Source organism: Gallibacterium anatis DSM 16844 = F 149 (genome assembly GCF_000379785.1).
Classification (GTDB): Bacteria; Pseudomonadota; Gammaproteobacteria; order Enterobacterales; family Pasteurellaceae; genus Gallibacterium; species Gallibacterium anatis.
In genome coordinates this window covers 1-50,684 of the sequence record NZ_KB903675.1, presented here as the reverse complement: position 1 = coordinate 50,684, position 50,684 = coordinate 1, and the positions used below count along the sequence as shown (strand labels likewise).

General features: G+C 40.9%; 45 protein-coding genes and 1 tRNA gene. 30 read left to right on the top strand and 16 right to left on the bottom strand.

Features of this window, described 5'->3' with window-relative positions:
- The 8 genes from A3EO_RS13035 to A3EO_RS0101965 all read left to right on the top strand — a co-directional run.
- A partial coding sequence (locus A3EO_RS13035) for an integrase core domain-containing protein (RefSeq protein ID WP_018345776.1) occupies positions 1–133 on the top strand: 133 nt, incomplete at its 5' end.
- A gap of 197 nt (positions 134–330) precedes the next feature.
- A tRNA-Met gene (locus tag A3EO_RS0101995) sits at positions 331–407 on the top strand.
- A 175-nt stretch (positions 408–582) separates the two neighbouring features.
- Entirely contained in the window at positions 583–1,044 is a 462-nt protein-coding gene (rimP, locus tag A3EO_RS0101990; RefSeq protein WP_018345775.1) for a ribosome maturation factor RimP, read from the top strand.
- 32 nt (positions 1,045–1,076) lie between these two features.
- Positions 1,077–2,564 carry a transcription termination factor NusA gene (gene nusA / locus A3EO_RS0101985; protein ID WP_018345774.1) on the top strand — a complete coding sequence of 496 codons (1,488 nt, stop codon included), beginning with the start codon at positions 1,077–1,079 and terminating at the stop codon, positions 2,562–2,564.
- A gap of 15 nt (positions 2,565–2,579) precedes the next feature.
- The gene (gene infB / locus A3EO_RS0101980) at positions 2,580–5,174 is read left to right on the top strand and encodes a translation initiation factor IF-2 (RefSeq protein WP_018345773.1); all 2,595 of its coding nucleotides are present in this window, start codon (positions 2,580–2,582) and stop codon (positions 5,172–5,174) included.
- A 147-nt stretch (positions 5,175–5,321) separates the two neighbouring features.
- Positions 5,322–5,708 carry a 30S ribosome-binding factor RbfA gene (rbfA, locus tag A3EO_RS0101975; protein ID WP_013746933.1) on the top strand — a complete coding sequence of 129 codons (387 nt, stop codon included), beginning with the start codon at positions 5,322–5,324 and terminating at the stop codon, positions 5,706–5,708.
- A 2-nt stretch (positions 5,709–5,710) separates the two neighbouring features.
- Positions 5,711–6,634: a tRNA pseudouridine(55) synthase TruB gene (gene truB / locus A3EO_RS0101970; protein ID WP_018345772.1), complete on the top strand. Its 924-nt coding sequence runs from the start codon at positions 5,711–5,713 to the stop codon at positions 6,632–6,634.
- 255 nt (positions 6,635–6,889) lie between these two features.
- Positions 6,890–7,957 (top strand): porin, encoded by a 1,068-nt coding sequence (locus A3EO_RS0101965; RefSeq protein ID WP_018345771.1) that lies wholly within the window; start codon positions 6,890–6,892, stop codon positions 7,955–7,957.
- A 305-nt stretch (positions 7,958–8,262) separates the two neighbouring features.
- Here the strand turns inward: A3EO_RS0101965 and A3EO_RS0101960 are convergent, their stop codons facing one another.
- A complete protein-coding gene (locus tag A3EO_RS0101960) occupies positions 8,263–9,318 on the bottom strand; it encodes a porin (protein WP_018345770.1) in 1,056 nt (351 codons plus the stop codon).
- A gap of 764 nt (positions 9,319–10,082) precedes the next feature.
- On the opposite strand from A3EO_RS0101960, the gene A3EO_RS0101955 reads away from it, so the two are divergent.
- From A3EO_RS0101955 to A3EO_RS13775, 6 genes are all read left to right on the top strand, one after another.
- Positions 10,083–11,144 carry a porin gene (locus A3EO_RS0101955; RefSeq protein WP_018345769.1) on the top strand — a complete coding sequence of 354 codons (1,062 nt, stop codon included), beginning with the start codon at positions 10,083–10,085 and terminating at the stop codon, positions 11,142–11,144.
- A 152-nt stretch (positions 11,145–11,296) separates the two neighbouring features.
- The gene (locus tag A3EO_RS0101950; protein WP_018345768.1) at positions 11,297–11,557 is read left to right on the top strand and encodes a type II toxin-antitoxin system TacA family antitoxin; all 261 of its coding nucleotides are present in this window, start codon (positions 11,297–11,299) and stop codon (positions 11,555–11,557) included.
- Between the two features lie 2 nt (positions 11,558–11,559).
- Entirely contained in the window at positions 11,560–12,027 is a 468-nt protein-coding gene (locus A3EO_RS0101945) for a GNAT family N-acetyltransferase (protein ID WP_018345767.1), read from the top strand.
- Positions 12,028–12,136: 109 nt separating this feature from the next.
- Positions 12,137–12,391, top strand: a complete 255-nt coding sequence (locus tag A3EO_RS0101940; RefSeq protein WP_018345766.1) for a type II toxin-antitoxin system HicA family toxin — start codon at positions 12,137–12,139, stop codon at positions 12,389–12,391.
- Positions 12,392–12,430: 39 nt separating this feature from the next.
- Positions 12,431–12,847: a type II toxin-antitoxin system HicB family antitoxin gene (locus A3EO_RS0101935; protein ID WP_018345765.1), complete on the top strand. Its 417-nt coding sequence runs from the start codon at positions 12,431–12,433 to the stop codon at positions 12,845–12,847.
- A gap of 118 nt (positions 12,848–12,965) precedes the next feature.
- Entirely contained in the window at positions 12,966–13,088 is a 123-nt protein-coding gene (locus tag A3EO_RS13775) for a hypothetical protein (RefSeq protein WP_256940400.1), read from the top strand.
- A 93-nt stretch (positions 13,089–13,181) separates the two neighbouring features.
- Here A3EO_RS13775 and A3EO_RS0101925 read toward each other — a convergent pair whose 3' ends face one another.
- From A3EO_RS0101925 to serB, 6 genes are all read right to left on the bottom strand, one after another.
- Positions 13,182–13,535 carry a type II toxin-antitoxin system PemK/MazF family toxin gene (locus tag A3EO_RS0101925; protein ID WP_018345763.1) on the bottom strand — a complete coding sequence of 118 codons (354 nt, stop codon included), beginning with the start codon at positions 13,533–13,535 and terminating at the stop codon, positions 13,182–13,184.
- A complete protein-coding gene (locus tag A3EO_RS0101920; RefSeq protein ID WP_018345762.1) occupies positions 13,535–13,801 on the bottom strand; it encodes an AbrB/MazE/SpoVT family DNA-binding domain-containing protein in 267 nt (88 codons plus the stop codon). The genes A3EO_RS0101925 and A3EO_RS0101920 overlap by 1 nt, the downstream gene beginning before the upstream one ends.
- 203 nt (positions 13,802–14,004) lie before the next feature.
- Positions 14,005–16,020, bottom strand: a complete 2,016-nt coding sequence (gene ligA / locus A3EO_RS0101915; protein ID WP_018345761.1) for an NAD-dependent DNA ligase LigA — start codon at positions 16,018–16,020, stop codon at positions 14,005–14,007.
- Between the two features lie 84 nt (positions 16,021–16,104).
- Positions 16,105–16,272: a DUF5363 family protein gene (locus A3EO_RS13455; RefSeq protein WP_018345760.1), complete on the bottom strand. Its 168-nt coding sequence runs from the start codon at positions 16,270–16,272 to the stop codon at positions 16,105–16,107.
- A gap of 21 nt (positions 16,273–16,293) precedes the next feature.
- On the bottom strand, positions 16,294–16,785 hold the full coding sequence (locus tag A3EO_RS0101905) for a YajQ family cyclic di-GMP-binding protein (protein ID WP_018345759.1): 492 nt from the start codon (positions 16,783–16,785) through the stop codon (positions 16,294–16,296).
- Positions 16,786–16,797: 12 nt separating this feature from the next.
- Complete coding sequence (gene serB / locus A3EO_RS0101900; protein WP_018345758.1) at positions 16,798–17,724, bottom strand: phosphoserine phosphatase; 927 nt, start codon at positions 17,722–17,724, stop codon at positions 16,798–16,800.
- An 86-nt stretch (positions 17,725–17,810) separates the two neighbouring features.
- On the opposite strand from serB, the gene A3EO_RS0101895 reads away from it, so the two are divergent.
- Positions 17,811–18,479 (top strand): YtjB family periplasmic protein, encoded by a 669-nt coding sequence (locus A3EO_RS0101895; RefSeq protein WP_018345757.1) that lies wholly within the window; start codon positions 17,811–17,813, stop codon positions 18,477–18,479.
- Between the two features lie 81 nt (positions 18,480–18,560).
- Here the strand turns inward: A3EO_RS0101895 and lptG are convergent, their stop codons facing one another.
- Positions 18,561–19,631, bottom strand: coding sequence for an LPS export ABC transporter permease LptG (lptG, locus tag A3EO_RS0101890; RefSeq protein WP_018345756.1), 1,071 nt, complete (start codon positions 19,629–19,631; stop codon positions 18,561–18,563).
- Between the two features lie 3 nt (positions 19,632–19,634).
- Entirely contained in the window at positions 19,635–20,726 is a 1,092-nt protein-coding gene (lptF, locus tag A3EO_RS0101885) for an LPS export ABC transporter permease LptF (protein ID WP_018345755.1), read from the bottom strand.
- A 182-nt stretch (positions 20,727–20,908) separates the two neighbouring features.
- Between lptF and pepA the strand changes: the two genes are divergently transcribed.
- A complete protein-coding gene (gene pepA, locus A3EO_RS0101880; RefSeq protein WP_018345754.1) occupies positions 20,909–22,417 on the top strand; it encodes a leucyl aminopeptidase in 1,509 nt (502 codons plus the stop codon).
- Positions 22,418–22,492: 75 nt separating this feature from the next.
- Here the strand turns inward: pepA and msrB are convergent, their stop codons facing one another.
- Together msrB and rimO are read right to left on the bottom strand one after the other, a co-directional pair.
- The gene (gene msrB / locus A3EO_RS0101875) at positions 22,493–23,455 is read right to left on the bottom strand and encodes a peptide-methionine (R)-S-oxide reductase MsrB (RefSeq protein ID WP_018345753.1); all 963 of its coding nucleotides are present in this window, start codon (positions 23,453–23,455) and stop codon (positions 22,493–22,495) included.
- Positions 23,456–23,575: 120 nt separating this feature from the next.
- Positions 23,576–24,913 (bottom strand): 30S ribosomal protein S12 methylthiotransferase RimO, encoded by a 1,338-nt coding sequence (gene rimO, locus A3EO_RS0101870; RefSeq protein ID WP_018345752.1) that lies wholly within the window; start codon positions 24,911–24,913, stop codon positions 23,576–23,578.
- Positions 24,914–25,284: 371 nt separating this feature from the next.
- Between rimO and aceE the strand changes: the two genes are divergently transcribed.
- The 9 genes from aceE (at position 25,285) to ribD (ending at position 42,955) form a co-directional block, all read left to right on the top strand.
- Positions 25,285–27,948, top strand: a complete 2,664-nt coding sequence (gene aceE, locus A3EO_RS0101860) for a pyruvate dehydrogenase (acetyl-transferring), homodimeric type (RefSeq protein ID WP_018345750.1) — start codon at positions 25,285–25,287, stop codon at positions 27,946–27,948.
- Positions 27,949–27,979: 31 nt separating this feature from the next.
- Positions 27,980–29,875 (top strand): pyruvate dehydrogenase complex dihydrolipoyllysine-residue acetyltransferase, encoded by a 1,896-nt coding sequence (gene aceF, locus A3EO_RS0101855; protein ID WP_018345749.1) that lies wholly within the window; start codon positions 27,980–27,982, stop codon positions 29,873–29,875.
- A 95-nt stretch (positions 29,876–29,970) separates the two neighbouring features.
- Complete coding sequence (lpdA, locus tag A3EO_RS0101850) at positions 29,971–31,395, top strand: dihydrolipoyl dehydrogenase (RefSeq protein ID WP_018345748.1); 1,425 nt, start codon at positions 29,971–29,973, stop codon at positions 31,393–31,395.
- Between the two features lie 170 nt (positions 31,396–31,565).
- Positions 31,566–33,965 carry an endopeptidase La gene (gene lon, locus A3EO_RS0101845; RefSeq protein ID WP_018345747.1) on the top strand — a complete coding sequence of 800 codons (2,400 nt, stop codon included), beginning with the start codon at positions 31,566–31,568 and terminating at the stop codon, positions 33,963–33,965.
- Positions 33,966–34,077: 112 nt separating this feature from the next.
- The gene (ppiD, locus tag A3EO_RS0101840; protein WP_018345746.1) at positions 34,078–35,943 is read left to right on the top strand and encodes a peptidylprolyl isomerase; all 1,866 of its coding nucleotides are present in this window, start codon (positions 34,078–34,080) and stop codon (positions 35,941–35,943) included.
- Between the two features lie 81 nt (positions 35,944–36,024).
- Positions 36,025–37,320, top strand: a complete 1,296-nt coding sequence (gene bioA / locus A3EO_RS0101835; protein ID WP_018345745.1) for an adenosylmethionine--8-amino-7-oxononanoate transaminase — start codon at positions 36,025–36,027, stop codon at positions 37,318–37,320.
- A 9-nt stretch (positions 37,321–37,329) separates the two neighbouring features.
- A complete protein-coding gene (hrpA, locus tag A3EO_RS0101830; protein ID WP_018345744.1) occupies positions 37,330–41,274 on the top strand; it encodes an ATP-dependent RNA helicase HrpA in 3,945 nt (1,314 codons plus the stop codon).
- Positions 41,275–41,384: 110 nt separating this feature from the next.
- On the top strand, positions 41,385–41,837 hold the full coding sequence (gene nrdR / locus A3EO_RS0101825; RefSeq protein WP_013746959.1) for a transcriptional regulator NrdR: 453 nt from the start codon (positions 41,385–41,387) through the stop codon (positions 41,835–41,837).
- On the top strand, positions 41,837–42,955 hold the full coding sequence (ribD, locus tag A3EO_RS0101820; protein WP_018345743.1) for a bifunctional diaminohydroxyphosphoribosylaminopyrimidine deaminase/5-amino-6-(5-phosphoribosylamino)uracil reductase RibD: 1,119 nt from the start codon (positions 41,837–41,839) through the stop codon (positions 42,953–42,955). Before nrdR ends, ribD begins: the two co-directional genes overlap by 1 nt.
- A 25-nt stretch (positions 42,956–42,980) precedes the next feature.
- Here the strand turns inward: ribD and rimI are convergent, their stop codons facing one another.
- A complete protein-coding gene (gene rimI / locus A3EO_RS0101815; protein WP_018345742.1) occupies positions 42,981–43,427 on the bottom strand; it encodes a ribosomal protein S18-alanine N-acetyltransferase in 447 nt (148 codons plus the stop codon).
- Positions 43,399–43,833, bottom strand: a complete 435-nt coding sequence (locus A3EO_RS0101810; protein WP_013746962.1) for a DNA polymerase III subunit psi — start codon at positions 43,831–43,833, stop codon at positions 43,399–43,401. The genes rimI and A3EO_RS0101810 overlap by 29 nt, the downstream gene beginning before the upstream one ends.
- Positions 43,834–44,016: 183 nt before the next feature.
- Here A3EO_RS0101810 and folE point away from each other — a divergent pair, with 183 nt between their 5' ends.
- Entirely contained in the window at positions 44,017–44,673 is a 657-nt protein-coding gene (gene folE, locus A3EO_RS0101805) for a GTP cyclohydrolase I FolE (protein WP_018345741.1), read from the top strand.
- A 196-nt stretch (positions 44,674–44,869) separates the two neighbouring features.
- Entirely contained in the window at positions 44,870–46,801 is a 1,932-nt protein-coding gene (gene thrS, locus A3EO_RS0101800; protein ID WP_018345740.1) for a threonine--tRNA ligase, read from the top strand.
- Positions 46,802–46,918: 117 nt separating this feature from the next.
- Here thrS and A3EO_RS0101795 read toward each other — a convergent pair whose 3' ends face one another.
- From A3EO_RS0101795 to A3EO_RS0101785, 3 genes are read right to left on the bottom strand one after another with little or no spacing between them, the layout of a single operon-like run.
- Complete coding sequence (locus tag A3EO_RS0101795) at positions 46,919–47,293, bottom strand: SufE family protein (RefSeq protein ID WP_018345739.1); 375 nt, start codon at positions 47,291–47,293, stop codon at positions 46,919–46,921.
- Positions 47,293–48,516: an aminotransferase class V-fold PLP-dependent enzyme gene (locus A3EO_RS0101790; RefSeq protein ID WP_018345738.1), complete on the bottom strand. Its 1,224-nt coding sequence runs from the start codon at positions 48,514–48,516 to the stop codon at positions 47,293–47,295. Before A3EO_RS0101790 ends, A3EO_RS0101795 begins: the two co-directional genes overlap by 1 nt.
- On the bottom strand, positions 48,507–49,205 hold the full coding sequence (locus A3EO_RS0101785) for a thermonuclease family protein (protein ID WP_231128962.1): 699 nt from the start codon (positions 49,203–49,205) through the stop codon (positions 48,507–48,509). Before A3EO_RS0101785 ends, A3EO_RS0101790 begins: the two co-directional genes overlap by 10 nt.
- A gap of 79 nt (positions 49,206–49,284) precedes the next feature.
- On the opposite strand from A3EO_RS0101785, the gene A3EO_RS0101780 reads away from it, so the two are divergent.
- From A3EO_RS0101780 to A3EO_RS0101770, 3 genes are all read left to right on the top strand, one after another.
- Entirely contained in the window at positions 49,285–49,698 is a 414-nt protein-coding gene (locus A3EO_RS0101780; RefSeq protein WP_018345736.1) for a CidA/LrgA family protein, read from the top strand.
- Positions 49,695–50,390: a CidB/LrgB family autolysis modulator gene (locus A3EO_RS0101775; RefSeq protein WP_013746970.1), complete on the top strand. Its 696-nt coding sequence runs from the start codon at positions 49,695–49,697 to the stop codon at positions 50,388–50,390. The genes A3EO_RS0101780 and A3EO_RS0101775 overlap by 4 nt, the downstream gene beginning before the upstream one ends.
- Positions 50,391–50,480: 90 nt before the next feature.
- Positions 50,481–50,684, top strand: a 204-nt coding sequence (locus A3EO_RS0101770; RefSeq protein WP_018345735.1) for a helix-turn-helix domain-containing protein, incomplete at its 3' end; no start/stop codon positions are given.

Below are 50,684 nucleotides of genomic sequence, written 5' to 3'. Positions count from 1 at the left end.
CGGTTATTCTTCATTAGATGAAGCCAAGGAAGATATTAAACAGTATGTGTTTTACTATAACAGGGTGAGACCGCATAGCTATAATCAAGGATTACCGCCAATTTTAGCGAAAAAACCTATTAGGGACTGCTGATTTAGTGGATCACTACAAACCCTACGGGTTGAACGTTGCTTTAGCAACGGCACGAAGTGCAAGGCGCAGCCGCAGTAAAATGGGGTCGCCCTTTGGGCGAAACCAAAGTATCAATGCAAGGCGTAGCCACAGCAAAAACTTCAACAAAACTCTTGCCCAAGCAAAAAATATATGTATAATACGCCACGTATTTCGGACGCGGGGTGGAGCAGCTTGGTAGCTCGTCGGGCTCATAACCCGAAGGTCGTTGGTTCAAATCCGGCCCCCGCAACCAATTTTAACAGTTTAAAATTGGTTTAGTTTTAAGAGTGATAAGCCCCGTTAGGGGTTTTTTTGTGGAATAAATTTAAGTAGATAAATTTATTTGTTCAGTTTGGTTAACACGAAGAAACGGGGCTGTAAGCCCTTTTTTTGTACCTTAATTTTGACAATTAACAAGGAGATTATCTTTGGCAACGCTAGAGCAAAAATTACAAGATTTATTACAACCTACTGTTGAGGATATGGGGTTTGAACTGCTCGGGATCGAATGTACCCGTGCCGGCCGTTATTCAACAGTCCGTTTATATATAGATAAAGAAAATGGCGTAACTATTGATGATTGTAGTGATGTGAGTCGTGAAGTCGGCGCAATTTTGGATGTTGAAGATCCGATTAGCGATAAATATAACCTTGAAGTGTCATCACCAGGCTTGGATCGCCCTTTATTTACTTTAGCGCATTATCAACGTTTTGTTGGTGAAGAGGTTGTAATTCATTTACGTATCGCAATGTCAGGTCGCCGAAAATGGCAAGGTGATTTAGTTAAAGTTGATGGCGATATGATTACTTTAAACGTAGAGGGACAGGAACAGGTATTTGCTTTTAGTAACATTCAAAAAGCTAATATTGTGCCGAAAATTTCCTTCTAAATTAGAATTTAAGAGATGATAGAGAGACAAAGATGAGTAAAGAAATTTTATTAGCGGCTGAAGCCGTATCAAACGAAAAGTTATTACCTCGAGAGAAAATTTTTGAAGCGTTGGAAAGTGCCCTCGCTATTTCAACCAAGAAAAAATATGAACAAGATATTGATGTACGTGTTTCAATTGATCAAAAAAACGGTGATTTTGTTACTTTTCGTCGTTGGTTAGTGGTAGAACATGTGACCCACCCAACCAAAGAAATTACGTTAGAAGCGGCACAAATAGAAGAACCGGAAATTCAATTAGGTGAATATATTGAAGATGAAATTGAATCTATTCCTTTTGATCGTATTACAATGCAAACTGTGCGTCAGGTTATCAGTGCTAAAATTCGCGATGCTGAACGTAATAAAGTGGTTGAACAATTCAAAGAACGTGAAGGTGAAATCATCACTGGTATTGTAAAAAAAGTAAATCGTGAAAATGTTATCCTTGATCTAGGAAACCAAGCTGAAGCAATTATTCTGCGTGAAGATTTGTTACCACGTGAAAATTTCCGTGCAGGAGATCGTGTGCGTGGTGTGTTATATAAAGTCAATGCTGATACGAAAGGGCCTCAACTTTTCGTAACCCGTTCTAAACCGGAAATGTTGATTGAGTTATTCAAAATTGAAGTACCAGAAATTGGTGAGGGCGTGATTGAAATTAAAGCGGCAACGCGTGATGCTGGTGTGCGAGCCAAAATTGCAGTGAAGAGCCACGATAAGCGAATTGATCCAGTTGGTGCTTGTGTTGGTATGCGTGGTGCGCGCGTTCAAGCTATTACCAATGAACTGGATGGCGAACGTGTGGATATCGTGCTTTGGGATGACAATCCGGCACAATTTGTGATTAATGCGATGGCTCCGGCAGATGTAGTTTCCATTGTGGTGGATGAAGACAAAAAATCAATGGATATTGCAGTTGAAGCCGCTAATTTGGCACAAGCTATTGGGCGTAATGGGCAGAATGTGAATTTAGCTTCTCGTCTTACTGGTTGGAAATTAAATGTAATGAGCAGTGATGATTTAGAAAACCAACATCAGGCTGAGAATCAAAAAACAATGAACTTATTTATGGAAGCGCTTGATATTGATGAAGATTTTGCCAATCTTCTGACTGAAGAAGGTTTCAGAAATTTGGAAGAGATTGCGTATGTACCGATTGATGAGTTGCTAGAAATTGACGGTTTTGATGAAGATCTTGCCGAAGAGTTACGCAATAGAGCGAAAGAAGCATTGACAAAAATTGCATTGGCAGAAGAAGAAGCATTGGCAAATATTGATGTGGAAGAGGCTTTACTGAAATTGGATGGAATGAACCGTCATTTGGCTGTGAAGTTGGCTGAAAAGAAAATTACCACATTGGAAGAACTTGCCGAACAGGGAGTTGATGATTTAGCGGATATCGAAGGATTATCGGCAGAACAGGCGGCTCAATTGATTATGGCAGCACGTAATATTTGCTGGTTCGGAAATGAAGAATAATAAGGTGGCGTACAGATGAGTGATAAAAAAACTGATACCCAATTAACAGAGAAAAAGCCAACCAAGTTGAAATTAAAACGTTCAACACACAGCACCTTAACAGTGCAACAAAATGGTAGTGGCAAAAGCAAAGAAGTAAAAATTGAGACACGTAAAACACGTGTGATCGATACTCACGCTAAAGAAGAAGCGGAAGCTAAAGCGAAAAAAGAAGCGGAAGCCAAAGCACAAAAAGAGGCGGAAGCTAAAGCACAAAAAGAGGCAGAAGCCAAAGCGAAAAAAGAGGCGGAAGCCAAAGCGCAAAAAGAGGCAGAAGCCAAAGTGAAAAAAGAAGCGGAAGCCAAAGCGCAAAAAGAGGCGCAAGAGCAGGCGAAAAAAGAAGCTGAACAGGTGAAAGTGGCAGATGCTACAAAAGCTGAGACAACCAAGAAAACCGCTGTAAAAGACGAAAATAAACAGAAACGCAAAGCGGAAGAAGAGGAATTTCGTCGTAGAGCAGAAGAAGCCGCACGCCAAAAAGCGGAAGAGCAAGCTCGCAAAGCGGCAGAAGATGCCAAACGCTATGCTGATTTTGAAGATGACAATTTTAGCGATGATGATGTGGATGACTATTCCGATTATCACTTAACCTCTTCTTATGCTCGTGAGGCTGAAAATGAAGAAGAGCGCCGCAATGAAAATCGTGGTCGTGGTAAGAAAGTAGCGAAAGCGAAGAAAAACAATCGTGACGAGGAGTCTTCTAAAAACGAACGTGAAGCGAACCGTCGTAATAATCAGCAACAAAATGCGAAAGGTAAGAAATCTAATCGTAAGAGTGCATTGCAACAAGGTTTTACTAAACCGGCACAACCTGTTACTCGTGATGTCGTGATTGGTGAAACCATTACTGTCGGTGAATTAGCGAATAAAATGGCAGTGAAGGCGACCGAAGTAATCAAAACGATGATGAAAATGGGGGCAATGGCAACCATTAACCAAGTTATCGACCAAGAAACAGCACAATTAGTTGCTGAAGAAATGGGACATAAAGTGGTGTTACGCCGTGAAAACGAATTGGAAGAAGCGATATTAAGTGATCGTGATATGAATGCGGAAGTAGAACCACGTGCGCCAGTAGTAACCATAATGGGACACGTTGACCACGGTAAAACTTCATTGCTTGACTATATTCGTAAAGCGAAAGTGGCTGCAGGCGAGGCAGGAGGAATTACCCAACATATCGGTGCTTATCACGTGCATACACCAAACGGAGATATTACCTTCTTAGATACTCCAGGACACGCTGCATTTACTTCTATGCGAGCTCGTGGTGCGCAAGCTACTGATATTGTTGTGTTAGTTGTAGCAGCGGATGATGGTGTAATGCCACAAACTATTGAAGCAATTCAACACGCTAAAGCGGCAAATGTGCCATTAGTAGTGGCAGTAAACAAAATTGATAAGCCTGAAGCTGATCCAGATCGAGTGAAAACTGAACTTTCACAATATGGTGTTATTTCAGAAGATTGGGGTGGCGATACTCAATTTGTTAATGTTTCGGCAAAGAAAGGCATTGGAATTGATGAGCTATTAGATGCTATTTTGTTACAAGCTGAAGTGCTTGAGTTGAAAGCGGTCAAAGATGGTATGGCAACAGGAGTTGTTATTGAGTCTTACCTTGATAAAGGTCGAGGTCCAGTGGCAACAGTATTGGTGCAATCTGGCACATTAAACCGTGGCGATACTGTACTGTGCGGATTAGAGTACGGTCGTGTGCGTGCAATGCGTAATGAAATCGGTAAAGAAGTAAAAAGTGCCGGTCCATCTATTCCGGTAGAGATTTTAGGGCTTTCCGGCGTGCCTTCAGCTGGGGATGAAATGACGGTTGTTCGTGATGAGAAAAAAGCTCGTGAAGTCGCATTATATCGTCAAGGTAAATTCCGTGAAGTGAAATTGGCTCGTCAACAAAAAGCGAAACTTGAAAATATGTTCAGCAGTATGACTGAGGGCGATGTTTCAGAATTGAATATTATCGTTAAAGCGGACGTTCAAGGTTCGGTAGAGGCTATCTGTCAAGCATTGTTAGAGCTTTCAACTGATGAAGTAAAAGTAAAAATTGTTGGTTCAGGTGTCGGTGGAATTACCGAAACCGATGCCACTTTGGCAGCTGCTTCCAATGCGATTATTGTTGGTTTCAACGTGCGTGCCGATGCTTCTGCGCGTAAAGTGGTCGAAGCGGAAAATCTCGATCTTCGTTATTACTCCGTTATTTATGACTTGATCAACGAAATCAAAGCGGCGTTAAGCGGTATGCTTCAACCTGAATTTAAACAGGAAATTATCGGTCTTGCCGAAGTGCGTGATGTGTTCCGTTCACCGAAATTCGGTGCGATTGCCGGTTGTATGGTGATTGAAGGGGTGGTTAAACGTCATAATCCAATCCGCGTATTGCGTGATAATGTGGTGATTTATGAGGGTGAACTTGAATCATTGCGCCGTTTCAAAGATGACGTAACCGAAGTACGTAACGGTATGGAATGCGGTATCGGTGTGAAGAACTATAATGATGTTCGTGTCGGCGACCAAATCGAAGTGTTTGAAACCGTTGAAGTAAAACGTTCAATCGAATAATCACAAGCCTATTTAACTTAAATTGAATGTCGGCGTAACAGCCGGCATTGGCGTTGAATTAGCGTTGAAGAGCAAAATCCGCTATTTGCTGCGGAAACAAATGTTTAAGGTGGTAATCATTGCCACCTTTTTATTAAGGATGCAACTATGGCAAGAGAATTCAGCCGTGCACAACGTGTTGCACAGGAAATCAAAAAAGAGATTGCAGTAATTTTGCAACGTGAGGTTAAAGATCCACGAATCGGGATGGTAACGGTTTCCGATGTGGAAGTGTCAAGAGATTTAGCCTATGCCAAAATCTTTGTGACTTTTCTTTTTGATGAAGATGAACAACAAATTGAACAGGGAATGTTGGGATTGCACAAAGCTTCACCTTATATCCGTTCTCTATTGGGCAAAGCGATGCGTTTACGCATTGTGCCGGAATTGCGTTTTGTTTACGACAATTCATTGGTTGAAGGGATGAGAATGTCCAATTTAGTCACAAAAGTGATCAACCAAGATAAAGCAAAACATCACGACGATCAGGAGTAACGGTGGCAAAGAAAAAAGGACGAGATTTACACGGCATTATTTTATTGGATAAACCGCAAGGTGGCAGTTCCAACGGTGTGATGCAACAGGTCAAACGTTATTTTCAAGCGAATAAAGCCGGTCATACCGGCGCACTTGATCCATTGGCAACAGGAATGTTGCCGATTTGTTTTGGTGAAGCGACCAAATTTTCACAGCACTTATTGGATGCGGATAAATGCTATCTGGTCACGGCGAAACTGGGTGAACGCACCGACACTTCCGATGCGGAAGGGGAAGTGATTGCAGTTAAATCCGTGAATGTCGACTTGGCGCAAATCAAAGCGGCATTGCCACATTTCACCGGTGATTTGCAGCAAGTGCCGACAATGTTTTCTGCGTTAAAACATCAAGGCAAACCGCTTTATGAATATGCGCGTGCCGGCATTACCGTTGAGCGGGAAGCACGCCTGATCACCATTTTCTCGCTTGAATTTATCGAATATCAAGCACCTTATCTCACCTTGTCGGTGCATTGCTCGAAAGGCACTTATATCCGCACCTTGATTGATGATTTAGGGGAATATCTGGGTTGCGGGGCGCACGTTACTATGTTGCGCCGCACCAAAGTGGCGAATTACCCTTATTCCGCAACGGTGACAATGGAACAGTTGGCGCAACTGGCACAACAGCAGGATTTTGCCGCACTGGATGCGTTGTTATTGCCGATGGATACGGCGATTGCTGATCTGCCGCAATTAATGTTGTCGCTTGAACAGGCACAAAAATTGATCTTCGGGCAACGGATTAAATTAGAACAACCTCCGGCAGCGGCGTTATATCGAATTTATGATGAAAATAGCCGTTTTCTTGGTGTGGCGGAAGTGATAAATTCGGTGCTGCATCCGCGTAGATTAGTGAATCAAACCGTGTTGGATACTAAATAATTTGAGGTAGAAAACACAAAATTTAGACAAAAATTTGAATCTTTTATTGGCTAAAAAAACATCATTTGGAGTATAAATGGTGTTTTTTTATGCAGAAAAGGCAATAAATTGACTGTTTTTTAAACTAAAATGGAAATAAAGATTGATCCCCTTCACAAGTTGGCGTAGCATTTCAACTCGAAATGAGGTCTTTTAGACTTATGTTTCACTAAAAAGTTCAATGTAACTTAAAAAATTTTTATAGAGGTATTCATTATGAAAAAAACATTAGTCGCACTTGCCGTAGCAGCAGTGGCAGCAACTTCAGCAAACGCAGCTGTAGTTTATAATCAAGACGGTACTAAAGTTGAAGTTGGCGGACAATTCCGTGTACTTTTAACTAAAAATTCAGGTGAACGTGCAGACCTTAAAAACCCAGGTTCACGCATTGACATCAAAGCATCTCAAGATTTAGGTAATGGCTTCAGTGCATTAGCAGCAACTCAATTACGTTTCTCTGCAAGAGATGCAGCTGGTGATGAAAAACAAGATTTTAATGATATCGAAGCTTACGATGTTTATGCCGGATTTGCTTATGATCAAGCTGGTACATTAACTTTCGGTAAACAAGCAAGTAACCAAGATGACCTTGGTATTTCTGACTATACCTATGATTTAGGTGATGTTAAACAAACTCACAACCACGATGCAAAATCAGTTAAATTCCGCAGCGTAGAATGGAACGGTTTAAGCTTCGGTGCTGACTATTTCTTCGGTGATGCTAAAAAAGATTCTGCCACAGAACAAAATGATAAAGGTTGGGGTGCAGCATTATTCTATACTGCTGAAATTGCCAACGATACTACTTTAACTGTTAACGGTGGTTACACTAAAGTTAAAAAATTTGCTAGAGATCAACACCCAGTTAATAATAATCATGATTACAATGAAAGCGCTTATGTTGTTGGTGCTGAATTAGCAACTGGTCCATTTGCGTTAGCAGTTGACTGGTCTGAAAAACACTCTACTAACAATACAGATAAATTAGATTTTGGTGTTGGTACACTTAAAAGTAACTTCCACAAAGTTGAAGCATTGGAAGTGGGTGCTAAATATAACTACTTAGAAAATGCTAAAGTTTATGGTGAATACCAATACCAAAAAGCAACTCCAAACAGTGGTGATGATAAAGTAACTATGAACGGCTTTATTCTTGGTACTGACTACTGGTTCACTAAACAAGTTGTAACTTACTTAGAAGCTGGTACATTTGAATATAAAAACCAAGATAACGACAAAGATAGAGATAACAAAATCGGTGTAGGTTTCCGTGTTTATTTCTAATTTAATTTGTTAGTTGTGAAAACCCCGGTCAGTTGATCGGGGTTTTTGTTTTTTGTCTGATTATTTCTAATGAGAAAAAAAGGGAATGAGAGCTAAGAAAATAGCGTATTTGTCAATTCTCATTACTGTAGATCTTTGAACAGTAAAAAGACTTCTCCTTGCTATGCTCGAAAAATGATAACTTTCTGCCTAAAATCTATTTCTATTCTGGCAAGTTTAAGCTTATTGAAATTTGTGGGAAATTTGATTAGTCAATAATAAAAAACCCCGAGAAAACTCTCGGGGTATAGAGGTATGTTTAACAATTAGAATAAGACACGTAATCCTACACGTAATTTATGGTCTCTTGCTGATTTATCATCAAATTTAGCTTTTGCTGTACCTGCTTCAAAGTAAGTAATAACGTTTTTAGCGAATTTATAATCTGTACCTAAGATAAATTCATTTACTTTTACTTTCTCTTCTACATTAGCAAATTTTCCTTGACGATAAATGTACTCACCGTAAACGGAAGCGTTATCTAAATAATCATATTTAGCACCAACTTCTAGTTGTTGTAGTTTGTTCACAGGTAATGACTTTACTGTACCACTTGAATGAGGTGCAATAATATCTAAAGAATTTACATCATTAGTTGCTTTAGCTTGAGAATAATCCACACCAAGAGCAAATTTTCCGGAAACCACTGCAGCGCCAACAGTGAATGCTTTTTGTTTATACGGTTCTACATAATTCTTCGAATCATTATTACCTCGTTTGGTTTGAGTATATCCAGCTTCAAAATTTAAGGCAGTATCATTAGCCACGTTTACAGTATAGAATGCTGAAACACCGAAACCTGAGTTATCATTGTAGGTATTTCCTCGTGCATCTTCAGTGTTTGGATTACCAAAGTAATAATCTAAACCAAATTGGAAACCAGCAAAATCAGCACTACGGAAACGAATATCTTTGTTCGCTTCTGTTACTGTGGTATTTACCCCACCAAGATCATAGGTATAATCAGAAACACCAACATCATCAAGGTTAGTTAATTGGCGACCGAATGTTAATTGACCAATGCCCTCTTTGGCAAAGCCAGCATAAACACGACGTACTGTAACATTATCTTGATCGCCTTTAAGACCAATTTCTAAATGACCTAATGCACTGTAGCCATCACCTAAATCCTGATTTACTTTTGCGTGAATACGAGATGAACCATATTTAAGATCTGCACGTTCGTATTTATCTTTCGTTAAAAGTAAACGAACTTGTCCGCCAACATCAATTTTAGTACCATCTTGATTATAAACTACGGCTGCGTTTGCGGAAGTGGCTGCTACTGCTGCAACTGCCAATGCGACTAATGTTTTTTTCATAATTGACACCTCTGTGTTAATTGTTACTTTGCTTATCGCTCCGTAACAGTAATAAACAGATGCCCATATTTTTTTAGTTATTTATTTGATGAATCAAGGATCAGCAAATTTTTATGCCCTTTTCGCTAAGTTGTAGGGAATGTATTTTGAAGAGAAAAAAAGGAAATATTCCTAATTAGTTAGAGTATTTATACTAATTTACGCTACAAAAAAGATACATTTTACATTTAATTGTTTAATTATTGTTCGTTTTATATCGTTTTTTCCAGATTTAATAATGAAAAATACATTCCCTACAACTTAGTAGATGTGATTTTTTTTTGCATAGATTTTTCTAAAAAGCAAGATAAAAACAAATTTTTAGAAAAAACAAGTTGATTTTTTAATCAAAAAAATTTTTTTCTTGTGATTTAAATCACATTATTGAAAAAATCTTTAAAAAATCGAAACTTTTTATAAATAGCAATAAATAACCATAAAAATATAAATTTATTCTTTATTTTTCAAATAGATAAAAAATATAATTTCTTATTTTACTATTTTTGAAGTTATTATTATTTTATAATAAAATTTTGGAGATTTTTTCAAGCTATTGATTTTAAATGTTTTTTTAAAAAGTTCCCTAAAAATGAAAAAAATTTGACAGATAATAAACTGGGTGTAGTATCTATACAGAATTTAAATGGTCGATAATCATAGATTATCAAAGCAAACACTGTTACGGAGCGATAAGCAAAGTAACAATCAACACAGAGGTGTCAATTATGAAAAAAACATTAGTCGCACTTGCAGTAGCAGCAGTGGCAGCCACTTCCGCAAACGCAGCCGTGGTTTATAACCAAGACGGAACTAAAGTTGATGTTGGTGGTTCTTTCCGTGTGCTTTTGAGTAAAAATACAGATGAACGTGCTGATCTTAAAAACGTAGGTTCACGTGTAATCATCAAAGGAACACAAGATTTAGGTGATGGCTATAGCGCATTAGCTAACTTAGAAGTTCGTTTTGATGCTAACGATAAAAAATCATTCAGTGATATTGAAGCAAAACGTGTTTATGCCGGCTTTGCAAAAGAGGGCGTAGGTACTTTAACCTTTGGTAAACAATTAACTAACTTGGATGATGTTGCTGTTTCTGACTATACCTATGATTTAGGTGGAGTAAAACAAACTAAAAACTCAGCAAATAAAGTGGCTAAATTCCGTTCTGCTGATTTTGCCGGCTTTAGCTTCGGTTTAGATTACATTTTTGCTGATGATAGCAATAAAAATACTAACGAAGATAATTTAGGACGTGGTTTTGGTGTATCTGCATTCTATACTACCCCGGAATTTGCAGCTGATACCAAATTAAACTTTGAAGCTGGCTTCTCTCAAGTAAAAATTAAAGGTTTAGATGTTACTGGTGATGTGAATGAAAATGCGTTTACTGTAGGTACTGAATTAGTATCTGGACCATTTGCATTAGCAGTTGACTACTCTCAAAGAAAAGCCTCTGATGATTCTAATTCTATTAATAAGAATCTAGAAAATTATAATGCGAAAGATGTCGGTATTGCGAAAGTTAATAAAGTACGTGAACTTGAAGTTGGTGCTAAATATAACTACTTAGATAATGCTTCTATCTATGGTGAATATATTAATGGTAAAGCAACCAAAGCTAATGGTAACACATATGTTAAACGTAATACCTTTATCTTAGGTACTGATTACTGGTTTACTAAATCTGTAGTTGCTTATTTAGAAGGTGGTACAACTAAATTAAAAGATCAAGCAGATAATAAAGCGACAGATAACAAAATTGGCGTAGGTTTCCGTGTCTACTTCTAATCGTTATCGATAAACATACCTCTATAACCCCGAGAATTTTCTCGGGGTTTTTTATGATTAATCAAATCTATTACGCAATAATGTTGCATATACAATCAATACACAATACAATTTGTATATTGATTGTGTATTAGTAGATAATGGAGAGAATTATGCGTACTGCAGCGATTAACTTACGAGCCGAACCCGGTCAGCGTGATTTAATTGATTATGCTGCGTCTTTGCTTGGTAAAACGCGGTCCGATTTTATGCTGGATGCCGCCTGCATCTATGCTCAAAATGTGATTTTAGATAGAACAGTATTCCAATTAAATGATGAAAAATTTAATCGTTTTATTGAGATATTGGAGCAACCTCATTCAACAAATGCCGGTCTAGAAAAGTTAATGAATATTAAATCACCGTGGGAGTAAAAATGTATTCCGCACCTGAATTATTGAAGTCCCATCATCATTTGAGCTTGTTCGATTGCGGTGAAGAGGTGCTAAATTTGTGGCTTAAGCGTAATGCCTTGAAAAATCAGCAAAATCAAGCAAGTAGAACATTTGTGATTTGCAACGAAAATGTTGTTGTCGGTTTTTATGCTTTAGCCGCAGGATCAGTAACGCATCAGTTTGTATCCGGTGCATTAAAACGTAATATGCCCGAACCGATTCCCGTTATTGTGTTAGGCAGACTCGCCATAGACGTGAAATATCAAGGGCAAAAATTAGGTGCTGCTTTGCTTAAAGATGCGGTATTACGAGCAAAAATTGTAGCAGAACAAGTCGGCGTGAAAGCCTTGTTGGTACACGCACTTAACGATAATGCAAGGCGATTTTATTTAAATTATGGGTTTCAACCCTCTCCTATTGATGACAGATTATTAATGTTGAAATTGTGATGAGTTCAAAACATAGACTTTCTGGCAAAAATGAAGAAGGAATCATATTAAAACAGAATTGTTTGATCTATTAATTGACATTTTTCTATCTTGTTAAAGGCGTAAGAAAATGAGTGCGAGATTTAGAGATTTAATGAACAATCTTCCGGCTGAAAAGCAAGCTGAAGTAAAGGAAATGGAAGTATTAAATATTTCTCAACCGTCTTTAAGATGGCTGAAAGCGCAAGGAGTAGAAGTTAAAGATGGCAGTAATCATATTAAACTCTACTTGAACGGTAAGCAATCGGTGTTACCTCGCCATCCAAGCAAAGAGATAGCGAGAGGAACTGAAATAGCCGTTAAAAAGCAATTAGGTCTAAAATAATAGCCCTCATCTAAGAGGGCTATCTTTGAGGAGGTTTATATGTTATACCCAGCGATTTTTGAGAGAGAAGAGAGTGGATTATATTCGGTAACGTTTAGAGATATTCCAGAGGCAATAACCTGCGGTGATAACTATGATGATGCTTTAGTTATGGCAAAAGATGCGTTAGTTACTGCAATGGATTTCTACTTTGAAGACAAACGAAGCGTGCCATTACCTAGTGAGGCGAAAGAAGGGGAGGTATTAATTGAATTGCCACCAAGTGTTGCCACTAAAGTAATGTTATTGAATGAAATGATTAAACAAAATATCTCTAATGTAGAACTGGCGAGACGTATTCACGTAAAACCGCAAGAAATGCAGCGTATTACTGATTTAAATCATAGTACAAAAATAGACACATTAAATAGAGCATTTCAAGCATTAGGCAAAAGACTCGAAATTTCTATTTTATAGTCTGTTCTTATTATAGAAATACGATTTTGAATAAAGGACATTTTAATGTCCATAGCATATCAGCTGATTTATGTTACGGTAATTGCATTTGTTTTACCTTTATTCAAAAGGAGGACTTATGGCTAATTTAAATATTCGTATTGATGATACTATTAAACAGATCGTGAAAAAACGCTTAAATGAACCGGAGAAAATCACTGCAACCACATTGGATGAGCTTTTCTCTAGAGGTTTGAAATAGCTTAACATAGCCCCCTTTCACAGAGGGCTATGATTTTTTAGCGATTATCTCTTGGTCGGGCATCGGACAGTATTGACTGTTTGTCGTTAAAAATTAATCTCTTAAAATTGCTTCAACAATATCTTGTACTTCAGACAAAACATAATTAGGTACAGATTCAACTTTTTGGGCATTTCTGCCTCTAAAATCGATTATTCTGGCTTGGTATGCAACAATAACTCCTTGTGTTTTACAACCGGTTCCACTTAGAGTGATGGCAAAACCGTTATCTCTGGCAAGTGCGGCATTTCCTTGCGTAATAGGTGCGATCATCATAAAGCCTAAATTATGAAACGTTTTATCGCTTAATACTAATGCTGGGCGTCTTTCACCTTGCAACTCTTTGCCAACCACTGGGTTTAAGCAAACTGTGATGATGTCGCCTCTTTTTATTGCAGATTTTGCCATTAAATTTCGCTTCCTGTCGGTTGTAGATCATCCCATTCTTTGATGGTAGGTAACTCTTTAGATGCAGTCATTGCGATGCGTTCGTTTAATGTTAATCTTTTTGTTGTTTTTTTATGAGGCACAACGACTACTCTAAGTGTATTATCATCAATTTGTTCTAATTCTAAAAAATCACCCATATCAAGGTTCATAGAATGAGTAAGCTCTTTTGGTAGGCGAATGGCTTTACTATTTCCCCATTGTTTTATTTGTAATCTCATATTCATCAGATATCTTCCTATGTTCGTTGGTTGATGTATCATTTAGTGATACGTTATTGTGTCATTTTTTAATCTGATGTCAATCATCTGCTGATGTTTATTGGGTTTTTAGCAAATCTGTACCGGTTGAAAATGTGATGAACTAAAAGGCGCGTTTAATCCCAGATAACATAGCCCTCTTTCAGAGGGCTATGATGATGTAGCGAAAGTTAATCTTGAGAAATTAAGTCTAAAAATTGCTGTTCGGTTAAGACTTTTACGCCCAAACTTTCTGCTTTCTGCAATTTTGAACCGGCGTTATCACCGGCAATAACAAAATCGGTTTTGCTGGAAACACTGCCGGCAACTTTACAGCCTAACTGCAATAACAATGCTTTCGCTTGATCGCGCGTCATTTGTGTTAATGTACCGGTCAGCACGACGGTTTTTTCTTTAAGCGGATTGTCGGCAATTTCTGTGGCACTAACATCATCCCAAGTTACGCCCTGTTCAATCAATTTTTCGACAACGTTGCGGTTATGCTCTTCTTGCCAGAACAGAATAATGCGGTTGGCGACAACTTCGCCGATATCTTGCACCTGCTGTAACTGTTCAAATGTGGCGTTTTTAATGTTTTCCAAAGTATGAAAATGGTTAGCCAAATTGCGTGCAGTTGCTTCTCCAACTTCACGGATACCCAACGCAAAAAGGAAACGGGCAAGGGTGGTTTTTTTCGCTTTTTCGATACTGGCAAGCGCTTTTTCTGCTGATTTTGCCCCCATACGCTCTAACCCCATCAAGGTTTCTTTGCTTAAGGTGAAGAGATCGGCAGGCGTATGTAGATATTCACGATCGACCAGCTGTTCGATTAATTTATCACCGACACCGTCAATATCCATTGCTTTGCGTGAAACGAAATGTTTTAAGCCCTCTTTCCGTTGCGCTTCACACACTAAACCGCCGGTACAACGCGCGACCGCTTCACCGTCAATACGCACGATTGCTGAATCACAAACCGGACAGCGAGTCGGGAAAATGATCGGTTTGGCATCCGGCGGCCGGCGATCGTGAACCACGCCGATAATTTGTGGAATGACATCACCGGCACGGCGGATAATCACGGTATCACCGATAGCTATATCCAAACGGGCAATTTCATCACCATTGTGCAATGTCGCATTGCTGACGGTTACGCCGGCAACGTAAACCGGTTCAAGTTTCGCCACCGGTGTGATTGCGCCGGTGCGTCCTACCTGAAATTCAACATCATTGAGAATGGTTAATTCTTCCTGTGCCGGGAATTTATAGGCAATCGCCCAACGTGGTGCACGGGAAATAAAACCGAGCTGTTCCTGCAATGGAATGCTGTTCACTTTTAACACTGTGCCGTCAATGTCATAACCGAGGCTGCTGCGTTTTTCGGCGATGGAACGATAAAAGCCCAACACTTCCGCCGTGCCGTTACAAAGGCGGATCTCTTTATTCACCGGAATGCCGATGCTTTTCAGCCATTGCAGACGATCATAATGGGTGTTCGGTAATTCCACACCTTCGGCAATGCCGATGCCGTAAGCATTCAACATTAACGGACGATGATAAGTAACTTGCGGATCGAGCTGACGCAAGGAACCGGCAGCGGCATTGCGTGGATTGGCAAAGGTTTTTTCGCCGTGTTCCAATGCGTGATTGTTTAAACGTTCAAAACCGTCGTGCGGCATAAAGACTTCACCGCGCACCTCTAAACGTGCCGGCGGTGTAGCCGTGCGTAATTGTAGCGGAATATTGCGAATAGTACGGATGTTGGCGGTAATATCTTCACCGGTAACACCGTCGCCACGTGTTGCCGCTTGTGTTAATTTGCCGTTGACATAAAGAATGCTGACTGCCAAGCCGTCTAATTTTGGTTCACAGCAGAATGTGAACGGATCAGGCAAGACACCAAGTCGATCTTCAATACGGCGAATAAAGGCGAAGAACTCTTCATCCGAGAAAGCGTTATCAAGCGATAACATCGGCAATTCGTGGCGAATTTGTTGAAAGCCGTTCGCCGGTTTTGCCCCGACCCGTTGGGTCGGTGAGTCGTCTGTGATCAGTTCCGGATGTTCCGCTTCCAGACGTTTTAATTGGTTCATCATTCGATCATATTCCGCATCCGGAATCACCGGATTGTCGAGAACGTGATATTGATATTCGTGGTAACGAAGATCAATTCTTAATTGTTCAATGTGTTGTTGAAGATCGTCCATAATGTGCATTAATGTAAAATTTGAAATAAAAAAGTTAATCGGTAATAACCGATTAACTGTAATGATTTAAGTGTGAGTGATTAATTAACGGGCTTTTTTCTCTGCCGGTTTTTCTGCTTCCGGATCTTGTTTATAGATAGGAACACAACTGCGGCAAGCACCTTGATCAATGCCAAGTTCACGGCAGAAATCATCATATTTTTTCAGCCATTGTTTAAAAATACTCGGTTTTGTTTTTTCACGTTGCGGCATTGTGTTCCTCCTTATTCAGCGTTAATCGCGGAAGTTGTTGAATTGGAAAGGTTGCCCCAATTCAGCAGATTTGACCAATTGAATTACACTTTGTAAATCATCACGGGATTTTCCGGTAACCCGAATTTTATCACCTTGAATTTGGGTTTGAACTTTTAATTTGGAATCTTTGATCATTTTGCTGATTTTCTTCGCAAGATCGGTTTCAATTCCCTGTTTAACTTTAATCTCTTTGGAGTAGGTTTTGCCGCTATGCTCATAATTTTCCGGAATTTCCAATGCACTCGGCTCAATATTCCGTTTTTGCATCGCATTACGCAAAATATCAATTAATTGTTCTACTTGGAAATCGGATTCGGTGGCAACCTTGATGGTTTCATTTTTTTCATTTAATTCAATCGAAGCACTGACATTGCGGAAATCCCAGCGATTGCTTAAATCACGATTGGCATTATCCACCGCATTTTTAACTTCGTGCATAGTAATTTCTGAAACAATATCAAAAGAAGGCATCTTATTTCCTCATTATTTTTGTTGTTGAAAATTATATTGTTGTTGGTTGGCACTCAAAATGCACAACAACGCAGTTAAGTCTGCGAAGTTTACCATAGTTTGCGCCTGTTGTTGCACTTTCGGTTTGGCGTGATAAGCAACGCCGAGTGCCGCAGTCTGCATCATTAATAGGTCGTTTGCACCGTCACCGATGGCGATGGTTTGGTTCGGCTCAATTTGGTATTGTTGCGTTAATTGGCGTAATACATTGGCTTTATATTGGGCATCCACGATTTCGCCGTCTACTTCGCCGGTTAAAATGCCGTTTTCAATCGCAAAGCGGTTGGCGTGGACGGCAACCAAACCGAATTTTTTTTGCAACACTTCAGCGAAATAGGTAAAACCGCCGGAAGCGATAGCCACTTTCCAACCGAGATTTTGCAATGCAGAAAGGGTGCGTTCTAAACCGGGCATAATCGGTAAATTATTGCGCACTTGATCCAAAATGGTTGCCGGTGCACCTTTTAAAGTGCCGACACGTTTGCGTAAACTCTGTTTAAAATCAAGTTCACCGCGCATTGCGCTTTCTGTAATCGCAGCAACCATTTCGCCGGTGCCGGCTAATTTTGCCACCTCATCAATACATTCAATTTGAATGGCAGTGGAGTCCATATCCATCACCAGTAAACCGTCTTTTTCAAGCAAGGGATAGCCGCTGATCACAAAAAGATCAAAACCGTATTGGTGCGCAAGCTCGATATAATTTTGTGGTTGGGCGTGCTGCATCATCACGCAGTGATAATCAAAAATATCCCATTCGGCAAGTAGTGAAAGATCGGCAATTTGAGCACTGAACCGGGCTAATTTTTTGGCATCGAACTGTTGGCAATAGAGCAGAAATTGCTGCTGATCGGCACGATAATTATCCGGTTTATTGATTACGGGAACGAGAGTTTGCATATAAAAACCTTTTTTAGAATGAAAAGAAAAGCTACAATCCGCATTTAATCACAAATCGCTCAGAATAGAAATATAAAGGTAACAACTTGCATACGGTAAGAGAGAAGAGTGTCAAAATTTTGCTGCTGATAGCAATTTTGCTGGTTAGCGGTTTTACGATTGCGATTATTTTATTCGGCATCAATCAGTTTAAATTCGGTTCGCAATTAGCGAGTATCAATCAAGTGTCCAATTTGTCGCATATTTTGGTGCGGCAGCAGGCTAATCTGTTTTCCTCTTTATTAAATAATAATGTTTCTGCCGAGAAATTGGCGGATCAGCTGACGGCGTTAAGTCGAGAAAAATTTGTGTTGGATGCATCGGTTTATAGCGGTAACGGCGAGTTGTTGGCACAAAGTCGCAATGCGTTGAATTTACGGCAACAGTTGGGGCTAGAGGGAGAAAAATCGCCGCAACAAACACAACAGATTGTTGAGCCGATTTTTGACGGCAATAGTGTGATTGGTTTTTTACGCGTGACTTTTGACGGGCAATATGGGCAAACCAGTGAGAGTAAGATTAATCAGCAATTCCGTTATCTGTATGCCGAAGTGATAGTGATTTTGTTGGTGGGAGCACTGATCGCCAGCAGTTTGCACTATTTCTTCCGGCGGCGAAAAATTAAATTGGTGCCGATGAGAACGTTAAGAAAAAGTCAAGAAAATCAACAGCGTTCGAAAGCATTTCATCAACAACGCCGGCGTTTTAAACGCTGATGAAACTAAAATGAAAAAAAGTGATAAAAAAGTGAGATCGTGATTGGCGATCTCACTTTTTATTTGTTAAAACGTGAGGCATTAATGCCGTTTATGCGCCATTAACCACCAAATAATGGCGGCGAAGAAGATACTTGGTGCCAATGCACCGATAAACGGCGGAATGTTATAGACTAAACTTAATGGTCCAAACACTTGATCCAACACATAAAAGGCAAAACCACAACAGATACCTGTTACCACTCGCACGCCGGAGGTGACGCTGCGTAAAGGCCCGAAAATAAATGAAAGTGCCAACAGCATCATCACGCTGATTGAAATCGGTTGCAATAATTTTCGCCAGTAGGTGAGTTCAAACGTTTTCGTATCCTGTCCGGTATTTTTCAAAAATTGGATATAGTCGGATAAACCGGTAATTGAGAGCATACTCGGACGCAAAGATACCATTCCCAATTTATCCGGAGTAATGCTGGTTTGCCACACTTTATTCAGATATTTTTTATTGGTGATGTGATCGCCGTTCAGTTCCGATTCTGAAATTTGGTTAAAGCGCCATTCATTATTGGCATAAGTGGCACGATTGGCTTGGCTCATTTTTTGCAGATTACGGTTTTGATCAAATTGATAGATATAAATACCGTTTAACTGATTTTCTTTTGGAATATGTTGAATATAAACAAAACTGTTACCATCTTTCGCCCATACTGAACCTTTAACCGAAAGCAGTGAACCACCAGTAAGCGATTTATAACGCATTTCTCTTGCAAACTGCTCCGTCTGTGGGATTCCCCATTCACCCAATGCCATATTGAGGATAATCAATGGGATCGCCACTTTCATTACCGATAAACCGATTTGAAAACGTGAAAAACCGGAGGCTTGCATTACCACCAGCTCACTGTTTGATGCCAACGATCCTAAACCGATTAAAGCACCGAGCAGTGCCGCCATTGGGAAAAAGGTTTCAATATCTTTCGGCATCGTGAGCAGGGTGTAAGCGATTGCTTTGGCGGTGTCGTAATTTCCTTCACCGATAGCGCGGAACTGCTCAACAAATTTGATAATGGCGGAAAGCCCGACCAATAAAAATAAAACAACAAAAATAGTGGCTAAAATCGTTTTGCCGATATAACGATCTAAGGTATTAAACATAGATTAACCTCTTGCTCGTTTAAACAGTTGGGTGAATTTACTCTGAATGGTGGCAGAGTTGAGGACGATGCCTAAAAGTAAAAACAGCATATTGACTAAAATCATCCAGTAGTGAGATTCAATTTTGCCATTGATGCCGGCGGTTTTGAGTGAACTTTGCAATAAAAAATAGATTAAATAGAGCAACAGCGCCGGTATGATTTTGGCGAAACGCCCTTGACGAGGATTAACCTTACTCAATGGAATGGCAATTAACATCATCAATGGCACGGCTAAAAACAGGCTGATACGCCATTGCAATTCAGCTTTGGCATTGGCAGAGCTGTTTTTCAATAAAGCGTTGCTGTCCTGCATATCAAGATCGGCTTCTTCCGCTTTTGCCGGATTAAAGGCTAAGAAGGCTAAATAATCCTGAAAATGTGTAACACGGAATTCCGGCAACACGGCACTGCCTTCAAAGCGTTCGCCGTTTTTTAATGCCAATGTTTGGCTGCCATCTTTCGCCGTAGAGAAATTACCTTGTTCCGCAACAATGACAGACGGTTTCACTTTGCCGACCTGTCTGGTTTGGAACAGATAAATATCGGAAAGTTGATCACCTTTCACTTTATCAACAAACAGTACGAAATTGCCGTTATTAGAGGAGATAAATTGCCCCGGTGTAATGGCGGAGGCACTTGGATTGGCTTTTGCATTTTCTACCACTTCCACCTGTTTTTTTAATGCCCACGGCGTGAGATAAAGCGAGTTATAAGCAGCAATGGCAGCGGTAACGATCGAGAGTATCAATCCGACTTTAACCAAAGCATTCGGCCCGATGCCGCACGCCTGCATCACGGTAATTTCGCTTTCGCTGTATAATCTGCCTAAAGTGAGTAAAAGGGCTAAAAACAGACTTAGCGGCAACATTAATTGCGCCATTGTCGGCATTCCTAATCCAAGCAGCGGCAAAATGACATCAACCGGCACATTACCGTTGACGGCAGAGCCTAAAACGCGGACAAGTTGTTGTGCTAAAAAAATGACGAGTAAAATAAATAAAATAGCCAGTTGGCTTTTTAATGTCTCTTTGATTAGATATTTTGTCAAAATCACGGCAGCTGACCTGTGTTTTCTCTTTATTTTTGCTTGATTTTTTTATAAAAAACGATACTTTAATCAATCGTTCTCACAAGTAGATCTGTTTTCAAGTTTTTTCAAAAACATAAATTCAGGCGCATATAATACCTTGTTTCAGGGCCTAACAACAATAGAAATCATAGTGAAGGAATATCAATATGGAATTTAGTGTCAAAAACGGTAGTGTTGAAAAACAACGTACTGCGTGTTTAGTGGTTGGTGTTTTCGAACCGCGTCGTTTATCTGCATCGGCAGAGCAGTTGGATAATATCAGTGCAGGTTATATCAGTGCGTTATTACGACGTGGCGATATTGAAGGAAAAGTTGGACAGACCTTGTTATTGCATCACGTTCCTAATATTCCGGCAGATCGCATTTTATTGGTCGGTTGCGGTAAAGAGCGTGAATTGGATGAAAGACAATATAAACAGATTATTCAAAAAACAGTGAGAGTGTTAAATGAAACCGGCTCAATGGAGGCGGTTTGTTATTTAACCGGCTTGCACGTTAAAGGGCGCAACATTTACTGGAATGTGCGTTTGGCGGTGGAAGCAGCTCAGGAATCTTTATATAGTTTTACGCAATTTAAACGAGTGAAAACGGAAATTAGACGTGAATTACGTAAAATAGTATTCAATGTTCCGATGCGCCGTGAATTACCGCTTGCTGAGTCTGCAATTCAACACGCAATGGCGATCAGTAACGGCATTAAAGAAACGAAAGATCTAGCCAATATGCCACCAAATATTTGCACGCCACGTTATTTAGCTGATAAAGCGATTGAATTGGCGCAAAATTATGATTCGCTGAACAGCCACGTGGTCGATGAGCAACAGATGGAAAAATTGGGAATGAAATCCTATTTGGCGGTTTCACAAGGATCGCGTAATGAAGCCTTTATGTCGATCATTGAATTTAAAAATAATCCTGATCCTGATGCAAAACCAATCGTTTTTGTCGGAAAAGGGCTAACTTTTGATTCTGGCGGTATTTCATTGAAGCCGGGTGCTGGTATGGATGAGATGAAATATGATATGTGCGGTGCAGCAACCGTTTATGGTGTAATGCGAGCCGTTGCCGAATTGAATTTACCGTTAAATGTGATTGGTGTGTTGGCTGGCTGCGAAAACTTGCCGGGCGGCAATGCCTATCGTCCGGGTGATATTTTGACCACAATGTCCGGTTTAACTGTAGAGGTGTTGAATACCGATGCCGAAGGGCGTTTGGTGCTGTGCGATGCGTTGACTTATGTAGAACGTTTTGATCCGGATGTAGTGATCGATATCGCAACTTTGACCGGTGCTTGTGTGGTGGCGTTAGCGAGCGTCAACAGCGGTCTGTTTTCACCGTTAAATAATCTTGCCAATGAGTTGCAGAGTGCGGCGGATCAGTCTAACGACAAAGCGTGGCGTTTGCCGATGAATGACGAATATAACGATTTATTGAAATCTAATTTTGCTGATTTGGCGAATGTCGGCGGGCGTTGGGGTGGCGCGATTACCGCTGCTTGTTTCTTAGCGAATTTCACTAAAAAATATAATTGGGCGCATTTGGATATCGCCGGCACAGCGTGGAAACAGGGTGCCGATAAAGGCGCAACCGGTCGTCCGGTTTCATTATTGGTGCAGTTCTTACTGAATCGTGCCAATGTTAAATTTGATATTTAACAAGCAGAAATAACTTCAAATAAAAAGCGGTGTGGAGGTTTAAGATCCACACCGCTTTGTCATTTTAAGCGGTTGCTATTTAATCCGTTTTTGCAGATAGCCATAACCGTTTTGTGCCAATTCCGCAAAGGGAATAAAACGCAATGCGGCACTGTTGATGCAGTAACGCAAGCCACCGGTTTCGAGCGGGCCATCTTCAAAAACGTGCCCTAAATGCGCATCGGCAATACGAGAACGCACTTCGGTACGGATCATTCCGTGACTGGTGTCGCGGTGATAAATAACCACATCGGATGAAATCGGTTTACTGAAACTTGGCCAGCCACATTGTGACGGAAATTTATCAGAGGAGGCAAAAAGCGGTTCACCGCTGATAATATCGACATATAAACCTTTCTCAAAAAAATCCCAGTAACGATTTAAAAAAGGGCGTTCGGTAGCATTTTGTTGGGTAACGGCAAACGACTCTTCATTTAATTTCTGTTCGATCTCTGCTGCAGTAGGCTTGTGGTATTTATTGGCATCAATAATGACATCGTCTGCTTTTCTCAGATCAATATGGCAATATCCGCCCGGATTTTTCTCTAAATAGTGTTGGTGATACGCTTCAGCAGGATAGTAGTTTTGTAACGGCTGCACCTCAACCAACAAAGGTTGTTGCCATTTTTGCTGTTCGCGTGCCATTGCCGCATCAATAATCGGTTTTTGGTGCGCATCAGTATAATAAATGCCGGAGCGATACTGCACACCGTGATCATTTCCTTGACGATTTAAACTGGTCGGATCGATAACGCGGAAATAGTACTCAAGCAATGTTGCCAAATTGATTTGAGAGGCATCATAACTGACTTTGACCGTTTCGGCGTGGCCACTGCCGTTGCAAACCTGTTGATAACTTGGATTTTCACTGTCACCGTTGGCATAACCTGATTCGGCATTCAAGACACCGCCAATAGCGGCAAAGTAGGCTTCTAATCCCCAAAAACAACCGCCTGCAAGATAAATTTCACTGGTTTGGATTTTGTTTTGTTCTGTCATTTATACCTCACAAAATGAAAACAATTTGCACTGAGCAAGCAACACATTAGGCATTGATGTTAACGTTTGGCAGTAGGGTAGGGAGAACTTCTCCCCACTGCAACAACAGTTAGATAACGGTTAGATGGTTGCCCATAAATCGTATTCATCGGCATTATGAATGGTTGCCATCACCACTTCGCCGACTTTGACTTGCTGCTCACTGATATTATCAATGTAAACCACGCCGTCAATTTCCGGTGCATCCGCCATTGAGCGACCGATAATGCCTTCTTCATCAATTTCATCAATCATCACCGGCAAAGTTTTACCGATTTTTTGTTGTAAACGCTGTGCAGAGATTTGTTGCTGTAGTTGCATAAAGCGGTGGAAACGTTCCTCTTTCACCTCTTCCGGCACTTGTTCTGCCATTTCTGTGGCTACCGCACCTTCAACCGGGCTGAATTTGAAACAGCCGACACGATCCAGTTGTGCTTCTTGAATAAAATCTAATAACATTTGGAAATCTTCTTCAGTTTCACCTGGAAAACCGACAATAAATGTTGAGCGTAATGTCAGTTCCGGACAGATTTCACGCCACTGTTTAATGCGTTCCAATGTGCGTTCGATTAAACCCGGACGTTTCATTGCTTTTAGAATTTTCGGACTGGCGTGTTGTAACGGAATATCTAAATAAGGCAAAATTTTGCCTTGTGCCATCAAAGGAATCAGCTTATCAACGTGTGGATAAGGGTAAACATAATGTAGACGCACCCAAACGCCTAATGTTCCAAGCTGTTCGCAAAGCGTAATTAAATCATTTTTAATCGGCATTCCATTCCAGAAAACAGTTTTGCTTTTTTGTTTTTTTTGATTTTTATCCAACGCATAAGCGGAAGTATCTTGAGAAACGATCAACAACTCTTTAACGCCGGCATCAACTAAACGTTTTGCTTCATCCAAAATGGTGTTGATCGGTCTGCTGTCAAGATCACCGCGCATAGATGGAATAATGCAGAAAGTGCAACGGTGATCGCAGCCTTCTGAAATTTTAACGTAAGCATAATGTTTAGGCGTTAATTTTACCCCTTGTTTCGGCACCACATTGAGATAAGGGTTATATTCCGGTTTCGGGGCATATTTGTGGACGTGCGTCATTACCGCTTCATAACTGTGTGGGCCGGTAATTTCAAGCACTTTAGGATGCACTTCTCTGATTTGATTTTCTTTAGCACCTAAGCAACCGGTAACGATAACTTTGCCGTTTTCTTCTAAAGCTTCGCCGATTGCTTCCAATGATTCCTGAACCGCGCTGTCGATAAAACCGCAGGTATTGACGATCACTAAATCGGCATTGTCATAACTCGGCACAATGTTATAACCCTCCGCACGCAGTTCGGTCAAAATACGTTCGGAATCAACTAAATTTTTAGGGCAACCAAGGCTTAAAAAGCCGATATTCGGAGTTGTTGTTGTCATAATTTTGTTATCTATTTTGTAATGGAATTTCAGTAGGTGGCGAATTGTACAGAATTTGTCGATAGAAAGCGAATTTTTATCAGGGCAATTTGAAGTAACGCCTTGTTATAAATAGCTAATCCTTTGTAGTTATGCCAAAAAATGGATGGTAAAAAAATAGACAAAATCGGCTGGTTTTGCTATGGTAAGACAAATTTTTTCTATCTTTATTTCAAAAAATCTAATAAAATTTCTAAAATTAGTTAATAAATTGTGAAGCCCTAAAAGAGCAGAAAATTTAATTAACCACTTTTTTCAGTTGGGTGGTGTGCAGCAAGTTGTTTTGTGCATCACACATTTTTTTAACCACAATAAGATAAAAGGAATAGCCCATGTCGGATATGGTAAAAAATGACGTGGATCCGATTGAAACCAACGATTGGATGTTGGCAATCGATTCAGTAATTCGTGAAGAAGGTGTTGAAAGAGCTCAATATATCATTGAACAACTCATTCAACGTGCAAGAGCTAATGACATTTCACTTCCTACCGGAATGACAACAGATTATATTAATACCATTCCTGTTAGTGAAGAACCTAATTATCCGGGTAATTTAGACCTTGAGCGTCGCATCCGCAGTGCAATTCGTTGGAATGCGATTATGGCTGTATTGCGCGCCTCTAAAAAAGGTCTTGAATTAGGCGGACATATGGCATCATTCCAATCTTCCGCAACATTATATGAAGTTTGTTTCAACCACTTCTTTAAAGCGCGTAATGAGAAAAATGGCGGTGACTTGGTGTTCTTCCAAGGTCATATCGCACCGGGAATTTATGCTCGTGCCTTTGTTGAAGGTCGTTTAACCGAAGAACAGATGGATAATTTCCGTCAAGAAGTTCACGGAAAAGGTCTTTCTTCTTATCCTCACCCTCGTTTATTACCAGAATTTTGGCAATTCCCTACTGTTTCAATGGGCTTAGGACCATTGAACGCAATTTATAATGCACGCTTCTTAAAATATTTACACAATCGTGGCTTGAAAGATACTTCAGATCAAACCGTTTATGCATTCCTTGGTGACGGTGAAATGGATGAAGTTGAATCACGCGGTGCGATTGCATTCGCTGCACGTGAAAAATTGGATAACTTGATCTTTGTTATCAACTGTAACTTACAACGTTTGGATGGTCCAGTAACTGGTAACGGTAAAATTATCCAAGAATTGGAAAGCAACTTTAACGGTGCCGGTTGGGAAGTGATTAAAGTAATTTGGGGTCGTCGTTGGGATCGTCTATTGCAGAAAGATACTTCCGGTAAATTACTGCAATTAATGATGGAAGTGGTTGACGGTGACTATCAAAACTTCAAATCTAAAGATGGTGCTTATGTTCGTGAACACTTCTTCGGTCGTTATCCTGAAACTGCGGAATTAGTGAAAGATATGACAGATGATGAAATCTGGGCATTAAACCGTGGTGGTCACGATCCGATTAAAGTATTTGCTGCCTTCAATAAAGCGAAACAGGTTAAAGGCAAACCGGTTGTTATCCTTGTTAAAACTATCAAGGGTTACGGTATGGGTGATGCAGCAGAAGGTAAGAATATTGCTCACCAAGTTAAGAAAATGGATCTTTCCGGCGTTAAACACGTTCGTGATCAATTCAATGTGCCTGTTTCCGATGCGGATCTTGAAAAACTTCCATATGTGACATTCGCTGAAGGCTCAGATGAGTACAAATATCTTCACGAACGCCGCCAAGCGTTACAGGGTTATTTACCAACCCGTTTACCACGCTTTACGCAAGAATTCAAAGTGCCTGGAATTGAAGAGTTCTCACAATTGTTTGAAGCTCAAGCACGTCCAATTTCAACCACAATGGCATTTGTCCGTACCTTAAATGTTTTATTGAAAGATAAATCTATCGGTAAACATATCGTTCCAATCGTAGCTGATGAAGCACGTACTTTCGGTATGGAAGGTTTATTCCGTCAAATCGGTATCTACAATCCACACGGTCAGCACTATGTTCCGCAAGACCGCGAACAGGTTGCCTATTATCGTGAAGCGATTGATGGACAGGTATTGCAAGAAGGTATTAATGAACAGGGCGCAACTTCATCTTGGTTAGCGGCAGCGACTTCATACAGTACCAATGATTTACCAATGATTCCGTTCTTCGTTTACTATTCAATGTTCGGTTTCCAACGTGTCGGTGATTTAATGTGGCTAGCAGGTGACCAACGTGCGAGAGGCTTTATGATTGGTGGTACATCCGGTCGTACAACCTTGAACGGTGAAGGTTTACAACACGAAGATGGACACAGCCATATTCAAGCATTAACCATCCCAAGCTGTGTTGCTTATGACCCTGCATTTGCATTTGAAGTGCCGGTGATTATTCAAGATGGTGTACGTCGTATGTATGGTCCGGATCAAGAAGATGTTTATTACTACATCACTACATTGAACGAAACTTACGATCAACCGGCAATGCCGAAAGGTGCGGAAGAAGGTATTCGTAAAGGTATCTACAAATTTGAAACCGTAACCGGTCAAGGTAAAGGTAAAGTTCAGTTATTAGGTTCAGGTGCAATCCTTCGTCACGTACGTGAAGCAGCACAATTATTGGCAAATGACTTTGGTGTATCTTCAGATGTTTATAGCGTAACTTCATTTACTGAGTTAGCAAGAGAAGGTAACGAAATTGAACGTTACAACACTTTGCATCCGGAAGAAGAAGCAAAAGTGCCATATATCACTAAAGTGATGAATGATGCGCCGGCAATTGCGGCAACCGACTATATGCGTCTATTTGCTGATCAGGTTCGTGCGTATGTTCCGGCAAGCAGCTATTTGGTGTTAGGTACTGATGGTTTCGGACGTTCAGACAGCCGTGAAAATTTACGTTCACACTTTGAAGTTGATGCACATCACGTTGCAGTGGCGGCATTATCTCAATTAGTGAAAGCCGGCACTTTAGATAAGCAAGTGTTGGTTGAAGCCATTAAGAAATATGGTATTGATACTGATAAAGCGTACTCTTTACACGCATAATTAACTGTAACAATCACAAAGGATATAAATTATGTCAAAACAAATTGCTATTCCGGATATCGGTGGTGATGAAGTTACTGTAACAGAAGTTATGGTGAAAGTTGGTGACACTATTGAAGTTGACCAAAGTGTGATCAATGTTGAAGGTGATAAAGCCTCAATGGAAGTACCGGCACCGGAAGCAGGTGTGGTAAAAGAAGTATTGGTAAAAGTGGGTGATAAAGTTTCTACCGGTACTCCTATGTTGGTATTGGAAGCAGCGGGTGCGGCAGCACCTGCTCCTGCAGCGGAAGCAGCGCCGGCTCCGGCGGCAGCACCGGCTGCAGCAGCTTCTGTTGTTGATGTTCATGTTCCGGATATCGGCGGAGATGAAGTTAACGTTACTGAAATTATGGTCGCAGTAGGCGATACTGTTAGCGAAGAACAGTCATTGATCACCGTTGAAGGTGATAAAGCTTCAATGGAAGTGCCTGCACCATTTGCCGGTGTGGTAAAAGAAATTTTAGTTAAATCAGGTGATAAAGTTTCTACCGGTTCATTGATTATGCGTTTTGAAGTTGCCGGCGCGGCTCCGGCGGCAGCACCTGCTCCTGCAGCAGAAGCGGCTCCGGCAGCAGCACCTGCGGCTAGCGGAGGTGTTCAGGATGTTCACGTTCCGGATATCGGCGGCGATGAAGTGAATGTGACTGAAATTATGGTCGCAGTAGGCGATACTGTTAGCGAAGAACAGTCATTGATCACCGTTGAAGGTGATAAAGCTTCAATGGAAGTACCTGCGCCGTTTGCCGGTGTGGTAAAAGAAATTTTGATCAAATCAGGCGATAAAGTTTCTACCGGTTCATTAATTATGCGCTTTGAAGTGGCTGGCGCAGCGCCCGCGGCAGCTCCGGCACAACAACCTGCAGCAGCACCTGCCCCTCAAGCGGCAGCACCAGCGCCTGCAGCGGCTCCGGCATCTTCTAATGAAGATGTGACTAAGAGCGCAAGTTTTGCTCACGCTACTCCGGTAGTTCGTCGTTTAGCACGCGAATTTGGTGTGAATCTTGATAAAGTGAAAGGTACAGGTCGTAAAGGTCGTATCTTAAAAGAAGATGTTCAAGCTTATGTGAAAGCGGCTATTAAAGCGGTTGAAAGCGGTTCTGTTTCTTCATCAGCTGCTGCCGGCGGTAATGCCGGTGCCGGTTTAGGCTTGTTGCCGTGGCCGAAAGTTGATTTCAGCAAATTCGGTGAAACTGAAGAAGTTGAATTGGGTCGCATCAAGAAGATTTCCGGTGCGAACTTGCACCGTAACTGGGTAATGATCCCTCACGTAACACAATGGGATAAAGCCGATATTACCGAGTTAGAAAAATTCAGAAAAGAGCAAAATGTATTAGCTGAAAAACAGAAACTTGATGTTAAAATTACTCCGCTTGTCTTTATTATGAAAGCGGTAGCAAAAGCGTTGGAAGCTTATCCAAACTTCAATAGTTCAATTACTGAGGATGCACAACGTCTGATCTTGAAGAAATACATCAATATCGGTGTGGCAGTAGATACACCAAACGGCTTGGTTGTACCGGTGTTTAAAGATGTTAATAAGAAAGGTGTTATTGAACTTTCTCGTGAATTGTCAGCAATGTCGAAGAAAGCGCGTGCAGGTAAATTAACAGCTTCAGATATGCAAGGCGGATGCTTTACTATCTCAAGTTTAGGCGGTATCGGTGGTACTCACTTTACCCCTATCGTTAATGCACCGGAAGTGGCAATTTTAGGGGTTTCTCGTTCAGAGATGACACCGGTGTGGAATGGTAAAGAATTTACACCACGCTTGATGTTGCCATTGTCATTGTCTTACGATCACCGTGTGATTGATGGGGCGGACGGTGCACGCTTTATTACCTATATTAGTGGTGTGTTGTCGGATTTACGCCGCTTAGTCATGTAGTAATGGAAACGAAAGCCTGAGTTGATCAGGCTTTTGTTATAATTAATTTAATTGCCGTCCTAACATTTTGTTAGAGAAAAATCAAGAGGCTTAACATGAATAAAGAAATTAAAACACAAGTAGTTGTTTTAGGTGCTGGTCCTGCAGGATATTCAGCGGCATTCCGTTGTGCAGACTTAGGGTTGGAAACCGTTATTATTGAACGTTTTTCAACGCTTGGTGGGGTATGCTTAAACGTAGGCTGTATTCCGTCTAAAGCATTATTGCACGTTGCTAAAGTGATTGAAGAAGCAAAATCTTTAGCGCAACACGGTATTGTTTTCGGTGAACCAAAAACCGACATTGAAAAAATCCGTGGTTGGAAAGAAAAAGTGATCAGCCAATTAACCGGCGGTTTGGCTGGTATGGCAAAAATGCGTAAAGTTCAAATTGTAAGCGGTTATGGTAAATTCTCCAGCGCGAACAGTATTATTGTTGCCGGAGAAGACGGTGAAACCAAAATTACATTTGATAACGCAATCATTGCTGCCGGTTCTCGTCCAATTCAATTACCGTTTATTCCGCACGATGATCCTCGTGTTTGGGATTCAACAGATGCATTAAAACTTAAAGAAGTACCTGAAAAATTATTGATTATGGGTGGCGGTATTATCGGTCTTGAAATGGGAACCGTTTACCACGCACTAGGTTCACAAATTGATGTTGTGGAAATGTTTGATCAGGTTATTCCGGCAGCGGATAAAGATGTGGTTAAAATCTTTACTAAACGCATCGAGAAAAAATTCAACCTCTTGTTAGAAACTAAAGTTACTGCGGTAGAAGCGAAAGAAGACGGTATTTATGTTTCTATGGAAGGAAAAGGCGCAAATGAAACTCGCCGTTATGATGCTGTGTTAGTGGCTATCGGTCGTACACCGAACGGTAAATTAATCGATGCACAAGTGGCAGGCGTTGAAGTGGATGAACGTGGCTTTATCCGTACCGACAAACAGATGCGTACTAATGTTCCTCATATCTTTGCGATTGGTGATATTGTCGGTCAACCAATGTTGGCTCACAAAGGTGTTCACGAAGGTCACGTTGCGGCAGAAGTGATTGCCGGACAAAAACACTATTTCGATCCGAAAGTGATCCCATCTATTGCTTATACTGAACCTGAAGTGGCTTGGGTTGGTAAAACAGAAAAAGAATGTAAAGCTGAAGGCATTTCTTATGAAGTGGCAACTTTCCCTTGGGCGGCATCAGGTCGTGCGATTGCATCAGACTGTTCAGACGGTATGACTAAACTTATTTTTGATAAGAATACACACCGTGTGATTGGTGGTGCGATTGTCGGAACCAATGGCGGTGAATTATTAGGTGAAATCGGTCTTGCAATCGAAATGGGTTGCGATGCGGAAGATTTAGCATTAACTATTCACGCACACCCTACATTACACGAATCTGTCGGCTTGGCGGCGGAAGTGTTTGAAGGTACAGTAACTGATTTACCGAATGCAAAAGCGAAAAAGAAAAAATAATTTGTTAAGAAATTATTAAATTCATACTACAATCTAAAATCTGCACCTTGACCGAAAGTCGGAGTGCAGATTTTTTACTTATTTAGATGAAAAAGGCTGATTGCCCTTGATATCAAAAAAAGTTCCCCCATATACCTCAAACTATAGAAATAGACAAGAGAACAATAATTATGAGCAAAGAGTTACCAACAAAACAAATTCCTGTCTTACCGTTACGAGATGTTGTCGTGTTTCCACATATCGTAATGCCACTATATGTAGGAAGAACAAAGTCTATCCGTAGTCTTGATGAAGCAATGGATAGCGGCAAAGACATTTTATTAGTCACTCAAAAAGAGGCTAATTTGGAAGAGCCGACAGAGAAAGATATTTATCAAGTAGGGACAGTTGCTACCATTATTCAATTATTGAAATTACCGGACGGCACGGTAAAGGTACTTGTTGAAGGGAAATCAAGAGCAAAAGTGCTCTCATTTGAGAGTGATGAATATTATTCTGCCGAGATAAGTGAAATTACTGAAATCGTGGATAATGATGTTGAGTTGGATGTTATTCAAACAACAGTGTTAACTGAATTGGATAAATTTGCACATCAACAACATAATAAAGTTAAGCCTGAAGTATTAACTGCATTGAAGGATATCCACGATCCGAAAAAATTGGTTGATACCTTGGCAGGCAATATGCCGTTAGCATTGGATAAAAAACAGGCATTGTTGGAACAGGAAAATGTTTTTGCCCGTTTTGAAACATTATTAGGCTTGATTCAAGCGGAAATGGAAATCAGCAGCTTGGATAAGAAAATTCGTGATCGTGTGAAAAAACAGATGGAAAAAAATCAACGCGATTACTATTTGAATGAACAGATTAAAGCCATCCAGAAAGAGCTTGGTGAAGCGGAAACTGTCGAAAATGAAGTACAGCAATTAAAGAAAAAAATTGCCGATGCAAAAATGCCGAAAGAGGTTCAAGAAAAGGCAGAATCGGAATTGCAAAAATTAAAAATGATGTCACCGATGTCTGCGGAAGCGACAGTGGTTCGTACATATATTGACTGGATGGTACAAGTGCCGTGGCACAAACGTACTAAAGTGAAAAAAGATTTAAAACAGGCGGAAGCCATTTTAAATAACGACCATTACGGCTTGGAGCGTGTCAAAGAACGCATTTTAGAATATTTAGCGGTGCAAACTCGTACTAACCAAATTCGTGGACCGATTTTATGTTTGGTAGGGCCGCCGGGGGTAGGTAAAACCTCATTGGGGCAATCTATTGCGCAGGCGACCGGTCGTAAATATGTGCGAATGGCGTTAGGCGGCGTGCGTGATGAAGCCGAAATTCGTGGGCATCGTCGTACTTATATCGGTGCGTTGCCGGGTAAACTTATCCAAAATATGGCGAAAGTGGGTGTGAAAAACCCATTATTCTTGTTGGATGAAATTGATAAATTGGGTGCGGATATGCGTGGCGATCCGGCATCAGCATTATTGGAAGTGTTAGATCCGGAACAGAACAACACCTTCAGCGATCATTATCTTGAGGTAGATTATGATCTTTCCGATGTGATGTTTGTCGCCACTTCCAACTCAATGAATATTCCGGGGCCGTTACTTGATCGTATGGAAGTCATTCGTCTTTCAGGTTATACCGAAGATGAAAAACTTAACATTGCGATGCGTCATTTGTTGAATAAACAGATGGAACGTAACGGTTTGAAAGCAAAAGAATTAACCATCAAAGAAGAAGCCATTTTAGATATTATCCGTTATTACACTCGTGAAGCCGGTGTACGTAATTTGGAACGTGAAATTTCTAAAATCTGTCGTAAAGCGGTGAAGAATCTATTATTGGATAAATCATTGAAACAGGTGGTTGTGGATAGCAGTAATCTACACGATTATCTTGGTGTCAGACGTTTTGAATACGGCAAAGCGGATAATCAAAACCGCGTTGGTGAAGTGACCGGTTTGGCGTGGACAGAAGTCGGCGGTGATTTATTAACCATTGAAGCGGCTTCAGTGTCGGGCAAAGGTAAATTAAATTACACCGGTTCGTTAGGCGATGTAATGAAAGAGTCGATTCAGGCGGCGATGACGGTAGTTCGTGCCAGAGCGGAACAGTTGGGCATTAATACCGATTTCTATGAAAAACGGGATATTCACATTCACGTGCCTGAAGGCGCGACACCGAAAGATGGTCCGAGTGCAGGGATTGCAATGTGCACCGCATTGGTTTCTTGCTTAACCGGTAATCCGGTACGTGCCGATGTAGCAATGACAGGCGAAATTACTTTACGCGGTAAAGTGTTGCCAATCGGTGGTTTGAAAGAGAAATTATTAGCGGCACACCGTGGCGGCATTAAACGGGTCTTAATTCCGAAAGACAATGTCAAAGATCTTGAGGAAATTCCGGAAAATGCGAAATCTGCGTTGGATATTCGTCCGGTCGAAACTATTGATGAAGTTTTGGCATTGGCACTGGAAAAACCGCCGGTCGGAATTGAGGTGGTGAAAAATTTAGCCGCTCCGAAAAAACGTAGCAGTAAAAATATGACATCAACTGTCAATTAATCAGCAAAAAGCCGGTCAAAATAAGATGACCGGCTTTTTAGTAGGTGCAGCCAACCCAACTTTTCTATATAATTTTGTCCATTATTGTTTTTATTATAAGGAAGCTCTCATTATGATGGAGAAACTGCGTGGCTATACACATAGTATGGTCTGGAAAGTATTAATGTCGGTCATTGCTATTTCATTTGTGTTGAGTGGTGTTGCCGGTTATTTAATTTCTCGTCAAAACACCTCGGCGGCAACCGTAAATGGTGTTGAAATTTCCCAACGTCTTTTCCAACAACAATATCAAAGCCAATATCAACAGCTGGCGATGCAGATGGGGGATAAATTTGCAGCAGTAGCGGATTCTGCTGAATTTACCAACGGTTTGCGTCATTCCGTATTGGATCGTTTAATTGATGATGAGTTGTTACGCCAATACAGCAAAGAGTTGGGATTGGGTGTCGGCGATGAAGCGATTAAGCAGGCGATCGTAATGAATCCGGCATTCCAAAAAGATGGCCAGTTCGATAACGCAGTTTATCAACAATTGTTAGCGAATAATAATCTCACACCGGATCAATATGCGGAAATTGTGCGTCAGGATTTAGTGTTATCACAATTAATGGGTTCTTTATTGGCGAGTGATTTCTTAACCGAAGCACAGCAACAACAATTTGTGAAATTGTTCTTTCAGAAGAGAAGTGTTCGTTTAGCAACTTTCCCGGTAGCGGATTTAGCAGCTAAACAGACCATTTCAGATCAGGAAATTGAGAAATATTACAATGATCATAAGGCAGCTTTTGCCACACCTGAATTGGTTAAAGTGCAATATATTGATGTCAATAAAGATAAATTGGCAAAAGATCTGAAAGTGAGTGATGTTGAAGTTGCTCAATATTATCAAGACAATAAATCTCAATTTATGGGGCAGGCAAAACAGCATATTGCGCATATTCAAGTAAATACACAGGCGGAAGCGGATGATATTTACAACAAATTGCAACAGGGTGCAGATTTTGCCGAGTTAGCGAAAAAATATTCTATTGACCGTTTAACAGCAGTTAACGGCGGTGATTTAAGTTGGGTGGTTGCTGGACAGTTACCGAAAGCATTTGAAACGGCGGCTGACAACACTGCAGTCGGTGCTTACAGCAAACCGACAAAAGTGGATGATAAATATCACATTATTAAAGTGTTGGCACGCAATGAAGCGACCGTATTACCGTTAGAAGAGGTCAAAAGCCGAATTACCGATCTTGTGCGTCAGGATTTAGCGGAACGTAAATATTTCAGTGTTGAAAAAGCGGTTGCGGATAAAGCCTTTGAAGATCAAAGCGGTTTAGCGACAGCTGCCAAAGAGGGCAATTTAACCGTTGAAGAAACCGGTTATTTTGCGCGCGATGATGTGCCGGCGGCATTGAATTTTAGCAATGTGATTAGCGAAATGTTCAGTCCGGAATTGGTGCAAGGCGGAATGAACTCACAAATGATTAGTGTTGGTGAAAATCACAGTGTTATTTTCCGCGTGGTCGACTATAAAGCGGCAGGAACTAAGCCTTTAGCAGAAGCAAAAACACAAATTACCGCCTTATTACAGCGTGAAAAAGCAGAAAATATTGAGTTGGAGCGTGTTAAAGCATTGGTTGCTAAATTACAAGCCGGAGATAACAGTGCGGTTGAATTCAAACAAAATTTGACGACAGTTTATGCGGAAAGCAAAAATCCGGCGTTGGATAAACAGATTTTTGCAATGCCGTTACCGACAGCAGGTAAACCAAGCTATCACGTTGGTGTTGATCAAAATGGGGATATTGTTGCGATTGCATTGGATAAAGTTGAAGATGGTCAACTATCAGCCGAACAACAAAAAGCATTTGTTTCACAATTAATGCAGTTCCGTGTGAATGACTTACAGGCAACATTATTGAAGGCTTTGCGTGAAAAAGCAAAAATTGAAATTAATCAGGAAATGTTGGATCAGCTGCAAGAATAAATGACGGTTGATTGAATAATTAACACCAAAATAGCGCCTCATTAGGGTTTCCTCGTGAGGCGATATTTTTAGGAGAGCAGAATGGATTTACAGCAACTTATTTCTCTTGATCGTGAACATATTTGGCATCCTTATACGTCTATGCTTGAACCGGCAGCAGTGTATCCGGTGGAACGGGCAGACGGTGTCATTATTACGTTAAAAGATGGGCGTAAATTGATTGACGGAATGTCTTCGTGGTGGGCGGCGTTGCACGGATATAATCATCCGGAGCTGAATCAGGCGGTGCAACAACAAATCAGTAAAATGAGCCATATTATGTTTGGCGGTTTTACTCATGAACCGGCGGTAGAATTGGCACAAACACTGCTTTCTATTTTGCCGCCATCACTGGATAAGATTTTCTTTGCTGATAGCGGTTCGGTGGCTGTTGAAGTGGCAATGAAAATGGCAATTCAATATCAACAGGCGAAAGGTGAAAGTAATCGTTATCAGTTTGCTACCATTCGTTCCGGTTATCACGGCGATACTTGGCACGCAATGTCAGTTTGCGATCCGGTTACCGGAATGCATTCACTTTTCAGTAAAAGTTTGCCGATTCAATATTTCTTGCCGCAGCCACCGATAAAGTTTGATCAGGCGTGGCAGGAGCAAGCCATTTTACCGTTACAGGATTTGTTGGAAAAACATCATCAAACCATTGCCGGTTTGATTCTTGAGCCGATTGTGCAAGGTGCGGGCGGAATGTATTTTTATTCCCCTGTTTATTTACAGAAAGCTAAAGCATTATGCGAACAGTATGGTGTTTTGCTTATTTTTGATGAAATTGCAACCGGTTTCGGACGAACCGGGAAATTATTTGCCTATCAGCACGCCAATGTGATTCCGGATATTATCTGTATTGGTAAGGCGTTAACCGGCGGTTATATGACCTTGTCGGCAACTATCACTTCCAAACAGGTGGCAGAAACCATCTGTGCCGGTGAGGCAAAATGTTTTATGCACGGCCCGACTTTTATGGGAAATCCATTAGCTTGTGCAGTGGCAAATGCCTCAATTAAATTATTATTACAGAGTGATTGGCAGGCACGGATACAACGAATCGAACAGCAATTAAAACAGGGCTTGGCGGAGGCGGCGCAATGGGATTGTGTGCAGGAAGTAAGAGTGTTGGGCGCAATCGGGGTGATTGAAATGAAACAAGCGGTGAATATGGCAACCTTACAGCCTAAATTCGTTGAGCAAGGGGTTTGGTTGCGTCCATTCGGTAAACTGGTTTATGTGATGCCGCCATTTATTATTAGTGAAACTGAACTGGCGCAATTAATTTCAGGGTTATTGTCAGCCTTAAAAGTAGAGTATCAAATTGAAGAATAGTTAAAAAATATGTCGGAATTTCAAACAAAAACAGCAACAAAATCTCAGCGCAATGTGAGGCATAAAAACGCAAACAGAGCACCATTGGCAGCGTGGCAAAAACAATTATTATCCGAACTGGATCAGGTGATGTTGGCGGATAAATATTTGTTAGCGGCGAGAATAAAAAAAGCACCGGTACAGGCAAAAGCGGAATTACAGGCTTTATTAACCGATGCGGTTGAAACAGCGAAGCAAAAATTATTGCAACGACAACAGCGTCCGTTACAAATCGCTTTCCCGCAAGATTTACCGGTGAGCCAACGTAGCGAGGAGATTATGCGTGCCATCGCTACGCATCAAGTGGTGGTGATTGCCGGAGAAACCGGCTCGGGTAAAACTACGCAGATTCCTAAAATGTGTTTAGCCTTGGGATTAGGCAAAAAGGGATTTATCGGGCATACGCAACCGCGTCGTATTGCCGCACGTTCCGTCGCCACCAGAATTGCAGAAGAGTTGCAAACCGAGCTTGGTGATATTGTCGGTTATAAGGTGCGTTTTAATGATCAAGTCAGTGAAAATACACAGATAAAATTGATGACCGATGGTATTTTATTGGCGGAAATTCAGTCAGATCGTTATTTAAATCAATATGACGTGTTGATTATTGATGAAGCCCACGAGCGTAGTCTGAATAATGATTTTATTTTGGGCTATTTAAAGCAGTTATTGCCGCGAAGACCAGATTTAAAAGTGATCATTACTTCAGCGACCATTGATGTTGAGCGTTTTGCTAAACATTTTAATAATGCACCGATTATAGAGGTTTCGGGGCGGACTTATCCGGTTGAGGTGCGGTATCGACCAATTGCGGAGAGTGAAGATCAAGATCAGCTGCAAGCGATCTTTGATGCGGTAGATGAATTACAGGCGGAGGGGCGTGGCGATATTTTAATTTTTATGAATGGTGAACGTGAAATTCGTGATACCGCAGAAGCCTTAGAAAAAAGAGAATTACGCCATACTGAAATTTTGCCGCTTTATGCGCGTTTATCGGCACAGGAACAGAATCGCATTTTCCATCCGGGAGCTTTAAATCGCATTATTTTAGCCACTAACGTTGCGGAAACCTCTTTGACTGTTCCCGGAATTAAATATGTGATTGATCCCGGCACCGCAAGAATTTCACGTTACAGTTATCGCACCAAAGTACAGCGATTGCCGATCGAGCCGATTTCACAGGCTTCGGCAAATCAGCGTAAAGGGCGTTGCGGACGTGTCAGTGAAGGGATTTGTATTCGTCTTTATTCAGAAGAGGATTTTAATAGCAGACCGCAATTTACTGATCCGGAAATTTTGCGTACCAACCTTGCCTCGGTCATTTTGCAAATGACCGCATTAGGGCTGGATGATATTGAATCATTTCCCTTTGTGGATGCCCCGGATCGCCGCCAAATTCAAGACGGATTACGTTTATTGGATGAGTTGCAGGCTTTCAGAACGGTGAAAGGGCGTTATGGTGATAAACGAGTTTTAACGGAAAGCGGACGACAACTGGCACGTTTACCGGTTGATCCTCGTTTGGCAAAAATGGTGTTGATGGCAGCAAGCAATGGCAGTTTGCGTGAAGTATTGGTGATCGTTGCCGCATTGTCGATCCAAGATCCGAGAGAAAGACCGCTTGATAAACAGCAATCAGCGGACGATAAGCACCGCCGTTTTGCCGATAAACATTCCGACTTTTTGGCTTTTGTCAATTTATGGCGTTATATTCAAGAGCAGCAAAAACAGCTCTCTCGCAATCAGTTTAGACGCTTGTGTCAGAAAGATTACCTCAATTATTTGCGTATTCGTGAATGGCAGGAGATTTATCATCAGCTACGTTTAAGCGTGCGGGAGATGGGGCTTGCGATCAATACTGAAGCAGCAGAATATATGCCGATTCACACCGCATTATTAGCCGGCTTGCTCTCACATATTGGTAGTAAAGAGGCAGAAAAACAGCAATATCTTGGTGCAAGAAATGCCCATTTTTCGATTTTTCCGGCGTCAGTATTGTTTAAAAAACAACCGAAATGGTGTATGGCAGCAGAATTGGTCGAAACCTCTAAATTATGGGGTAGAGTGGTCGCTGCGATTGAGGCGGAATGGATTGAGCCGTTGGCACAGCATTTGATGAAAAAAAGTTATCACGAGCCGCATTGGTCGAAGAAACAAGGTGCGGTTTTAGCCAGTGAAAAAGTGACGCTATACGGCGTACCGATTGTACAGGCGAGAACGGTGAATTACAGTGCCATTGATCCGTTGACTTGTCGTGAAATTTTTATTCGTTCCGCATTGGTGGAGGGAGATTGGTACACTAAACATAAATTCTTCTTTGAAAATCAGAAACTTATCAAAGAAGTGGAAGAGTTGGAACATAAAACTCGCCGTCGTGATATTTTAGTCAGCGAGCAGGCGTTGTTTGATTTTTATGATCAGCGTATTCCAACGGAAGTGGTATCGCAACGCCATTTTGATCGTTGGTGGCAACAGGCACAGAAGAAAGATGCAGAATTGCTCAATTTTGAAAAGTCATTCCTGTTGAATGATGAAACCTCGGTCAGTACCTTAGATTTCCCTAATTTTTGGCATCAAGGCAATCTAAAACTGAAGTTAAGTTATCAGTTTGAGCCGGGAACGGATGCGGATGGCGTAACCGTGCATATTCCATTGCCGTTACTCAACCAGATCGAATTAAATGGATTTGAATGGCAAATTCCAGGGTTGCGTCAGGAGTTGGTGGTAGCATTGATTAAATCTTTGCCGAAAGCATTGCGCCGTAATTTTGTACCGGCACCGAATTATGCCGAAGCCTTTTTGGCGCGAGTGGCACCCTTGGAAAAACCATTGGTGGAAAGTTTAAGTGAACAGCTACGCAAAATGACCGGTGTTTGGGTTGAACCGACCGAATGGAATTGGCAGCAAGTGCCGTCACATTTGAAAATGAGTTTTCGCGTGATTGATGAAAAAGGACGTAAAATTGCAGAAAGCAACGATCTTGATGCTTTAAAAGTCTCTTTAAAAGATCAAGTGCAGCAAAGTATTGCTGAAGTGGCAGATGACGGCATTGAGCAGAGCGGTATTCATATTTGGAATTTTGATACTTTGCCGCAATACTATGAGCAAAAAAAACGTGGCTTCAGTATCAAAGCCTATCCGGCAATTGTTGATGAGAAGGAGTCGGTCGGTATTAAATTGTTTGAAACGGAATTTGAACAGCAACGTGCGATGCGTCAAGGATTGCGCCGTCTGTTGCTGTTGAATGTGCCTTCACCGATAAAATATTTACACGAAAAATTACCGAATAAAGCAAAATTAGGGCTTTATTTCACCCCGTTTGGCACAGTATTGCAGCTTATTGATGACTGTATTGCTTGTGCGGTGGATAAATTAATCAGCGATTTTGGCGGTGTGGTTTGGCAGGAGCAGCAATTTGAGCAGTTGCGGGATTTTGTTCGCGAAAATTTAAATGATGTTACGGTCGATATTGCACAAAAAGTTGAGCAGATTTTAACGTTGGCATATGAAATTAATAAACGGATGAAAGGGCGTTTGGATTTTAATTTGGCGTTTGCTTTATCCGATATTAAAACGCAGCTTAACCATTTGATTTATCCGGGTTTTGTGGCGAAGAGCGGTTATAAACGCTTAGCAGATTTATTACGCTATTTGCAAGCGATTGATAAACGGCTTGATAAAGTGGCACAGGATGTCAATCGTGATCGTGCCTTAATGTTGAAAATAGAGAGCGTGCAGCAAGCTTATAAACAGCTATTGAATAAATTGCCGAAATCTAAACCGATCAGTGATGAAATTTTGGAAGTTCGTTATATGATTGAGGAGTTACGTGTCAGCCTCTTTGCACAGCAGTTAAAAACCGCATATCCGATCTCAGATAAGCGTATTTTTAATTTGTTACAACAGTTAGGCTGATTTTTCACAACCGTTTTGCAATGAAATATTTTATTTTCCCCCTTTCTATCTGCTTTGTATCAGGTAGTATAGGGGAGTGAATAAAATAAATTATTTATGAAGGAGGCAATATGCATTGTCCGTTTTGTTCAGCGCCGGAAACGAAAGTGATTGATAGTCGTCTTGTTTCCGAAGGCTATCAAGTCAGACGTCGCCGTGAATGCACCCAGTGCAAAGAGCGTTTTACCACTTTTGAATCTGCGGAATTGGTGATTCCTCGTATTATTAAGAATAACGGCAATCGTGAACCTTTTAATGAGGAAAAATTGCGTGCCGGTATTTATCACGCATTGGAGAAACGTCCGGTTAGTGAAATGCAGATTGAGGCGGCGGTCAACCGCATAATGCATACATTGCAAGCCACCGGTGAGCGAGAAGTGCCAAGCAAAATGGTTGGTACATTGGTAATGAATGAGTTGAAAAAAATGGATAAAGTTGCCTATATCCGTTTTGCATCGGTTTATCTCAGTTTTGATGATATTAAACAGTTCAGTGAAGAAATAGACAAACTAAATAAAGAATAATGCAAAATTTTGAATTTTCACAGCAAGATCACCAATTTATGGCATTGGCGATTGAATTGGCAAAAAAAGGGCGTTTTACTTGCACACCTAATCCGGCAGTCGGTTGTGTGTTGGTTAAAAATGGGGAAATTGTCGGTAAAGGTTATCACGAAAAAGCCGGTGAGCCTCACGCAGAAGTGATGGCAATGCGAGAGGCGGGAGAAAAAGCGAACGGAGCGACAGCTTATGTTACACTCGAGCCCTGTTCCCATTACGGTAGAACGCCGCCTTGTGCCAAAGGGCTGATTGAAGCCGGGGTCAAGCGTGTGGTGGCAGCAATGCAAGATCCGAATCCGCAAGTTGCCGGACGTGGGTTAAAAATGCTGGCGGATGCCGGTATTGAAACGGCGGTCGGGCTATTACAACAGCAAGCGGAACAGTTGAACAAAGGGTTTTTAAAAAGAATGCGTACCGGTTTCCCTTATGTGCAACTGAAAATGGCGATCAGCATTGACGGTCGTACTGCGATGGCGAATGGCGAAAGCCAATGGATTACAGGTGAAGCGGCACGGCAGGATGTGCAGCAATATCGCGCAATGGCATCTGCAATTTTATCCAGCAGTAAGACCGTATTGACGGATAATGCCGCGTTAAATGTGCGTTGGCAACAATTACCGCTTGAGGTGCAATCGATTTATCCGCAAGCAAAATTACGTCAACCATTGCGTGTTATTTTAGATTCTCAACATCAAATTGAGCCTAAAGGGCGGCTGTTTGAAAGCGAAAGCCCCATTTTATTGGTCAGTCCGAGCGCACGAAATATGGCACATTTCCCGGCATTTTGTCAGCAGCAGCAATTAGTGGAAAGCCCTTATTATTTGACGGATTTACTTAATTTGCTAGGGAAACAGCAGATCAATTCAGTTTGGGTGGAGGCAGGTGCAACGTTAGCCGGAGCGTTAATTGAAGCAGGTTTGGTGGATGAATTAATTGTTTATATTGCCCCGAAATTGTTGGGAGATCAGGCAAAAGGGCTTTGTCATTTGCCACAATTGCAACATCTCAAAGATGCACCACAATGGCGTTTAGCTGACGTCAGCCTAATCGGTGATGATGTTAAATTAGTGTATATTAAATAAGCAAATGGCGTGTTGTTTATAAGGACTATAAGTAACACGCCATAATTACTGCATTTTCACGCCCACCGCCGGCGACTGGATAATAATTTTTCCGGATGGAAACTTCGTTAAAGCCAAGATTTTCATACAATTTTCTTGCTTTTTGATTCGATTCTCTCACTTCCAGCCACAAGGTTGTAATCCCTTTTGCCATTAATTCGCACATTAAATGTTGTAACAGCGCTTTGCCAAAGCCATTGCCTTGAAACTGCGGATCAATTGCAATATTAAACAGTGTTGCCTCATCAAGAACCGTCTGGCAGATACAAAATCCGATAATATTGTTTTGATGAAGAATTTTAAAATTCAGGTAATTATCGCCCTGATTATTTTTGAGTGTGCCTAAGCTCCAAGGCACGCTGTGTGCAGCTTGTTCGATTTGAAACAATTGTGTGAAATCGTGATCAGTGATGGTTTGAAATTGTGTTTTCATTTTGTAAAAAGTGCCGGATTTGTTGCCAAATTGTGCGTTTTTGTTGAACGGACAAGGTTAATGTTGAATTTAATGAAATGATTTGTGTGGCAATTTTGGCTAATGCTGAGTTTTGAAATTGTGGTAAACAATCTTCAACACAAAACACGAGCAGTGGATGATCGCTTTCTAAACGTTGTAATTGTTGACTGTTTATAATTAAGGCTTTATCAGCAGTTGTTTCTGCCGCACGTAATAAATCTTGGATTAACTGTGACGCTGTTATTGAGTGCTGTTCTGACAGAATAATGGTATGAATGTTAGCCGGTACATTAATGATACCTACACCCTGTAACACTTCAGGATGTACTAATTGCCAAAGGGTAATGCCCATTTCTTGCAGTAACAATTCTCGTCTGTTTATCATTTTTTTCTCCAAAATTTAATGCTGCTAATCATAGCATTTTTGTTTTAGAAATACAGATCAAAGGCAATAAAGACCGCACAATTTTAGAGATAGCATTTTCCTCTATTTCCGTGAATTTTAAATCCCTCTTTCACAAATGTATCGTCATTGTTAAAATAGCGCCTACATAATAAGGAGAGGTAGATGAACACAATTTCATTGGAAGCTCAACAAGTTAGAGCTGCTTTATCGGCAAAAGGTTTGGAAACACCGATGGTGCCGCGCGTGGGGACGCAGGATGAACGTCGCCAAAAAATCGAACAGCATATGAAAGAGGTGATGACGATTCTTGGCTTAGATTTAAGAGATGACAGCTTGGAAGAAACACCGAAACGTTTGGCGAAAATGTATCTGGACGAAATTTTTAGCGGTTTGGATTACCATAATTTTCCGAAAATTACTCGGATTGAAAACAGAATGAATGTCAGCGAAATGGTGTTGGTGAATGATATTAATTTAACCAGCACCTGTGAACATCATTTTGTAACTTTTTCAGGTAAAGTGTCGGTGGCTTATTATCCTAAAAAATGGGTAATCGGGTTATCAAAAATTAATCGTGTTGTCGATTTTTTTGCACAACGTCCGCAAGTTCAGGAAAGATTAACCGAACAGATTTTAACCGCATTTCAAACCATTTTAGAAACGGATGATGTGGCAGTGTATGTTAGAGCAACTCACTTTTGTGTGAAATGTCGAGGGGTTCGCGATGCAAATAGTTTTACTGTGACTTCCGCTTATGGCGGCATTTTCAGTCAGGATCGAGCGACTAAACAGGAATTTTTGTCATTGATATCAAAATAGTTTAAATTTTAAAATTTTATTGCTATTGATGCTGTGATATACTTTCGCCCGCAATAACTTGCGGGTATTTTATTGCAATTTTTGCTATCAAATAGTGTTTCGTTTCGCTATTGAAGTAGAAATAGCAATAAAGTTCGAAAATAAACATTAACACAAGTAACCTCTCGTATGGGTTACCACTGTAAGGATTTTTATTATGCCAATTATTACATTACCTGACGGATCTCAACGTCAATTTGAACAACCAGTTACTGTGCTTGAAGTGGCACAAAGCATTGGTGCCGGTCTAGCCAAAGCGTGTATTGCCGGTCGTGTGAACGGCGTGCGTAAAGACGCTTGCGATTTAATCAACGAAGATGCAAATGTTGAAATTATTACCGCGAAAGATGAAGACGGTTTAGAAATTATTCGTCACTCCTGCGCTCACTTATTAGGCCACGCGCTAAAACAACTCTATCCGAATGCCAAAATGGCGATTGGACCAACGATTGAAAACGGCTTCTATTATGACATTGATCTTGACCATTCTTTAACAGCAGAAGATTTAGAGAAAATTGAAAAAAGAATGTTGGAATTGGCGAAAACCAATTACGACGTGATCAAAGAGCCGGTCTCTTGGCAAAAAGCACACGATGTGTTCGAACAACGTGGCGAGCCGTACAAAATGGCAATCTTAGAAGAAAATATTGAAAAAACCGCGACACCGGCACTTTATCATCACTTGGAATATATTGATATGTGTCGTGGTCCACACGTACCAAATATGCGTTTCTGTCATCACTTTAAATTACAAAAAGTGGCGGGGGCCTATTGGCGAGGCGACAGCAATAATAAGATGTTGCAACGTATTTATGGTACTGCTTGGGCAGATAAGAAACAGCTTGCCGAATATTTGAAACGCCTTGAAGAAGCGGCAAAACGTGATCACCGTAAAATCGGTAAAGCGCTGGATTTATACCATATGCAGGAAGAAGCGCCGGGAATGGTGTTCTGGCATAATGATGGTTGGACAATTTTCCGCGAATTGGAAACTTTTGTTCGCGCAAAATTAAAACAGTATGATTATCAAGAAGTTAAAGGTCCATTTATGATGGATCGTGTGCTTTGGGAAAAAACCGGTCACTGGCAGAACTATGGTGATTTAATGTTCACTACTTCATCAGAAAATCGTGAGTATGCGATCAAACCGATGAACTGTCCTGGACACGTGCAAATTTTTAACCAAGGTTTGAAATCTTATCGTGATTTACCGTTGCGTATGGCGGAATTCGGTTCTTGCCACCGTAATGAACCGTCAGGCTCTTTGCACGGCTTAATGCGTGTGCGTGGTTTCACTCAAGATGATGCCCATATTTTCTGTACTGAAAATCAGATTGAAAGCGAAGTTACTTCCTGTATCAAGATGGTTTACGATATTTATAGCACATTCGGCTTTACTGATATTTATGTCAAACTGTCAACTCGTCCTGAACACCGTATCGGTTCTGATGAAATGTGGGATCGTGCCGAAGCGGATTTGGCAAAAGCACTTGAACATAACGGCTTAGAATATGAAGTGCAGCCGGGCGAAGGCGCATTCTATGGTCCGAAATTGGAATTTGCTTTACGTGACAGCATCGGTCGTGAATGGCAGTGCGGTACCGTTCAGTTAGACTTCGCGTTACCGGGTCGTTTAAATGCCTCTTATGTGGCGGAAGATAACGAACGTAAAACACCGGTTATGATTCACCGCGCGATTTTAGGTTCAATTGAGCGTTTCATCGGTATTATTACCGAAGAGTATGCAGGTTTCTTCCCAGCGTGGTTGGCACCGACTCAAGCCGTGGTAATGAATATTACCGATGGCCAAGCGGATTATGTGCAAAACGTCGTTAAAACCTTATCTGATGCCGGATTACGCGTGAAATCAGATTTACGCAATGAAAAAATTGGTTTCAAAATCCGTGAACACACCTTAAAACGTGTGCCTTATATGTTGGTCTGTGGCGATAAAGAGATTGCCGAAGGCAAAGTGGCAGTTCGTACACGTAAAGGTGCGGATTTGGGAACTTTCACTGTGGAAGAGTTTACTGAGATCTTGAAAAATCAAGTAAGAAATCGTGATTTAAAACTTCTTGGTGAAGAGTAATCACAGAGATCGAGAATTGAAAAGCGACCGAATGGTCGCTTTTTTTATGATATATAGGACAAAAGGGCATATAGGACAAAATAGTTGGTCTTTTTGCACTTTATGCCAATCTATAAATTATGCGTTTTGGATTAGCTGTTCAATCTTTTTTAGACCGTTTAGTCGAGTTTCGCTTAAACGCTGATCAATTTTGAGTTGCTGCAATAACGGTGTGATTTGCAAGCTGGAACGTTGTGTTGTCGGCGTTTCCGAAAGAACAGTTTTAATGATGAATAAAATACCGTTTAAAATACGGGCATCACTGTAGGCGATACAGCGATCACCATCAAGTTTAAACCACAATCGGCTTTCACAGCCTTCAATCAGCGGTGTGTTGGCGAGAGTTTCATCATCAGGTTTTTCTAACTGTTTCGCCAGCAAAATTAAGTGTCGATAACGTTGTTCCCAAGTTTGAGCTTGTGCAAAAAGTTGTTGAATTTCAGTAAATGTCATTACTCCTCCAAAATAGCAAGCGCATTATCCAAAGCGGCAAAAAAACGCTCAATATCCTGTTGGTTATTATAAGGTGCAAAAGAGAGGCGCAAAGTGCCATACTGGTGCAGAAAATGCAAATAGGGCTGGGCACAATGTTGACCGGCACGCAGAGCGATCTGTTGTTCGCTTAACAGTGTGGATAAATCACTATTTTCAATGTTATCAAACACAAAACTGACAATATGCCCATCGTTGGCACTGAATATACGACAATGCGGATATTGCGCCAGACGCTGACGAGCCAGATTGGCTAAGGTTAATGTGTGATGAGCTAATGTGGCGTGATGGTATTGTTGTAGCCAAGCCAATACTGTACCAAAGCCAATAACGGCAGCAATATTAGGCGTTCCAGCCTCTAAACGATAAGGCAACGGCTGAAAGGTGCTGCTTTGCGGTGTGACGCTCTCTACCATTTTGCCGCCATAGAAGAGAGGTCGTAACTGTTCGAGCGCTGTTTTTTTCCCACTTAATACACCAAGCCCGGTAGGTCCGAACAGTTTATGTGCGGAAAAAGCAATAAAATCAATATCGAGTGTTTGCAAATTCATTTTATGTTGTAAAACCGCTTGTGCCGCATCAACAACAATAAATGCATTCGCTGCCAGTTGACGAATGAGTGTGCAAAATTGTTCAATCGGTTGGCTGTAGCCGGTAACATTTGATACCCAATTCAGTGCAACAATTTTGGTATTGGCGGATAATGCTTGCACTAACGCCTTTTCATCAATTTTATAATCTGCCTGTAATGGCAATACCGTTAATTGCAACTGTTTCTGCAATGCCAGCTGTTGCCAAATCACGAAATTAGCGTGGTGCTCCGCTTCACTAATGATGATTTGATCGCCTGCTTGTAGCAAATGAGCTAAACCATAAGCAACGGCATTAAGACTGTGTGTGGTACCGGAAGTCCAGACGATGCAATCTCGATCTTCTGCGCCGATAAAATCAGCTGCCAGCTGCCTTGCTTGTTCAAAATGTTGCGTTTGTTGCCAATCGTATTGACTGCGATGCACTGAGCCGGCGGAACGATAAAATTCGACTGTGGTATCAATCAATGCTTGCGGTCTTAATGTGGTTGCCGCTGAATCTAAGTAAACAGCGGCATTCTCTGCTTGAAAAAAAGGGAAATCGTGACGAAATTGTTCAATGGTGAAAGATTGCATAATTGCCCTTAACGACATAAGGAGTTACAAGGAATTCCGTCGTGGTTACCATCAAGATACTCTGCATTACACTGTTTAAAGAAAGCTGTTGCCTGTGCACAAGAACTGAAACTTTTACAGCTACGGCGTTGCTGACAATGTGAAGTGGCAGTAACTGTTTTTGCTTGATGTTTAGGCATAGCGATACTATCCAGTGTAGGTGCCGGCGGATTATCTAACTTTAAACTGGGGTTTTTACTATGTTTGCGCCAATTACTCGGGTAAATTGGGTTATCATCTTGCCATAAGCCACGGCGTTGTTGTCTGGCTTGTGCTTCGGCAGCCAAATATTGTTTATCGTGCATATATTGGCGATACGCCCAAGCTAATCCTTGTTGCACCATAATAAGATTGATATTTCTTCCTTGTGAATCAAATACTTCTGCAAGCACACGATGATACTGATCATATTCGCTTGAACTTAAACGCACCTGTTTTTTAAAAATTAATTGTGACAGTAATTGACGGGAGCGATCGCCGTAAGGCTGTTTTTTCTCCGGCGCATCTACCTGCGCAAGACGAACCTTAATCGTTTTATTGTTGGCTAGTAAACAGGTAAAAGTATCACCATCACTAATTGCTACCACTTGGCAGTTGATTTCTCGAGCAGCAAAAGTGTTTAACGTAAATAGCGAAAAAAATAAGATAATTAATAGTTTTTTCATCATAATTTCATTGATTAAAGTGTGACATAGATCACAAAATAGGAGTAGAATAGAGCCATATTATGGCATATTTCGATTAAAAATGTTTTATAAAATTTTTCAATTATTTCGTTCTATTGCAATTCTGTATGCAATGCTGTACCTCGGGGAAGCGATCAATTATCTGTTTCCGATCGGTATCCCTTCCAGTATTTGGGGATTATTACTGTTATTTATCTGTTTAGTTCTGAAACTGATTAAAAAAGAGTGGCTATTGCCAAGCAGTGCATTATTAATTCGTTATATGGCACTGCTTTTCATTCCTCTCAGCGTTGGCATCATTGATTATTTTGATGTATTGACGGAACAGGCAGTATCATTATTGATCCCGACAGTGGTCAGTACCTGTTTGGTCATTGTGATGACCGGTTTGTTGGCTGAATATCTGTATTCATACCGTTCTTTTGCCAGATTGAGAAAAAAAGCGGAAAAACGGGCAATGAGAGGTACAAAATGATTTATCTCTATTCCGTATTAACCATCGTCGTGTTTGCCATTGCGGTAACCATTAATAAGAAATTAAAATCTATCGTTTTCAACTCGTTCGTTTTAACGGTTTGTGCATTAGTTGCCATTTTATTGATTTTTCACATTCCTTATCATAGTTATATCGCCGGTAATAAACCGTTGAATATGCTGTTGGCGCCATCTATTGTTGCCTTGGCACTGCCTTTGTACGAACAGTTGCCACAGATTAAAAAATCGTGGCGCAGTATTTTATTTATTACCACGTTTGCTTCCGTATTTGCGATGTTGAGTGGGGCATTTATTGCGTTTTTGCTCGGTGCGAACAATCAAGTAATGGCGACATTGTTTGCTAAATCAATTACCACACCGTTAGCAATGGCAGTATCCCATACTATCGGAGGCGTGCCGACGATTACGGTGGTGTTAGTCATTATTGCCGGCTTGGTCGGTTCCGTATTCGGTTACAGTATTGTTAAACTGTTAAAATTAAAGCGCAGCGAAGCAATCGGTTTATCTATCGGCGCAGCCTCGCACGCATTGGGAACAGCCGCCTGTATGGATGTCGATAAAAAAGCAGGAACATTCAGTTCTATTTCGTTAGTGTTGTGCGGAGTGATTACCTCATTGTGTGCACCGTTGCTATTTGATCTGTTTTTAATTGTTATGAAGATTTTTTCTTAACCTCTGTAAAAATAAGCCCATCAGTTGCAATGATCTGCACCCCAAAAGTTGGACTTATTATCCAACAACATACAGAGGTGCAGATTTTTTATGACTAAATATAACCAAACATTTAAGCAACAAGTGGTAGATTTCTACTTTCAACACGAGGAAAGTCTTTCTTTAACCTGTCGTACATTTACAGTGTCTAAACGCACATTAAGGCGTTGGATTGCCCAATATCAACATTCAGGTATAAAGGGCTTAGCCGTGCTGCATACCAAACGAACCTACACCCCAGAGTTTAAATATCAC

Bases quoted from the DNA above. Each gene is read 5' to 3' on its own strand.
- folE (WP_018345741.1), top strand. From the start codon at position 44,017: ATGAACACAATTTCATTGGAAGCTCAACAAGTTAGAGCTGCTTTATCG.
- A3EO_RS13775 (WP_256940400.1), top strand. From the start codon at position 12,966: ATGGCTAATTTAAATATTCGTATTGATGATACTATTAAACAGATCGTG.
- A3EO_RS0101795 (WP_018345739.1), bottom strand. From the start codon at position 47,293: ATGACATTTACTGAAATTCAACAACTTTTTGCACAAGCTCAAACTTGG.
- A3EO_RS0101950 (WP_018345768.1), top strand. From the start codon at position 11,297: ATGCGTACTGCAGCGATTAACTTACGAGCCGAACCCGGTCAGCGTGAT.
- hrpA (WP_018345744.1), top strand. From the start codon at position 37,330: ATGTCGGAATTTCAAACAAAAACAGCAACAAAATCTCAGCGCAATGTG.
- nusA (WP_018345774.1), top strand. From the start codon at position 1,077: ATGAGTAAAGAAATTTTATTAGCGGCTGAAGCCGTATCAAACGAAAAG.
- A3EO_RS0101810 (WP_013746962.1), bottom strand. From the start codon at position 43,833: ATGATAAACAGACGAGAATTGTTACTGCAAGAAATGGGCATTACCCTT.
- lon (WP_018345747.1), top strand. From the start codon at position 31,566: ATGAGCAAAGAGTTACCAACAAAACAAATTCCTGTCTTACCGTTACGA.
- rimI (WP_018345742.1), bottom strand. From the start codon at position 43,427: ATGAAAACACAATTTCAAACCATCACTGATCACGATTTCACACAATTG.
- infB (WP_018345773.1), top strand. From the start codon at position 2,580: ATGAGTGATAAAAAAACTGATACCCAATTAACAGAGAAAAAGCCAACC.
- A3EO_RS0101785 (WP_231128962.1), bottom strand. From the start codon at position 49,205: ATGATGAAAAAACTATTAATTATCTTATTTTTTTCGCTATTTACGTTA.
- thrS (WP_018345740.1), top strand. From the start codon at position 44,870: ATGCCAATTATTACATTACCTGACGGATCTCAACGTCAATTTGAACAA.
- lpdA (WP_018345748.1), top strand. From the start codon at position 29,971: ATGAATAAAGAAATTAAAACACAAGTAGTTGTTTTAGGTGCTGGTCCT.
- nrdR (WP_013746959.1), top strand. From the start codon at position 41,385: ATGCATTGTCCGTTTTGTTCAGCGCCGGAAACGAAAGTGATTGATAGT.
- aceF (WP_018345749.1), top strand. From the start codon at position 27,980: ATGTCAAAACAAATTGCTATTCCGGATATCGGTGGTGATGAAGTTACT.
- A3EO_RS0101965 (WP_018345771.1), top strand. From the start codon at position 6,890: ATGAAAAAAACATTAGTCGCACTTGCCGTAGCAGCAGTGGCAGCAACT.
- A3EO_RS0101940 (WP_018345766.1), top strand. From the start codon at position 12,137: ATGAGTGCGAGATTTAGAGATTTAATGAACAATCTTCCGGCTGAAAAG.
- A3EO_RS0101905 (WP_018345759.1), bottom strand. From the start codon at position 16,785: ATGCCTTCTTTTGATATTGTTTCAGAAATTACTATGCACGAAGTTAAA.
- ligA (WP_018345761.1), bottom strand. From the start codon at position 16,020: ATGGACGATCTTCAACAACACATTGAACAATTAAGAATTGATCTTCGT.
- A3EO_RS0101790 (WP_018345738.1), bottom strand. From the start codon at position 48,516: ATGTCGTTAAGGGCAATTATGCAATCTTTCACCATTGAACAATTTCGT.
- A3EO_RS0101780 (WP_018345736.1), top strand. From the start codon at position 49,285: ATGTTTTATAAAATTTTTCAATTATTTCGTTCTATTGCAATTCTGTAT.
- A3EO_RS0101920 (WP_018345762.1), bottom strand. From the start codon at position 13,801: ATGAATATGAGATTACAAATAAAACAATGGGGAAATAGTAAAGCCATT.
- ribD (WP_018345743.1), top strand. From the start codon at position 41,837: ATGCAAAATTTTGAATTTTCACAGCAAGATCACCAATTTATGGCATTG.
- serB (WP_018345758.1), bottom strand. From the start codon at position 17,724: ATGCAAACTCTCGTTCCCGTAATCAATAAACCGGATAATTATCGTGCC.
- msrB (WP_018345753.1), bottom strand. From the start codon at position 23,455: ATGACAGAACAAAACAAAATCCAAACCAGTGAAATTTATCTTGCAGGC.
- A3EO_RS0101935 (WP_018345765.1), top strand. From the start codon at position 12,431: ATGTTATACCCAGCGATTTTTGAGAGAGAAGAGAGTGGATTATATTCG.
- A3EO_RS0101945 (WP_018345767.1), top strand. From the start codon at position 11,560: ATGTATTCCGCACCTGAATTATTGAAGTCCCATCATCATTTGAGCTTG.
- ppiD (WP_018345746.1), top strand. From the start codon at position 34,078: ATGATGGAGAAACTGCGTGGCTATACACATAGTATGGTCTGGAAAGTA.
- lptG (WP_018345756.1), bottom strand. From the start codon at position 19,631: ATGTTTAATACCTTAGATCGTTATATCGGCAAAACGATTTTAGCCACT.
- A3EO_RS0101955 (WP_018345769.1), top strand. From the start codon at position 10,083: ATGAAAAAAACATTAGTCGCACTTGCAGTAGCAGCAGTGGCAGCCACT.
- rimO (WP_018345752.1), bottom strand. From the start codon at position 24,913: ATGACAACAACAACTCCGAATATCGGCTTTTTAAGCCTTGGTTGCCCT.
- aceE (WP_018345750.1), top strand. From the start codon at position 25,285: ATGTCGGATATGGTAAAAAATGACGTGGATCCGATTGAAACCAACGAT.
- A3EO_RS0101925 (WP_018345763.1), bottom strand. From the start codon at position 13,535: ATGGCAAAATCTGCAATAAAAAGAGGCGACATCATCACAGTTTGCTTA.
- bioA (WP_018345745.1), top strand. From the start codon at position 36,025: ATGGATTTACAGCAACTTATTTCTCTTGATCGTGAACATATTTGGCAT.
- A3EO_RS0101775 (WP_013746970.1), top strand. From the start codon at position 49,695: ATGATTTATCTCTATTCCGTATTAACCATCGTCGTGTTTGCCATTGCG.
- pepA (WP_018345754.1), top strand. From the start codon at position 20,909: ATGGAATTTAGTGTCAAAAACGGTAGTGTTGAAAAACAACGTACTGCG.
- A3EO_RS0101960 (WP_018345770.1), bottom strand. From the start codon at position 9,318: ATGAAAAAAACATTAGTCGCATTGGCAGTTGCAGCAGTAGCAGCCACT.
- rbfA (WP_013746933.1), top strand. From the start codon at position 5,322: ATGGCAAGAGAATTCAGCCGTGCACAACGTGTTGCACAGGAAATCAAA.
- A3EO_RS13455 (WP_018345760.1), bottom strand. From the start codon at position 16,272: ATGCCGCAACGTGAAAAAACAAAACCGAGTATTTTTAAACAATGGCTG.